We start from the raw sequence: 57,671 nt of genomic DNA, 5'->3' as shown, positions 1-57,671 counted from the left end.
TGCTTTTTATCGTTGTCGTTGGCCACTTTCGGACCGGTCTGGACGAACAGCTCCGTCAGCATATCCAACGGCAGATTGAGTTTCAGGTCCACGTTCTTGATGGACTGACGGATCAGCGCTTCTTCATCGGACACGCCGGTCATGGCGTTGTGATCTTTCTGCAGCGGGTCAGTCAAATCCAGCGCCAGATTGAAGTCGCTCTGTCCTTTAGCGTTTTTCCAGGTGATCGGCGAGATATGGATCTGCGGATTGCCTTTCAACAGCTGGGGCAGGTTATGCAGCACGACCATCGCCATTTGCTGTTGGTACTCGTCGGTAGTGATCGGTTCCGGGCTGGACATCAGCGACTGGAACTTGGCGCGATAGGCGTCTGAGAACTGCTTCAGCCCGTGACCATCGACACCAGCAAAGTTGGCCTTCAGGTTGACGGAGCCCAGATTCTGGTCGCGCACGACGACAGAGGCGACGTCGATACCCAGTTTCCCGGACAGATTCGCGTCGTCCGCGTTGTTCTCGCTGGAGACGTTCACATCATTGATGGTCAACCCATTTTCGTTTTCAACGTTGAGCGTCAGTTTTTTCAGAGTGATGTTGGCATCACCAACATTGATATCGAACTTGCTTTTACGCGAGGTGGAGTCCAGCGCCAGATCTTGCAGTGTCAGCATTTCATTCTGGCCCAGCTGGTTTTTCTTTTGGGTCGCCAGACTGGCGATGTTGCCCACGATGTGAGCCTGGCTGAGGTCACGCGCCACGAACAGTTTCAGATCGGAGCCGCTGAAGTTCAGTTTCTGGTCCGGGTTCTGGAAATCGATCGCCGCCAGATGGATATCGGAATGGGTATCGCCGCTATAGGTGACGCGCGTTTCCGCGTTGATGAACGGCACGTCTTTCGTCAGTTCGAACAGCGGCGCGACGGCGTCGGTTTTCACCAGCTCGCTGTGCACGGACGCCATCGACGGGATCAGATTCAGGTGTTTAACCTGAGACAGCGGGAACGGTCCGTGATAGAGCGTTTCGTTGAAGACGACTTCCTGATTGTTGTCCAGCACCTGATGGTCGCTGGCAGTGCCGTCGGACTGGAGTACATACGTCAGGTGACTGCTGAACAGGCCACGCTGATAATCACGGTAGCTGACCTTCAGCCCGGCGTTGGGATAGTTGGTTTTCAACTGGCTGTTGATGTTGTCTGTGAATTCACCAATGTGCTTTTCGACCTGTTTGCCAGTAAACCAGGAAGCTCCTGTCCAAACTGCGCCTAGAGCAACAATGACCCCTACGGCCACGACTGTTTTTTTCGTCACGCTATGTATCCTTTTTATCTTGTGTAGTACCGCCCCTCATCGGGGCGTCAGCATCATGCTGTTTAAAGTCTAGTTATAAACGCGGGCAATGCGACCCGTACCGTGAATCTGCACGGGAGATTCATCAGCGCCGATAAAGCAGGACTCTCCCGGCTGCAGCGTAATCCGCTGTTGGGCTTTTTCCACGGTGGCTTCTCCGCTGACGCAGAAAAGAATAGCAGCACTCTCCTGAGTCAGCACCTGCGGCTGGGCGGTGAGATCGTGAAGGGAGAAAGCAAAATCGTCAACCGGTACGGAGAAGGTCAGCGTCTTCTCGCCGACGACGGGCGTCGTCAACAGGGTTTCCGCCGGCTTCGGCTCGAACTGCACGTTAGCCAGCAGTTCGGGAATATCAATGTACTTCGGCGTCAGTCCGGCGCGCAGTACGTTGTCTGAGTTGGCCATGACTTCCAGCGCGACGCCATTCAGGTAGGCGTGCGGCGTTTCCGCCGTCAAAAACATGGCTTCTCCCGGCTGTAACGTGACCACGTTCATCAGGAGAGGAGAGAACAGCCCGTTATCGTCCGGATAGAAGCGGGTGATATTGCGAATGGTCGCCCAGGGCTCGCCGTCACGGCTGTTAAGCGCGGCTTTGAGGGTCGCGATAGCGGTGTCTTTCTGCTCTCCGCTCATTTCGAGCAGGTTGGCGAACAGCATCGACAGGCTCTTACGGTCAGGCTGCTGTAAAAAGGCGGCGATGGACGGATGCGCGCCCGCCAGCGGCTGCAACAGCTCGGCGATTTCTTCGAGCTTGCGGAACCCGTTGATGGCGCTAAACGGCGTGAGCGCGAAGACCAGTTCCGGCTTGTGATTGGCGTCTTTATAGTTACGTTCCGCCGCGGTGACAGGGATGCCCGCCGCGTTTTCACGGGCGAAACCTTCCTCGGCGGCGCTTTTGCTGGGATGAACCTGAATGGACAACGGCTGATCGGCGCACAACACTTTAAACAGGAACGGCAGTTCGCCGAAACGCTGTGCGATGCGCTGGCCCAGATAACGCTCCGGGTCGGCGGTGATGATATCCCGCAGGCTGACCTGCTGCCCCTGATTGTCAACTAACAGGGAGCTGCTGCTGGGGTGAGCCCCCATCCACAGTTCCGCCATCGGACGATTGTCGGGATTTTCCATGCCGTACAGCTCGGTCAATGCGCTTGGGCTGCCCCAGGCATAATGCTGAACACGGTTAAGCATTTTCTGCATAACGGGATCCTAGTGTTATTGATGATTTCACGTAGTGAACTAAGGGTTAAAGACACAGGGGACGGGTGTTGATCCAGAACCTCGATTCCCATCATGGTAATGCTTTATTCGTGACGATACCATAACGTCAAGTACCTCAATTATCCGAAAATAAACGCATCTTCTAAGGAGATAGGTCATGCCCGATATCCGTGTTGAGAAAGACTCTATGGGACCGGTTGATGTGCCCGCCGACAGGCTGTGGGGAGCGCAGACCCAGCGTTCTCTGGAACATTTTCGTATTTCAGAAGAGAAAATGCCCCGCGCGCTGATCCATGCGCTTGCGCAGACTAAGCGTGCGGCGGCGAAAGTGAATCTCGATCTGGGATTATTGCCAAAAGATCGCGGCGACGCGATCATCAAGGCGGCGGATGAGGTACTCGCGGGGCAACATCCGAACGAGTTCCCGCTGGCGATCTGGCAGACCGGTTCCGGAACCCAGAGCAACATGAACATGAATGAAGTGCTCGCGAACCGCGCCAGTGAACTGCTGGGGGGAGGACGCGGCAATGAACGGCTGGTTCATCCCAATGACGATGTGAACAAGAGCCAGAGTTCCAACGATGTTTTCCCGACGGCGATGCATGTCGCCGCGGTGACCGCAGTGCTTGAGCATCTTCTCCCTGAACTGAAAACGCTGCAGCAAACGCTCTCCACCAAAGCGGTGCAATATCATGACGTCGTCAAGATCGGCCGTACCCATCTGCAGGACGCGACGCCGTTGACGCTGGGGCAGGAGATCTCCGGTTGGTCAGCCATGCTAGAGCACAGTCAGCGACACATCGAACATACTATCCCTCATTTGTCCGAGCTGGCTTTGGGAGGCACTGCTGTCGGGACCGGGCTGAACACGCATCCGGAATATGCGGTGCGGGTTGCGGCGGAACTGGCGTCTCTGACCGGTCTGCCGTTTGTGACTGCGCCCAGCAAGTTTGAAGCGTTGGGTACCTGCGACGCGCTAGTGCAGGGCCACGGCGCGCTGAAGGGATTGGCGGCGTCACTGATGAAAATCGCCAACGACGTTCGCTGGCTGGCGTCCGGACCGCGCTGCGGCATCGGCGAGTTAAGCATTCCTGAGAACGAGCCGGGAAGTTCCATCATGCCGGGCAAGGTGAATCCGACGCAGTGCGAAGCGATGACGATGCTGTGCTGCCAGGTACTGGGCAACGATGTCGCGGTAAACATCGGCGGCGCTTCCGGCAACTTCGAGCTGAACGTGTATCGGCCCATGATTATCCATAACTTCCTGCAGTCGGTGCGGTTGCTGGCGGACGGTATCAAGAGCTTCAACGAGCATTGCGCCGTCGGCATCGAACCCAATCGCCCGCGTATCGAACAGCTGCTTAATGACTCGCTGATGCTGGTGACCGCCTTGAATCCGCACATTGGCTACGATAAGTCTGCGGAAATCGCGAAGAAAGCGCACAAGGAAGGGCTGACGCTAAAAGCCGCGGCCCTGAAACTGGGCTATCTGACGTCCGAGCAGTTCGATGAGTGGGTCCGCCCGGAAGACATGGTGGGAAGCCTGAAGCGCTAAGCGCTTTCGTCGGTATACAGGTGAAGTCGCGGGATTAGCAGCCGTAACGGATGAGCTTTGGGTTTGTGCTTGTGCTTGATGTTGTCGGCATCGTAATCATTCAGTTCTCCCAGGATGGGCGCTGATGCGCCGTCGCTCTGACGACACAGTACGATAAGCGGCGAAGGACAAGGATACTGCACCTGCTTCTGCTGTTCCTGATACCAGACCCGGGCAATCGGCTGAACTTTCACCGGCCGTTTAATCTTCAGTAACGCCTGCTCCGGCAGGCGTTTGACATCAGAAATCTCCTGTTCCAGCAACGATGCCCATTGCTCCTGGCTATAAGGCGCTGCCGTGCGGCCCGACTGTTGGCTTTTCTCCAGCTGTTTCAGCACGTCGTCGCGCGTCACCTTCTTGATAATATTTTTGTTGGCCCAGCCAAAACGGACGGATGCCGGATTGACGATCATCGGGATAGTGCGGTAGGCACTCAGCGTGATTAGTCCTCGGAGGTGCGTATGCACGAAGTCAAATCGCTGTTCGGGCGCAAGTCCTGACTCGACGGTGATGATGTATTCCAGCGTCTTCTTCAACGTATTGATGTGCTCAATACGCTGCTCAGCTTCGAGATACTCCGTTTCATCCACGGTGAAGCAAAGGGCGCCGGGCAGGCGAATAGCGGCTTTACTGCTGATGTTCTCCGCGTAATGGTGGATAAACAGCCGCTGAAAATGGTGCAACGCTAGCTCGCGCGCGGCTTCGCCTTCCGACGGCGTCACCGCAATCTGTGTGATTGGGTCGTGCTCACGGCCTTTCTCTATCTGAGGAAGCGTGAACACGCGGGCGGCGGCGAGCTTAAGCTGTGAAAACTGCTCCTGCATCTCCCGTAGTTCTTTCTCCAGCGCGATAAAGTGCTGATTCATCCGTTCGATCAAATCGTAAGCGGCCATAAAACTCTCTATTAGTTACAACATGCGATAAGTTATAAACCAACTTCCCCAATGAGACAACCGTGTTTATACCGTTGGCTTATCAGGGAAGAAGGGCGATGGGATTAACGTTGCAGCGCTTTTAAGCGGAAGCTGATATAGAACGCCAGCAGCAGCAGTGCAGCCAGGAATCCTACGACGCCTGGCCAGCCGAACTGATACCAGAAGAACCCGCCGGTGGTGCCAGCCAGGCTGGAGCCGAGATAGTAGAAGAAAAGGTACATTGATGACGCCTGACCTTTCGCACGATGCGCGCGCTGGCCGATCCAACTGCTTGCGACTGAGTGCGAGGCGAAAAAGCCTGCGGCAAACAGCATCATGCCTGCGAAGACGAGAACCAAAGGCGAGAACAACGTCAAAATCAATCCGGTCAGCATCAGCAAGACAGAGCCTGCCAAGACCCGGCCGCGGCCGTATTTTGCCGTCATAGCGCCCGCGCGCGGCGAACTGTAGCTACCCGTCAGATAGACGACGGATAACAGGGCGACAACCGCCTGATTCATATAATAAGGCGCGCCCAGCAGACGGTAGCCGATGTAGTTGAACAGGGTGACGAAGGAGCCCATGAGCAGAAATCCTTCGACAAACAAGAGCGGCAAGCCCGGGTCGCGCCAGTGCAGACGCGCATTGATCCAGAGCGTTTTCGGCTTCAGCGAACCTGCGCGAAAATGGCGTGATTCAGGCAGCATGCGCCAGAACGCTAATGCGGCGAACAGGGCCACGATCCCCAGAACGAAAATCGCGACGCGCCAGGGAAAGAAATTCGTCAGCACCCCGGTAATCAAACGGCCACTCATGCCGCCTATCGAGTTCCCGCTGATGTACAGCCCCATCGAAAACGCGATGACGCTGGGATGAATTTCTTCGCTCAGGTAGCTCATGGCGACGGCGGCGACCCCGCTCAGCGACAGTCCCAGCAGCGCCCGCATGATCAGCACGCTCTGCCAAGTGGTCATGAAGCTACAGACCAGCGTACAGACGGCGGCCAGCAGCAGAGAGACCACCATGACGTTTTTGCGTCCGACGCTATCGGAGATAGGGCCGGTGAAAAGCAGTCCGACGGCCAAGGTCACGGTCGAGACGGACAGCGAGAGGCTACTGGTCGCTGGCGAAATACCGAAATCTTGAGAAAGTATGGGGAGGATGGGCTGAACGCAGTACAACAGGGCGAAGGTGGCGAGACCGGCGGAGAACAGCGCCAAAGTGACCCGCATAAAGGCCGGAGTGCCGCGTTTGATATAAGGTGTTTTGTAAATCGAAGGGGTGCTTTTAGGAAGAGGGTCTGCGTCATCAGTGACGGTGGAAGCTATTCCTTGTGAAGACAGCGGGGTACTCACAATCGATCCTTATCTGGATAAGAGGGCAATTTTGAAAACGGAGCCGCGATCATAGAACTGCCAGATTCTTTTGTATAATATATTAATCATCATGAATGATAGTTTTAAAATATGAATATAGAGCTGCGTCACCTTCGTTATTTCATCGCCGTTGCCGAAGAACTGCATTTCGGGCGGGCCGCCGAAAAACTACGTATCTCGCAACCGCCGCTGAGCCAGCAAATTCAGATCCTGGAAGAGCAGGTCGGCGCCCGGCTGCTGGACCGCAATAATCGTACGGTCCGGCTGACGCCCGCCGGGGCGCAGTTTCTGAAAGAAGCCTGGGCCATTATCAATCAGTTAAATCAGGCCGCCGATCGCGCCGCCCGCATTCAGCGCGGAGAGGTGGGCGAGTTGAACATTGGTTTCACCTCGTCAGCGCCGTTTGTCAAATCCGTGTCTCGCAGTCTGCTGCAGTTTCGCCAGTCGTTTCCGGAAGTCCATATCCAGATGGTGGAAATCAACACCAAACAGCAGATCGAACCGCTGCTAAGCGGCAAGCTGGATATCGGCGTCATGCGTAACAACCCGCTGCCCGACACATTACGTCATCAGGTCTTGCTGCATGAACCCCTTGTGGCCGTCGTTCATCAGGAACATCCCCTGGCGATGGCCCCGGAGGGGTGCATCAGCGTTCGTCAGCTCGCACAGGAACCCTTCGTGTTTTTTGCCCGCGAAGTGGGAACGGCGATGTACGACGAAGTGATGACCTTGCTCAAAAACTATGGCGTGAAACCCTATATCACGCAGGAAGTGGGAGAGGCGATGACCATCGTGGGGCTGGTGTCGTCCGGACTCGGGGTTTCTCTGTTGCCGGCCTCATTCAGACGCATCAAGGTTGACGGGGTGAAATATCTGTCGTTACAGGAGGAAGACGCCATTAGCGAAATGTGGCTGGTCACGCATCAGCGACGGCCGATCAGCACCGCCGCACAGACGCTGATTTCGCTGATGTTGAATCACTCCGGCTCAAATATGTGCGGTAAATCACATAACGAATCAAATAGTTGACGGCTTTTATGAAAAGCGACACCATGGCCGCAGTTTTTTATTTTGCAGTGTAAAAAATAACAACATCGCATGATAAATCAGGAGTCGCTTCAGCGTGATTGCCAGCGGTCAGCCCGGACACATTGACCAGATTAAGCAGATGAATGCAGGGGCTGTCTATCGCCTGATCGACAAACTCGGCCCCATCTCCCGCATCGAACTATCTAAAAAAGCCCAACTGGCGCCAGCCAGTATCACCAAAATCGTCCGCGAACTGGTGGAAGCGCATCTGGTCCATGAGACCGAGTTTCCCGATGTCGGTAGCCGGGGGCGACCCGCCGTCGGTCTGGTGCTCGAAACGGAGGGATGGCACTATCTGGCGGTGCGAATCAGCCGCAATACCATGACGCTGGCCCTGCGAGACCTCAGCAGCGCGCTGGTCACGGAAGAGACGCTGCCGATGCCCGCTGAGCATCCCACACCGTTACTGTCTCGCATTCTGCAAGAGGTAGACGCGTTCTTTAGCCGCCATCAACGTCAGCTTGAACGGCTGACGGCGATTGCGATTACCTCGCCGGGGATCGTCGATGCGATCACCGGTACTATTCACCGTATGCCGTTTTTTGATGTCCATGAAATGGCGATCGGCCCCGCATTGTCTAAGCGTATCGGCGTGCCTGTTTACCTGCAGCACGACATTTGCGCCTGGACGATGGCGGAAGCGCTGTTTGGCGCCTCGCGCGGTTATCAGAATGTGATTCAAATTGTTATCGATCACAACGTGGGCGCTGGCGTCATCACCGGCGGTAAGGTCCTGCACGCGGGGAGCCGTAACCTGATTGAGATTGGTCATACGCAGGTCGATCCCTATGGCAAGCGCTGCTATTGCGGGAACCACGGCTGCCTGGAGACGGTCGCCAGCACCGAGAGCATTCTGGAATTGGCCCAGCAGCGGTTGTCCCAGTCCATGAGTTCGGCGCTGCATGGCGTACCGCTAACGGCAGAAACCCTGTGCGACGCTGCGCTGCGGGGCGATCCGCTCGCCAACGATATTATCGTGGACGTCGGCCACAATGTCGGACGGATCGTGGCGATTATGGTCAACCTGTTTAACCCGGATAAAATTTTGGTGGGCTCGCCGCTGAATCGCGCAGCAGACATTCTTCATCCGGCGATTCTGGAGTGCATTCGGCAGCAATCGCTGCCCGCGTACAGTCATAATCTGCAGGTGACCGCCACCGACTTTTATAATCAGGGCACCATGCCCGGCGCCGCATTAGTGAAAGATGCCTTGTACAACGGCACTCTGTTGGTAAAATTGTTGCAAGGCTGATCGTAAAACCTCCATTTATTCACGAGTTCGTACCCCTGCAAAACAAAATATTGAGCTAACGCAAGCTGGCTGCTCCGGCTATCGCCTAGACTTTTGACTTCGACATTGGATTTTACATTTTTATCTATTTCCCTGGTGGTTCCTTCCGGAGTGGTATCTTCATGTTAAAACGTATTTTTATTACAGGCACGGATACGGCCATTGGTAAAACGGTGGTATCAAAAGCGTTATTGCAGGCGCTGGCGAAGTCTGGCAAAACAGTTGTGGGCTATAAGCCCATCGGCAAAGGGTGTATCGAAACGCCGGAAGGGCTGCGTAACAAAGATGCAATGATCCTGCAGGAGGCTTCCAGCCTTTCTCTCCCTTATCAGCAAATCAATCCGGTGGCGCTGCCTGAAGATGAAATTAGCGCCAGTGAGCTGACCATCGACTATTGCGCCATGACGGAAGGTCTCCAGCAGATCACCTCGATGGCGGATGCCGTGGTGGTTGAGGGCAGCGGCGGGTGGCGTACGCTCATGAATGACATGCGCACTTACTCAGACTGGGTAATACAGGAGCAGTTACCGGTGGTTATGGTGGTCGGCATTCAGCTGGGGTGCATCAACCATGCGCTGCTGACATCTCAGGCGATCCTCAACGACGGACTGCCGCTGGTTGGTTGGGTCGCTAACCGGATCAATCCCGGTCTGGCGAATTACGCCGAAGTTATCAACGCGCTGCGCAGGAAAATCCCGGCGCCGCAGCTGGGCGAGCTACCTTATCTGCCGCGTCCGGAACAGCGCGAACTGTCTTCTTACATCGATTTGTCCGCGCTCGACCAATAAGCGTTGCGAACGGCGTTTTCACGCTGGTCCGTTTATCCCCCCGCTTTATTTCATAGACCCGGCGTCCTCCGCCGGGTTTTTGGGTCCCATCGGTCGAAAGTTAAGCGTTTGCATCAGACTTTGCTACTTTTAACACGTAGCCTGCCGTGACTTTATGAAGTGACGGTTTTCACCATTCACTGATTCCCATTATCAAGTGCGAACACTTTCCTGCAGCGTGATTGGCTGCCCTTTGGCGTCCGTGCTCAGGAGTATCTGCGTGAATAAAAATTTCCTTGCTTGGTTTAAGTCTGAACCACGTCCCGTTTTTCCCGTAAAAGGGCCGGCGCTGAAGCCTGGCGAACACCCTGATACCACCATCAAAGCCGAACTGTTCTCGGCCGATCAAATGGAGCGCTATGGCCGAAAACTGGCTCGCTCCCACAAGCTGACGCAGGAAAACGCGCCGTATTATTTGCTGAAAAACCTGGCGGAGCATGAGGCGGTACTGACGCACAGTTGTGATGTAATTAACGCCAGCGACAAATCGGCGATTACACCGGCAGGGGAATGGCTGCTTGATAACTTCTATCTGATTGAAGAACACATTCGCGCGGTTTTTCAGCATTTGCCGAAAAATTTCGGCAAAGGATTGCCGCAGCTGGGCGCGCCGTTTAACGGTCCGCGCATTTACGATATCGCGACCGAAGCCATCGCCCACGGCGACGGCCGCTTCGATGCTAAGACGTTAATGCGTTACATCGCCGCTTATCAGGAGATCACGCCGCTAACGCTCAGTGAACTGTGGGCCTTACCCGCAATGTTGCGGCTCGCCATTATCGACAACCTCAGACGCGTCAGCGTTAAGGTGGCTACCGCGCAGCAAGAGCGCAATCTTGCCGACGCCTGGGTCGACAAGTTTCTGGAAGGCGCCGAAATCGACCCGTCCAACCTGATTATTGTGATTGCCGATATGGCGCGGTCCAACCCGCCGCGATCCAACTCATTTGTGGCGGAAATGGTTCGTCGCCTGCGCGGTCACGGCAACATGTTGGCGCTGCCGCTGACCTGGGTGGAGCAACGGCTGGCCGAGGAGGGGTTGACCACCGACGCCATGATCCACCGCTTCAACCAGCAGCAGGCAATCAATCAGCTCTCGGTCAGCAACAGTATCGCCAGCCTGCGCCAGCTTAGCGAGACCCATTGGCCGGATTTTGCGGAGTCGATGAGTCTGGTTGAACAGCGGTTATTGCAGGATCCCGCCGGCATTTACGCCGCCATGCATTTTGATACCCGTGACCACTATCGTCACACCATCGAAATTCTGTCCCGGCAGTGTCCCTACAGCGAAATCGAGGTGGCTGACGCCGTTCTGGCGATGGCGAAAGCGGCGCCGGAAGGCGGGCGCAAGCGTCACGTCGGTTACTACCTGGTGGACAAAGGGCGGGCCGCGCTGGAACAGCAACTTCAGGTGCATTATCCGCCGTTCACGCGGCTGCGGCATTGGTTCAATCAGGAGCCGCTTCTGTCGTGGCTGGGCAGCCTGAGCCTGTTGACCACTGCGCTGAGCGCCGATTTGCTATTGAGAACCCACGAAGCCGGCATAGGATGGACGCTGTGGTTGATGGCGATCCCCGCGGTCATCATCTTTAGCCAACTGGTGCTGGATCTGCTGGGCGATGCCACCATGCAAACGCGCACGCCAAGCCCGCTGCCGCGACTCGACTTTTCCACGGGCATTCCTTCGGACTCGCGAACGTTGGTCGTGATCCCGTGCCTGCTTAGCAGCCGCACCAGCGTCGATAAGCTGGTCAATAGCCTGGAAGTCTGCTATCTCAGCAACGTCTCTCCAAACCTCTATTTCGCGCTGCTGACGGATTTCCCAGACTCCGCCACCCAGACGCAGCCGTGGCACGACGAGCTGCTGGCCTATGCCAGCCAGCACATCCACCGCTTGAACCAGCGGTATGCGAACCCGGTTGACGCTTTGTTCTTTCTGCTGCACCGCAATCCTCAGTGGAATGAGAAGCAGGGCGTCTGGATGGGTTACGAGCGTAAGCGCGGCAAGCTTCAGGCGGTGAACCGCTGGCTGCGCCAGCAGAGTCATGAATTCGACACCGTCGTCGGCAACCAGAGCCAAACGCTGGACAACATCAAATATGTCATCACGCTGGATAGCGATACCGTGTTGCCGCGCGACGCCGCGCACAAGATGGTGGGCGCAATGGCGCATCCGCTTAACCAGCCTGTTTTCGATGTGGACAAAGGGCGCGTGGTTGCCGGATACGGTATTTTGCAGCCGCGCCTGGCGGAAGAAATCCCCCGTTATGGACAGAGCCGGTACGCGGCGTTGTCCAGCGCCATTCCCGGCAACGATCCCTACTCGTTTATGGCGTCAGATATTTATCAGGATTTGTTCAGCGAAGGGTCTTTCGTCGGCAAGGGGATCTACGACGTCGATACGTTTACCCGTGCTAACGAAGGCACCTGTCCGGAAAATCTGGTACTGAGCCACGATTTACTCGAAGGGTGCTATGCCCGTTCCGGGCTGTTAAGCGATGTTCTGCTGTATGAACAGTATCCCACCTGTTATCTGGCCGATATGGCGCGTCGCACCCGTTGGATCCGCGGGGATTGGCAGCTGTTGAACTGGCTGGGTTTTTACGTTCGGCGGGAAGATCGTCGGCGCGTCGCCAATCCGCTGAGCGGGTTGTCCCGCTGGAAGCTGCTGGATAACCTCCGGCGGAGTTTGTATTCCCCGAGTCTATTGATTGTGCTGTTTTGCGCATTAACCTGGGCGCCCAATCCGGAGAATTGGCTGACGGCCGTCGCCATGGTTCTGCTATTGCCCACCGTGCTGACGCTGATTTATCAACTGATCAGAAAAAACCGGCGCCGCACGTTCTCGCAGCATTTGCGAACCGTTTTCAACACCGCGTTGCAACGGTTGATGCGCGTCGGAATGAACCTGTCTACGCTACCGTATGAAAGCGTCAATACCCTGCGGGCTATCGGCGTGACCCTGTGGCGTCTGGCGATCAGCAAGCGCCACCTGCAAGACTGGGTGAGTCTGGATGCGGGGCTCGGTCATCATCTGCTGCGCCGCGTCAACGCCCCCCAACAATACTATCTGGTGATGTGGGCTAATCCGGTCGCGGCGGTGTTCCTGATGGGGCTGACGGCCTACTTTAATCCGCTGTTACAGGTGGTTTCCGTTCCGCTGGGCGTGCTGTGGCTGTTGTCGCCGCGCTTGCTGTGCTGGTTAAGCCGGGAGCCGCAGCGTAAGAAATCGGGGCTGACGGACGATCAGCGTCGGCGGCTGCGCGAGCATAGCCGTGAGATTTGGTTGTTTTTTGAAACGTTCGTCACTGCAGAAGAAAACTGGCTGCCGCCGGATAATTTTCAGGAAGAGCCGGGACCGATTATTGCGCGCCGAACCTCGCCGACCAACATCGGCCTGGCGCTGTTGGCGAATCTGACGGCATGGGACTTCGGCTATGTCAGTCAGGCCAGCGTGCTCAACCGGACATCGCTGACGCTGGATACGCTCGACAAAATGGCGCATTTCCGTGGCCATCTGTACAACTGGTACAGCACCGACACCCTCACGCCGCTCGCCCCACGCTATATCTCTAGCGTCGATAGCGGCAACCTGGCGGGGCATTTGCTGACGCTCCGTTCAGGGCTGGTCTCCATGCGTACGCAGCCGGTCATGGATGTGAGCCGAATTCTGGCGGGGCTGGATGACACGCTGTCGCTGCTCGAACGCGTTTGGACGCGCGCACCCGGCGTGCTGAATCAGCTCCGCAAAAAATGGGCCTCGGCGCATGACGCGCCGCTGTTTCGCTTCGACGGCGAGCTACAGGCGATGCAGGGGTTAAGCCATGCGTTGGCGGAGCTGGCCGCGTCTGAAAGTCATGTTATCCGTCAGTGGGCCGAGAGTCTGGACGCCCAGATTAGCGGGATAAGTCAGGAATGGTCGCAGCTGTTGGGCTGGATGACGGAAGAAGACCGCGCCGTCACCACGCTACCTTCGCTGGTCTGGTTGGCGCAGTACACGCCGTCGGTCACGACGGCGCNCTCTATCGCCATGTCCTCCGCCATCGAGCTGGCGCGTCAGCGGTTATCGATTCTGTCCGAGCTGGAACAACGCCTGAGCGACCACGCCAATATGGATTTCCGGTTCCTCTATAACCCAGTGACGCACCTGCTTAGCGTGGGTTACAACTGCGACGCCAACATCATGGACAGCAGCAGTTATGACCTGTTGCCGTCGGAGGTCCGGCTGACGAACTTTGTTGCCGTGTCCGCCAACCAGTTGCCGACGAAAAGCTGGTATGCGTTGGGGCGGCTGTTTACGGTGATTGATAACGAACCGGCGCTGATGTCGTGGAGCGGTTCGATGTTTGAGTACCTGATGCCGCAGTTGGTCATGCCGGACTACCCCGGAACGTTGCTGGAGCTGATGAGCCAGTCCGCCGTGAACCGCCAGATTGCGTGGGGTAAGATTCGCGGCGTGCCGTGGGGCATTTCCGAGTCGAGCTACTACGCCTTTGACGCCAGCCGCAATTACCAATATCACGCGTTCGGCGTACCCGGTCTGGGGCTGCGGCGCGGTCTGGGCGATGATACGGTAGTCGCGCCTTATGCCACCTTACTGGCGTTGATGATTAATCCCGCCAAAGCGTGCGAAAACCTGACCACGCTGGAGAGTAACGGCGCCCGAGGGAATTACGGTTTCTATGAGGCGCTGGACTATACGACGTCGCGTCTGGCGCAAGGTCAGTTTTACGCCATCATTCGCTCATATATGGCGCACCATCAGGGGATGGGGCTGCTGGCGCTATCCCACGTGCTGCTTGATGCCCCCATGGTGGAGCGTTTCGCCAGCAACCCGATGTTCCAGTCAGCGCGTCTCTTGCTGCAAGAGCGCATGTCTGAGGTGGTAGAGCTGTATCGACCACGTCGACACTTCGAGTCGCATGAAGGGGTACTGAAACCCGCGAAGTACGATATTCGAGAATTCAGCGATGTCGACAGCCCGATTCCGGAAGTTCAGCTGCTGTCCAACGCCGATTACCATCTGATGCTGACGCAGGGCGGCGGCGGTTACAGCCGCTGGCGCGACTTGGCGCTGACGCGTTGGCGTCAGGACAGTACCTGCGATAACCGTGGCTCATTCTGCTACCTGAAAGATACGGCGACCGGGGAAGTGTGGAGCAATACCTGGCAGCCCGTGGCCGGTCAGGAAGGGCAGCATCGCATCGTGTTCACGGACGCGGGTGCGGAGTTCATCCGCGTCAATGGTTCGCTGACCGTACATACTCATGTGGTGGTGTCGCCGGAAGATGATATCGAGCTGCGCCGTATGACGCTGGTTCATCGTGGCCGTCAGCCCCGCAGCATTGAGATTACCTCTTATGCCGAAGTGGTGCTGGCGCCGGCGGCTAACGATCTCGCGCATCCGGCCTTTAGCAATCTGTTCGTACAGACGGAGCTGTTGCCGGAACAGGACGCGATTCTCTGTCATCGCCGTCCGCGAGAGCCGGAAGAAGCGTGCCCGTGGTTATTCCACACGATGGTCGTGCATGGCCACAACAGCGGGGCGACCTCCTTTGAAACCGACCGCGCCGCCTTCATCGGCCGGGGCCGCAATAGCGCGACGCCGTTGGCCTTGGAACGTGACGGTGCGCTCGCTAATAGCGCGGGCGGCGTGCTTGACCCGGTCATGGCGGTCCGCCAGCGGATCCAACTGGAGCCGGGCATTCCCGTCGTGGTCGATCTGGTTTACGGCATTACCGAGGCGCGAGACCCAACCATTGCGCTGCTGGAAAAATACCGTGACCGCAATATCGCGGATCGTGTGTTCGAGCTGGCGCGTTCCCACAGTCAAATTGTCCTGCGCCAGCTGAATGCCAACGAAGATGATGCCAGCCTGTTCAACCGCCTGGCGGGCGGCGTGCTATTTCCGACGCAGGAGTTGCGCGCCGACGCGCAGACCATCATGGCGAACCGGCGTGGGCAGTCTGGCCTATGGGGGAACGCGATTTCGGGCGATTTACCGATTGTGCTGTTATCCGTCAGCAGCAGCGTCAATATCGGGTTGGTGGCGACGCTGGTTCAGGCTCACAGCTACTGGCGTCTAAAAGGGTTGCCGGTCGACCTGGTCATTATCAATGCCGACCTCGGCGGCTATCAGCAGGATCTGCAAAACCAGATTTTAGGCCTCATTTCCGCGGGCGATGCGTCGAGCCAACTGGATAAACCCGGCGGTATCTTCGTGCGCGGCGATATTCATATGTCCAACGAAGATCGCACGTTACTGATGAGCGCGGCCTCCATCGTTCTGGACGATCGCGGCGAGAGCGTGATCGAGCAGTTAAATCAGCGGATGCAAAACACGCTCTCGCTGCAAAAATCGCTCGTTCCCCTCAGCCCCGCGCTGCCGGACCGTCATACGCCGTTCACCCCGGACGTCAGTCAGCTGCAGTTTTTCAACGGCCTCGGCGGCTTTTCCGAGGATGGACGCGAATATCACATTGTCCTGAACGAAGGGGAGAATACGCCGGCGCCGTGGTCCAATGTGATCGCCAACCGGGAGTTCGGCACAGTGATCTCCGAGAGTGGACAGGCCTATACCTGGTACGAAAACGCGCATGAGTATCGTCTGACCCCGTGGGAAAATGATCCGGTCAGCGACGCCTCCGGCGAAGCGTTCTACCTGCGTGATGAAGAGAGCGGTCAGGTATGGTCGCCGATGGCGCTGCCGGTCAGGGGGCGTGGCGCTTATCTGACGCGACACGGGTTCGGGTACAGCGTGTTTGAGCATCGCGAGTCCGGTATCGACAGCGAGCTGACCGTTTTTGTCGCGGAAGACGCGCCGGTAAAACTGTTTATCCTGACGCTGACCAATAAATCCGGACGGACTCGTAAACTGTCCGCCACGGGATATGCTGAATGGGTGCTTGGCGATCTGCGCTCCAAGTCCGCCATGCATATTGTGACGCAGGGAACGCCGGTCGAGCGGGGATGCTCGATACTGGCCAAGAACTACTACACCGGCAACGGTTCAGAGCGAACCGCCTTCTTTGCCGTGACCGGCGCGCATTGTTCCCTCTGTGGCGACCGACGCGAATTTCTGGGTCGGAACGGTTCCCGCGCGGCGCCTGCGGCGCTGAAGCTGCGTCGTCTCTCCGACAGAAGCGGTGCGGGATTCGACCCGTGCGGCGCGGTGCAGTCGGCCCTCTCGTTAATCGACGGCGACCAGCATACGCTGATTTTTGCGCTGGGCGTCGGACAGGATACGGGGCAGGCGGAGGCACTGATGCAGCAATATCTTGGCGAAACCAGCGCACGCAGCGAGCTGGAACGCGTGCAGCACTACTGGCGCGGTATTGTGGGAAAAATGCAGATCACCACGCCGGATCCGGCCACCAATCTGCTGGCGAACGGCTGGCTGCTTTACCAGACGCTGGCCTGCCGTATCAACGCACGTAGCGGCTACTATCAATCCGGGGGGGCATTTGGTTTCCGCGACCAGTTGCAGGATTCGCTGGCGCTGACACATATCGCACCGGAGCGGATGCGCGAGCAAATTCTCCTTTGCGCCTCGCGTCAGTTTATCGAAGGGGATGTGCAGCACTGGTGGCATCCGCCGCTGGGTAACGGCGTACGCACGCGCTGCTCGGACGACTATCTCTGGCTGCCGCTGGCTATTTGCCACTACGTGGAGGTGACCGGCGATATCGCCGTGCTGGACCAGCCGGTGCCTTATCTTGAAGGGCGTTTACTCAACCCCGGTGAAGAGTCGAGCTATGAACAGCCGGGCATCAGTACTACGGTAGAAACGCTGTGGCAGCATGGTGAACGCGCGATCGCGAATGGTCTCAGGATGGGGCAGCACGGTCTGCCGCTGATGGGCTGCGGCGACTGGAACGACGGGATGAACCTGGTGGGGCTGCAGGGCCGGGGCGAGAGTGTCTGGCTTGGCTTCTTCCTGTATACCGTATTGCAGCGCTACGCAACGCTGGCCGAAACGCGCGGCCTGGCGGAGAAGGCCGATTTTTATCGGGATAACGCAGCGACGCTGAAAGAAAATCTCAATACCCACGCCTGGGACGGCGACTGGTATCGTCGCGGCTATTTCGATAACGGCGAGATGCTGGGTTCACATACGGCGGAAGAGTGCAAAATCGATGCTATCGCGCAGAGTTGGTCGGTCTTGTCCGGCGCGGGTAACGAAGCGTACCGACAAAAGGCGATGAAAGCGCTGGACGAGCATTTGATCGACGATGCGTCCGGTATCATCAAACTGCTGATGCCTCCGTTCGATGGTCACGGTCCTAACCCCGGCTACATTCGCGGTTATCTGCCGGGGGTTCGCGAAAATGGCGGTCAGTATACGCACGGGGCGATTTGGGCGGTGATGGCCTTTGCGGAAATGGACAATACCGAACGCGCCTGGGAGCTGATGTCGATGATTAACCCGATCAATCACAGTCTGGAACCGGCTTCGACGCAGCGCTATAAGGTGGAGCCTTATGTCATCTGCGCTGACATCTACGCGGTCAATCCCCACAACGGACGCGGCGGCTGGAGCTGGTATACCGGTTCTGCGGGCTGGTCCTATCGGCTCATCACCGAGTCGTTGCTGGGGATCACCCGTCATGGCGATAGCCTGTCCGTCGCGCCGCATCTCCCCGCCGACTGGCCGCAGCTGGAAATCCGCTATCAGGAAGGCGCCAGCCAATACGTGATTACCGTAAAACGCGGCGAACGCGAGGATCGCGTGACGGTGGATGGTCAAAGCGTGAGTGAGGGGCGGATCCCGCTACGGGATGACGGCGCGTTGCATCAGGTCGACGTTTGGGTCAGCGGGGAGGCGTCAGTGGGGCGATAACCGCACAGCGAAAAACGCGTCCCGCGAGTGTGATGTCGCGGGACGCGATGAAAGTACAGTCTGATTTATTGCGGGGCGTGTGTGGCAGACGCGCTTTCCGCAGGGGCTTCGCCCTCGGCAAAGCGGGTATAGACAATCTTTTGCGAATCGTTTTCGCAATGACCGACAACCTGTCCGCCTGCCTGGCCTACCTGATCGTTAGGAACGATATCCAGCTTGAAGCCAGATTCCGGTACGCCGTTCTGGACAATTTTGTGTGAGATAGCATCACGAACGCTTTCACACGATGCCTGTGCAGCCAGGGGGGCAATCACGAACAGCGCGGCACTTAACATTATCGTTTTTTTCATTTCATCACCTTTGTTCAAAGAAACCTAACGACTGCCCGGCTGGATGCCGGGACTGGGGTCGGGACTCTCTACAAGCGTAGACGAAAAGTTACGGCATGACAGTGCGGCCGGTACGGCGGTCAAGGCAGCGGGATGTGTTAGGTTCCCAATAGGCGTTGACGTTGGCGCTGGTCGTGCATCGTTCCCGGCCGTCAATCGCATTTGCCGTCTTATCAAACTCTTTCTCGACTCGCTGATTCACTTTCTTACGCAGTCGCTGGGTTTCGTTCCACTGTTCCTGACTCTGGCGGGCCGCTTCTTTGGATAACGCGCTGTTGCCGTTATCTACAATAATATGATCCGTCTGCGCGTGAGCGGGGTGCCAACTCGCCGCGGCTAACAACAGTGACAGCGGAATGACAAAACGCAGTGCTGATTGGTATGACTTCGTGTTCATATTTCACCCTGAATTCGGTATGTGCCAACGCGATTCTCGCTGTGATGCCAAAACAATAACGTCGTCTATGACAACGAAACTATAACCGACCCGCCATTCACGTCAATTGCGCGTGGTCGGGCTGCGCCAATACCCATGCAAACTATACTGTTACTTGTACTTGTCGACAGCGACGTACGCTGCCGTTTCTTAGGTTTCAGGAGGGTTGATGAGCAATAAAGGAATATTCCCTTACGCAGGGTCGTCTTTCGTGATCACGTTCAGTCCGCAGCTCGTGATTAAAAATACCTATTCTGAGGCGGGAGACGAGGTGACCGCCGAGTTTATGACCGGCGATATGGCGGGAACGGTTATGACCATCCCGTTCCAATGGGAGTCATTGCCGGATGATTACTATCTGATTTCCTGGCAGGAGGACGATAAGTCGACGGTAGTGCATTGCGATAATTTTGTGAAAAAAACCTCTCGTGCGTTTTACACGATGATGGATGGCAGCTTCTACGTGATGAAGGGGGAGATATGTTAAAACGCTGTACGGGTCACCGACGTCTTCTTTTTCCCTTGCTACTAGTCGCGGGCCTGAGTCAGGCGCAGGCGTCGGATATCCGCAATACGATCCCTTATTGGAGCGTCTGGGTCGATAAAGCGGGCATTTCTCATCAGGCGAAGTGTCTGCTGGATACGTTGAAGCTCGAACAGTTCAGCGCTAAAGGCGATCCCGAATGGGTGTCTCAGCAGGATCTGCCCACGTCGCGTTATGTCTTCAACATTATGCCGGTTGGCTGGGTTGGTCCCTGGCACAAGAACCCGTCGCCGCAGTGGATTATCCCGCTATCGGGGCGTTGGTTTGTTGAGACGATGGATGGCAAACGGGTAGAAATGGGGCCGGGAGAAATGTCCTTTGGCTATGACAAAAATGCCGGGATGTTTGGCAAAAAAGTCGGCCATATCTCGGGGGCGGTGGGTAAAGAACCAGCCAAGGTGATGGTGGTTCAGGTGACTTCGGCGCTGGAAAATCCTAAGGATGAGCGATGTCCGGCGGGCGGGGTCAGCCAGTAAGCGAGCGGCGCTCAACGCCCTGATGACGGAAAAGCATCGCGTCGTTCATGTCAAAACGCAGTGAAGTGTAAAAGGGAAGGGATCGTGTGATCGCCTTCCCGTTTTTATTTCACTAGCGATGTTCATTACAACGTCGGTTATTCGTCGCGATAAACCTTCAGCCCTGCATAGGTCTGGCTGACCGGCATCATTTCCATCGTATTAATATTGACGTGCTCAGGCAGCGTCGCCACCCAGAATACCGCTTCGGCGACGTCTTCCGGCTGCAGCGGGTTGGTTTTATCGTAGGTCTGCTGAACCTTGTCTTCGTTGCCTTTGAAGCGGATGCCGGAGAATTCCGTGCCGCCCACCAGCCCCGGTTCCAGATTGGTGACGCGAACCCGGCTACCGTAAAGGTCTGCGCGCAGCCCCAAACTGAACTGGCGTACGAACGCTTTGGTCGCGCCGTAGACGTTGCCGCCGGCATAAGGCCAGTTACCGGCGGTAGAGCCGATGTTGATGATGTGACCGGCGTTCTTGTTCACCATTTCCGGCAACAGGGCGCGAGTCACAAACACCAGGCCTTTGTTGTTGGTATCGATCATCGTTTCCCAGTCGTTGACGTAGGCCTGCTGCGCAGGCTCCAGCCCCAGCGCCAGCCCGGCGTTATTCACCAACACGTCGATCTTGCGCCACGCGGCAGGCAAGGATGTGATGGCCTGATCGATGGACCGTTGGTGGCGCACGTCCAGACGGAGCGTATGCAGCGAGTCGCCAAACTCCTCTTTCAATACATCCAGACGCTCTTGGCGGCGACCGCAGGCGATAACCCGGTGGCCTTCCTTGATGAAACGTCGGGTTATTGCTTCACCGAATCCAGCGGTGGCTCCAGTAATAAAAATAATCATGTCAGTTCCTCTTTACTGCGCGATGGTCATGGTCATTCCAATCATGGTCGATAGGGGGGATATTTCAACTCAGGGCTTCAATCCAAGGGCAAAGACGGGCGAATTCGGATTTTTCGGTGTTCATGTCGTCAGACGCCGCGGGCAGGGGGCTAAGTAGTGACGATAGGGTTGCTCCTCTTTTCCCAATCAGAAAGCATTAAATCTTGTGTTGTCCTGAGCAACGATATTTTTTGCTCGGATAAATCGGTAAAAATAACAATGTATTATTTTTTGCGGCACTCAATATCGGGAGAGATATGAAAAACAACGGCAACCATTTACAAACGGTCGAAAAGCAGTTTGGGGAGCAGGCACAGGCCTACTTAAACAGCGCCGTGCACGCACAGGGCGCAGACCTGCTGGCATTGGCGCAGCGGTTACAGGGCCACTCCACCGCGCACGTGCTCGATCTGGGGTGTGGGGCTGGACACGTGAGTTTCACCGTCGCGCCCAGCGTGGCCCATTTGGTGGCTTACGATCTCTCTCCCAGGATGTTGGACACCGTTTCATCAGCTGCCAAAGAAAAAGGGCTAGGCAATATTTCAACCCAACAGGGCGTAGCGGAATCCTTGCCGTTTGAGGATGCCAGCATGGATGTGGTCATCAGCCGCTATTCCGCGCATCACTGGCAGGATGTCGGCCAGGCGCTGCGTGAGGTGAAGCGAGTATTGAAACCGGGCGGCGAAGCCATTTTTATCGATGTTGTGTCCCCCGGACATCCGGTTCTTGATGTGTATTTGCAGACGGTGGAAATCTTGCGGGACACCTCGCACGTTCGCGACTATACACCGGGCGAATGGCTGACCTTTTTCACGGAAGCCGGGCTGAAAGTCGCGTCGGTAACGTGTTCCCGGTTCCACCTCGAGTTTTCCTCCTGGATCACGCGGATGCGGACGCCGGAGCATTTCGTGACGGCGATTCGTGAGCTGCAACGTCACTCCTCTGCGGAAGTGAAGCGTCATTTCGCTATTGAGGACGACGGATCTTTCTCCAGTGATACTGCCACGCTGATCGTGACGCGATAAACGCAACGTCACCATCGCCTGGCAAAATACGTCCCGCTCCCGCGTCTTTGTACACTGCGGCGTCAGACCGGGACTTGTTCCCCCTTAACCCCCGGCGCTATTCCTGCCGATGGAGGACTTTATCGTGTCAACGCCCGCTTCGTTGTCTATCGGATTACTGCTTTTCCCCGGACTGACCCAGCTTGACCTGACGGGGCCGCATGAAGTGTTTGCGCGCGCGCCGGGCGCCAAAGTGCATCTTATTTGGAAAAATCGCGAGCCGGTAACGGCGGACAGCGGCCTACAGCTGCTTCCCTCTACCTCCTTCGCGGAGTGTCCCTGGCTGGACATCCTCTGCGTCCCCGGCGGACCGGGCCAGATAGCCTTGATGGAGGATGAGGAGACGCTGGCATTTTTACGGCGGAAGGCGCAGGAAGTGGCGTGGGTGACGTCGGTCTGCACCGGTTCGTTGATTTTGGGCGCGGCGGGATTGTTGCGGGGCTATCGGGCGACAACGCATTGGGGATCGCTCGACCAACTCGCGTTGCTGGGCGCGATACCGGTGGCGGAGCGGGTGGTACGAGATCGCAACCGGATCAGCGGAGCCGGTGTGACGTCGGGAATAGATTTCGCGCTGACGGTGGTGGCGGAGCTTTACGGCGTTTCAGCGGCTCAGCGTATACAGCTTCAGTTGGAGTACGATCCGAAACCGCCGTTTGTCAGTGGTTCTCCCGACGCCGCGCCGTCTGAACGGGTCGCGGACATCCGTCGAAGCCAGGCCCCGTTGGTTGCGCGGCGGAGAGCCGCGACGGAGAAGGCGGCGGCCAAACTGTCCGACCAGCCGCCAGATCCCTAAACCTGACGTTTCACTCTTCGGACGAAATCTCCTGACGGTCGGCTTCCACCGCCTCGTACAGGCGTTCCAATATATCCGGAAAGGCGGACTGCACGCGGTTCCAGCTGGGGACGAACGGCTTGTCTCCCGGGCTTTCGCTAAAGACCTGGCCCGACTGCGTGATGACATCGGCAAACAGCTCAACCGCGGACTCTTCCGTATGACGGTCAAAATGCAAACCGTTCATGCGGGCGTCATGCTCGAACGAATCGATCATATCCAGCGCGGTACGATAGTACGTTGCGCGCAGCACGCGGAAAGAGTCGGTGGTGATATTCACCCCCTGAATCGCCAGTTTACGGTAGAGCGCTTTAGTGATGTCCATCGCCATACGTTGTAGCCCGGCGTTCGGATCGTTTTCCGACATCGGCTGATGTTTATGGTCGTAGTTGTCCGCGATATCCACCTGGCAGATTCGGCTGGTCGCCGTGCCGCGATGAATTTCTGACAGAACGCCAATTTCCAGCCCCCAGTCGCTCGGGATCCTCAGGTTGCGCAAGACGTGGCTGCGCATCGCGAACTCGCCGGACAGCGGGTAACGGAAGCTGCGCATATATTCCAGAAAATCCGAGTTGCCATACACGTTTTGCAGCGATTTGAGCAGGGGAAACACTAACAGGCGGCCAACGCGGCCATTCAGCTTTCCTTCGGCCACGCGGGCGTAATAGCCCTTGCAGAAGTCGTAGTGGAAGTGAGGGTTGGCGATGGGATAGAGCAAGCGTGCCAGCATACTGCGGTCATACGTGACAATGTCACAATCATGCAGCGCGATACAGGACGAGCGACGGGATGCGAGAATGTAGCCCACGCAGAACCAGACGTTACGGCCTTTGCCCGGTTCCATCGGCGCCAATCCCTTTTCCGCGAGTTCCTGACTCAACTTGGTCAGGCGCGGTCCGTCGTTCCATAAGATCCGGTGGCGCTGAGGAAGGCGCGAGAAGAATGAATGAGCGAACTGATACTGATCGCGATCGGCTCTGTCCAGCCCGATAACGATTTCTCCCAGATAGGGCACTTGCGCCAACATCTCTACAATGTTGCTGAGGGCCGGGCCCTCAAGCTCTGAAAAAAGCGAGGGCAGAATCAGGCCCATGCTGTTTTGGCCTGAAAACACCTGAAGATCGTATTCCAACTCTTCTACGCTGCGCTGGGTCAGGTTGTGAAAGTTGGTGATAATGCCATCCTGATAAAAATCGCTCATGCCTTCACTCTCCCTTAATAATTAACCGTTTAATGAGTCAGTTATGATTTGACTGAGGTAGTGGCTGAGGCCTTCGCTCCAGCCCCGTGGTCCGGGGAACTCTGTGCGGTAGACTTCGCCAAGATATTCAAGTGACAATGTCACTTTATCGCTAACGGCACCCTTGATGATGACGGCGTGCTGCGTGGCCTCCAACAGAGTTCGATCATTCGGTCCATCGCCGAGTCCCAGTGTGGTGATAGCGGATCCCGCCCGTCGTTGATACTGCTTCGTCAGCCACTCCACCGCATGGCCTTTGCTGACGGCTTCGCCCATCACATGGTAGAAGCGGCCGCCCTGAGTTAACGCGAGCTGATAGGGCTTGAGACAAGCGGCAAAGCGTTCCAGTTCAACGTCATTGCCCAACCATATCAACGGTTCTGAACCTTCCCGGCGCCGTGCAAGTGCCGCATCGCCTATTGCCAGCCCTGTTATATCGGCCACCTCGGCGTCCGTCATCTCTGAAACCCCCCTGAAATCAAACGCGTGTTCCAGCCGCAAACGGTTCAATGTGCGACAGATATTCGGGTAGTCAGTGCTAAAGATTTTGTGAGGGAAATCAGGATGATTCTCCCAGGACGCGGGAAGCGTCACCAAAGCGCCGTTTTCGGCGATGAACGGGGTGTCGCTGAGCCCCAAAGAATGCTGCAGCGGCGCCACTTCGGCGGCCGTTTTACTGGTGGTGATAATCACCGGCACCTGTGCGGCCCGCAGGCGTGCCAACCACGGCAATGCGGGGTCCCAGCGATAAGTGTCATGGTCCAGCAGCGAACCATCCAGATCGGTAAAAATTACCCATTCAGCTGCACATTCAGGCATTTGACCTCCGTTAATGATGATGGGGGGACATAACAGGGTAGCTTTGGCAGGTATAGGGACGCAGCGTTGACAGTAGGAAAAGAGTCTTAAAATCAGAACGATGAGTTCGGCCGCTGCATTTTACGCTTCACTAAGCGTATGCACGTATTTCCATTTGTGCAACTTGATGAGCCGCAGCCGAGTCTCCCTGCCGGTAAGCAGGGAGAGGTGGGGGCAGACTTAGATGCCCAGCGCGGCGCGGGCGACGCGACCCGCCGCCAGATCCCACGCGCCCGTACCCACCGTTTTGTACACGATAGGCCGTCTTGTCGTCGGTGCATCACGCAAGGCGCTAATCAAAGAGCGGACGGAGGCCCAATCCACGCCAGCTTGAAGCAAATCGCCGGCTTCTTGTTTTGCGCCCTCGGGATCGTCAACGTAGATGTCGCTTCCCGCCAGCGTACGGGGACCGATTTCCGCCATATTCGGCTTGAAGGCGCCGACGCCGATGACCAAGACCTCCGGGCGCGCATCCGCATGGTAAAACGCGGAGGTGCTCGTCGTGAGGGTAATGACGACGTTGGCGCTCTCCGGGAGTGCATCGGCTTCGCAGGGGGCAAGCGAGGGATGAAGAGACGCGTGGTGTTCGCAGAAGGCTTCAGCGCGTCCGGGACGGGACCCCCGGACCCACACCTTGCAGTTTGGGTACAGTTCGGCAATGGCTTGCAGATGGTAAACCGCCTGTGTGCCGGTGCCGATGAGCAGAACCTCCTCAGGGGCCGTCTGCATGAAGGTACGAATCCCAAGCATGGATACGGCGGCGGTGCGACGCCCGGTGACTTCCGGCCCGTCGAGCACGAAGAGTGGAACGCCAGTTTGTGCGTCGAATACCGTGACTAACCCGTGGATGGTGGGGATGTGACGGCTTTTGTTATCCGGGACGACGTTCACCAGTTTGTGGATAGCCACATCATGGCTGACGGCCGGCATGCTGAGCATGACCGCGCTTTCCGACATGGGAACCACCAGTCGCTCAGGGCTGAGAATCCCGCCTGTCGCATACTCTTCCGCGGCGTGGGCAATCGCATCAACCAGCGCAGAAAAGCTAAGCAATTTGGCGGTATCTTCACGGTTATAGGTAACGTAAGACTGGCTTTTCATTAAGACTCCCTGAATTTGAGTTGAAATAGCGGCCCAGGGCGTCAGGAGACGACGTCGTCGGCCTTCATTGATGCTAAAAAATCGACCATTCGAGCCGTTCTGACAGCCGCTCCAGCGCGGCAATGCCCGCGAGCGAGTTTCCCGACGCATCCAGCTCCGGTGACCATACCGCAATACTCATTTCTCCCGGCACGATGGCAATAATTCCCCCGCCAACGCCTGACTTGGCGGGCATCCCCACGCGCCAGGCAAATTCCCCGGCGCCGTCGTACATGCCGCTGGTAATCAGTAATGCATTCACTTGACGCGTCTGACGCGAAGATAACAACGCGGGCGTATTGCCCTGTGAACGCCCATGACTGGCGAGAAAAAGGAAGCAGCGCGCGAGTTCTGCACAGCTCATCGACAGTGAGCAGTAATGAAAGTAGGTTTGCAGTACCTTGGGCACGTCGTTATCGAAGTTGCCGAAAGATTTCATCAGCCAGGCGATCGCGGCATTGCGAGCGGAATGTTCGAATTCAGACTGCGCCACCGTGCGGTCGTAGTCGATGTCGGGCTGGTCGGTCAGCGAACGCACCAGTTCCAGCATCCGATGACGCGGTGCGGCGAGTCGGGTTTCCAGCATGTCGCAGACGACAAGCGCGCCGGGATTAATAAAAGGATTGCGGGGCTTGCCGTGTTCGAGTTCTAGCTGCACCAGTGAGTTAAAGGGTTGTCCCGACGGATCTTTGCCGACGCGGCGCCAGATCTCGCTGTCCTGATAACGCGTCAGCGCCAGAGACAAGGAGAGTACCTTGGATATCGACTGGATAGAGAAACGCGTGTCGGCATCGCCCGCCTGATAGTATGAGCCATCAACGCCGCAAACCGCGATCCCCAGATGGTCTGGCGCGACGCCGGCAAGGGCAGGGATGTAATCCGCAACGTGGCCTTGCCCAATCAACGGGCGGACGTCTTCCAGTATTTCTTCCAGTAAACCGTTGCTGAGTGCGGCCAATGCGAATCTCCGGCGTATAACACGCTTCAAAATGAGTTTGAGAACAAGATGATGCCTATTTTTTCACAGACTTCAGGTCAGACGCAAAACTGGAGAGCATGAAGGGTGAACGATCGACCACAAGGATGCGTTGAGAGGGAGCAATAAAAATAGCCGGGCAGGGAGTCTGCCTGGCCATCATCAAAGGGTGAGTGTCGTGTAGGGTCAAACAACCATCAAGTTCGCCGACACTTGGCGCGCATTACGGCAATTGAACGTTGCCGACCACCATATAGGCCTGAGACGTGCTTTCCGGCATTTGCGGCAATACATCTTCTAACTGACGCCCCTTGATATCGGTGAATTTGATTTTCGTGACCTTGTTTCCCAAATTCTCCAGAATGAAGTGGTTATAGCTCATTTTGGGCGCGGTCACCCAATTGTTATCCTTCATATATTGCATGGCGATAATAGGATATTTGGCGTTGCGCACCTGTACGGCAGCCCAATAAGGATTTGAACCTTCCTTAATACGGTAGATGACATTTCCTGATACCGGAGCTTCAACCAGTTGCCATTCGATATTGATAATGCCGTCCTGCAGGTCGCCTATTTTTTGAAAGGCGTTGAAAGATAAATCCAGCGCACAATCGCCGCCTTCGGGGTAAATGTCGGTCACATACACGGTCGTGCTGCCCTTAGGACCGGTCACTTTGAGATAAGCCCCCGCCATAGCGGCGTTGATGCCGTTATAGTTCAGCTGGTTGCTATTTAATGCCGTGATTTCCATGTCGCTGGATATCGGATCCAATAGCAAAGCGCCGCCGGAATATCCGGAGCCGGTTGCCGTTGCAGAGCCCCGACATACATCGTTGATACCCCAGGATGCGTGCGCATTATTAAATGCCATTGACGAAAGAGATATTAATAAGGAAATTAATAGAGGTGTTTTATTTTTCATGTTCACGTCCGATATGAAGTTATTGAGAAAATAATGGAAACCCAAAGTGAAATATTGAGGAAAATCATTTAGTGATCGAAATCACATTTAAATTACCGCCTCTTATTTATATCCTTCTTTGGGGCGCTACTTTTATAAAACAGAGAGAAAGCTTAATCAAGGTTATTTATCTTAATGTGAATGGCTAAAATACCCCCCCTCCACTGATAAGGAGGAGCATTATTTTGGTGTTATTGAGAACGATATTATTGAGCATTGAATAACTCAATAATCATTTAACGGTGACCACGAAGATGGGTGTTTGCAGACCACTGATAAGTTGCGGAGGTATCAGGTTTAAATTTGTTTTTCTTCTTTTCTGCGCGGGCTTGTTTGGCGACAATTTCCCTTTCTCGCATCAGCTTATCGATGAATTCGTCCTTAAGGTGGTTGTTTTCTGAGTTGGTCAGCGGCCGGCCGTGCTTCTTTCTTTCCTGGTCGAGCAAGGTTTTGAGTTGACGTTGCTCGCTTTCGGTCATGTCTTTCTGCGTTAATCTGGGCATAACTCTCATTCCGCGTTGGGATTGGATAGTCATTATAGGGGAAAAGAACGCGACATTCAGAAAAATCGACACTCTATTTCGTATCGTATCTATTTCTACGGATTATTTTTCATCATAGGAAAATATCATATTGCAATTATTGAGGCGGCTAACAACAACCACTGGTAAAGAAGGGTTTTTATCGTTGTGAAAGAAAAACATCAATTTCTCCGTCTAAGTGCCGATATTGACTCAGGAAATATTCAACGTCCAGAACCAAGCCGAAATATATAATATTGTGAGAAAATAATATGAGTCATGAACTTAATGAATGGGTGCCCGTTGAGGGAGTTGCGGCCGGAAAAGAAAAAGTCGCGTTGCGTGGTGGGCAAAATCTACGATTGACTCCGCTCTTCATCCTTGTCTTCTCCGTCGTTTTAGTTTTGTTCGCCGTGGCAATTGGCACGGCGTCTTACTTTTTGTGGCAGGGCAAGTTGTCTCTGGATGATTCCAACCGGGAACTGAATGTGCGCATGGAGCTGGTTGACAGCGCAAACCATATGCGTGCGGCGCGAATGAACCTGATGCATGCCGCTAACAGCAGAAATAATGGACAGATGGATCGTTACAATGCCAGCATGAGTGCGGCGGAGATGCGTCTTTCGCTGTCTCAGCAAATGTTCAATGGCTATATCAAACGTGGCAATCGCGCTGAATCCGAGCTCTCCCGCGATCGCGAACTTGAAAGCCGATACAATGACTACATCAACATCGGCATCACTCCGATGTTTAATCTGGCTAAAACAGGAACGGCTCAGGAAATCAATAATTTTGAGTCTGATGTCGTTGATGCTTTAGACGCAAAATATGATGTGCCTCTGAAAGCCTCTTATCTGTACCGTGTGGAGAGAGAAAAGGCGATCAACGACAATGCCCAAAGCAATTCACGGCTGAGCTATATTCTGATGGGCGCCTCGTTCATACTGACGCTTGTGCTCGTCTTTATGACCTTTATCATTATTCGCCGCGTCATTATCAATCCTACCCGATATTGGGTTTCCCGTGTTCAGGCCATTGCACATGGGGACTTAACACAACCTAATATCCCGACGGGTGAAAATGAAATTGGTGTTCTGGGCAACAATATCCAGCAGATGCAGCAATCGCTTTACGACACCGTATTTTCCGTGCGTGACAGCGCCGCATCCATTTACAGCAGCTCCAGCAAGATCGCCGTCGGGAACACTGATTTGTCTGCACGCACCGAGCAGCAGGCCGCCGCTCTGGCTGAAACGGCCGCAAGCATGGAACAGCTGACGGCGACAGTTAAGCAAAACACCGACAATGCGCACCATGCCCGAACGGTCGTCGGCAATACCTCGAAAAAGGCGACGGAAGGGGGCGAAATTGTAGGGCGGGTTGTTGAGTCGATGGTAAATATCACCCGTAGCTCGGACAAAATTTCCGAGATCATCGCGCTGATCAACAGCATTGCGTTCCAAACCAACATCCTGGCGCTGAACGCCGCGGTTGAAGCCGCCCGTGCGGGAGAGCAGGGTAAAGGTTTTGCGGTTGTGGCCGCGGAGGTACGTAGTTTGGCTCAGCGGAGCGCCAACGCCGCGACGGACATCACCCGATTAATCAAAGATTCTGAGACCGGTGTGAAAGAAGGTGCGGATCTGGCGAACAGAGCCGGTAATGCGATGAAGGAAATTGTCACTGAGATCAATAACGTGACCAGTATTATGAACGAAATCGCACTGGCTTCCGATGAGCAAAGCAGTGGTATCAATCAGGTTTCTCTGGCCGTTTCCGAGATGGATCACGTCACTCAGCAAAACGCCGCGTTGGTGCAGGATGCCTCCGCATCGGCCACGTCGCTGGAAGAGCAGGCTGAGCGTCTAAATCAGGGAGTCGCGAAGTTCACGTTGAACCAATTTATGACTAAGTAGTGGTGTTTATTTCAAGCCAGCGATTTACCCGTCGCTGGCTTATTTTTATCCCCGAAGAGTAAGGAGAATAGATAAGGTGAATAGCTTATTACCGTTAGGTTGCATAACCATATAATAATTTTCATCTTTTAAGCTGCTTTATTTGGAAGAATTTATGGATATCACGGTTGGTAACTCCTTTTTAACGGCAAGTATCAGTAGCGATAGAATAAATGAGATGCTCATGGATCATACCCAACCACATTTGACGCTATGGGAGAGAATAAAAGATTTCTTTTGTACTACAGGGCAAAGAGAGGCTTTAGCCTGTTTGTTTAAATTGTGTCATCCTTCGCCAGAAATGACGAGTGGTGAAGTGGAGAGTATTTTCTTTAGATTAAAAGAACTCGCCTCCCCAGGATACAAGGAAAGATTTTGCCATAATCATATTGATAGCTCATCGACAGGTAAGCTGCATATCAAAGATGAAAATGGAAAAGATTTTATGTGTATCGATATGAGTGGTGAGTTATGTAATTACACTATACTGGGTAAGACATTTATATACGATGGCAAAATCATGCCTGGCGTTCCACGAGAGTATGAAACGAATGTGGAGGGATTATCCATAACATATCGAAAAATGGAACCGCAGCCACTTACTGATAGTGTTATCTGGATGATGGGTGGTTTGTTTTGTGTATCGTATGAAAATAATAGCTTTAAACTAAATTTCAATACAGTTTACGAAGATGTTAGTAATCAGATCGCATCAGCACAGAAAGGTGAGAAATTTGAACTGTGGAAAGAGCAAGAAAAAGAAACCTATATTTCAGCCTTTATTAATAAAGAAATAGATAATCAGGTTGGTCACAGGAAAGCTCTTTTTTCAACTAAAAATAAAGACATCATTTTTAATCGTATAAAGGAAGATCTAAGTGGTTATAAATTTCAATTAAATAGTGTAGGTGCACAAAGTTCAATCAAATACTGCGTGTTAACATTAATCCGTAACGACGAATCGTTTTACGATTTTATCACAAAAACCTCCGTTGATAGAAATGTCAAAGAAATTATCACCACCGATCTCGTTAACGCATTATCGAATGAAATATTTGAGGATATTTTCAGAGACGAAATGAATCTTCCTGATGATTGGCAGCACATTATACGTTCATCAGTTCGTGATTCAATAAGAAGCTATTTGGAGGCCAACCCAGTCGACTAAATATGTTTTTATACATCCGCATGCGATAGGCGTTCTCTACCGTAAATCGTCTATAAGACAGACGCGTTTTCTGAAAGGAGAAATATGTATGATCGGTTCAATATCGTCAGTAAATGTATTTGATAATTTATCAAAAGAATGGGGCAGTGCATCATTCAGTAACGAAGAGCTGAAAAGTATCGTTATAAATTTAGAAAACGACATAGCGGATGGAACTTGGCTTCGAAAGAATTATGCATACACGGATATACAAGTGATGCCTGCATTGATAACTCAGGCAAAAACAAAATATCCGGGAATTAATCTTAACTTTGTCACGTCCCCCCAGGATCTCCCTGTGGAAATCAAAAACGCCATTGAACAAGGCATCGAATCTTCCAGGTTCATTGTTAACATGGGGGAAGGTGGGATACATTTTTGTGTCATCGATCACAAACACATAAATGGAAAAACGTCCTTAATATTGTTTGAACCTACTAGCTTTAATGGTATGGGGCCAGCGATACTGGCACTCAGAACCAAAATGGCCATTGAACGCGATCCATTACCTGATTGTCATTTCTCTATGGTGGAAATGGATATTCAGAGAAGCTCATCTGAATGCGGCGTTTTTAGTTTGGCATTGGCAAAAAAGCTTCACATTGAGAAAGACAAACTACAGAAATTACATACAGATAATATCAACGGCACGTTGTGTGATAGTCGCAGGCATTTACCTCACGACAAGCTGGATGCGTATCTCCCCGTGACTTTTTACAAGCATACTCAGGGCGAAAGACGCCTTAATGAATATTTGAATATGAATCCACAGGAAATGAGCACTGTCGTTAACAAAAAAAATGAAACCATTCTTCATCGGTTTAATAACAATCTGGCTGTGACAGACGGGAAGGAATTATCAATCTCGGCACACAAGAAAAGAATCACTGAATACAAAGCACTGCTCAAACCATAAGGAGCGTATCGAGCATGGCGCGGCGTCATGCCGAACATCTCCATAGTTTGGTTAAGACGCCCATTATGATCTAGGCAAGTGGTGTTGGACTCGGCGCATTGAGACGACCAATGTGACGCAACGAGAAAGCCCATTCCCGCCTATACTTATCTTGGTTCGCATAATGTATATTATGTTAAATTGGATTAATGGGCATAGACATTGCGACAGCTTCCCGGTCTTTCCCCATACAGCTACCCCGCTGCGCTATCCCACGCAGCGAAATATCAATACACCACACAAGAATGTGCAGTGAGTTTGGAGGTTTGGTTTAACTGATTCAGTGGCGTTTCCTTTGCCCCTTGTGAATCAGCCACACGGTTTAGTTGTTACCGCCCTTCAGCTCCGCAGGAATATCCTGGCTCGATAGATCTGACAGCTGACCGAACAGCGGATCCCACCGTTGTATGTCTAAATCTACAATCAGGTTCTCGCGTGTGAACGGATCGGCATGAATCATCGCTTTCACTTCATCCAGCGTCGTAGCGCGGAAAATGAGAAACCCGGCCCTGAGCGGCGTTTCTTTTAGCGGACCCGACGCTATCAGTCGGCCGGCTTCGATCAGTTCCTGAAGATATCGGACATGTTCCGCGACATGCGTGTTCCATCCTGTTCCGTTCGGATGGTCCATTCTGACGACATAAATACCCATGATGACTCTCCTGCTGTTTTATTCAACGACAGAGAAAGTGTAATGCCTCATGTTAATGGCTAAAATCAGCATCTGATGGGTTCACTCACAACGGGTAGTTGTTAATGCCAGATACAATCACCAGCATGCGAGTATTTACCTCCGCCGTCAGATTGGGTTCATTTGCTGCTGCCGCGGAGAAAATGGATATGTCACCGCAAATGGTGGCTCGTCACGTCGCCTCTCTGGAGTCTAGGCTCAATGCGCGTTTACTGAACCGTACGACGAGAAAACAAAGCCTCACCGCTGTCGGTCGGGACTATTACACGCGCTGTTTGCGTATTCTCACCGATATTGATGATGCAGAACGTTGTGCGAGCCATCACAGCGAAGTGTTGTCTGGCACATTACGCATAAATGCGCCAGTCACGTTCGGACGCTCTGCGCTGATGCCTTTCTTGACGGGATTTCTGGAACGTTATTCTGACGTAAAAGCTGAAGTAGTCCTTTCGGATGAATGGTCCGATCCGGATGCGGACGGTTTTGATGTCGTTATTCGCATCGGTGAGCCGGATAAGAATCTGCGTCAGGTCGCTGTGCCCTTGCCCGCCTATCGGCTGATTGTCTGTGCCGCGCCGGACTATCTGCAGCGTACGGGCACGCCGACACGACCGGAAGAATTGTCTCAGCATGAATGTCTGGGATTTTCCCCCTGGCGTGCGGGATTAACGAATCGCTGGGTTTTCATGAAAGGTCGTGAACAGATCGCCGTTGAGGTCGCCAGCCGCTTGACGGTGAATGACTGGAGTGCCCTGTTTAGCGCCGCGCTTAGTGGGGCTGGCATTTTATTAGGATACGATAAGGCACTGGCAAACGCGTTGATGCGCGGGGAGATGGTTCAGTTACTGTCTGATTATGAATTTCCGGGCAGACCCTTGCATGCTTTGTTCAGTCCGGCGCAGCGTCACGAAGCTAAAACTCGGGTCTTTATTGACGAGCTCAAGGACTACCTAGCGGCACGATAGGGGTAATGGAGTGTGGCCATATCGGGAGGATGACGACTCACCGGGTTCACTGCCTCCGGGATGCATCCCGGAGGCAACGGCGATAAGCGATCAGTTAAGTTTGTACTGCAGCGTGATCTCGGCGTTCAGAACTTGTGAGACCGGGCAGCCGGCTTTGGCTTTTTTGATGATTTTGTCAAAGGCAGCTTCTTCAATGCCTGGCACCTTGACCGCACTTTCCAGCTCAATTTTGGTGATGGCGAATCCGCCGTTTGCTTTGTCCAGCGATACCACAGCCTTGGTATCAATACTGTCCGGTGTAAAACCTTCTTCGCCCAGCATCAGCGACAGCGCCATTGAAAAACAGGCAGCATGCGCGGCACCGATCAGCTCTTCCGGGTTAGTACCTGGTTTACCTTCAAAACGGGTGTTGAAACCATACGGCTGTTGATTCAACGCACCGCTTTCCGTCGATACCGTACCTTTACCCTGCTTGATATCGCCTTCCCAGTGGGCTTGCCCTTTCTTATGAATGGTCATGCTTTCTCTCCTGTTGATGAGACTGAACAGTAAGTATAGGAAGTCATACCGATCTTGCCTGATTTCGCGGAACGTCAATGGCGTATTGTTGTGATGGGCTCGCCCGAATCGCCCCTGACGCCTTGATGATTCTGGCTTACACTGATTACTCAACGAACGATTTCGGTTCCATCATTTTATTCTCACCGCTAAGGCAAACGTATGAGCCAACTTTTCACCCCATCAAAATTGGGAGCGTTGACACTCGATAATCGCATCATCATCGCCCCAATGTGCCAATACTCCGCCGAACAAGGGTTCCCCAGCGAGTGGCACACCATGCACTTGGGTAATCTGGCACAATCCGGCGCCGGGTTGTTGATTCTGGAAGCGACCGCGGTTCAGCCCGAAGGCCGCATCAGCCCTAAAGATTTGGGGATCTGGAACGATGAACAGGCCGCCGAACTGGCGAAACAGGTAGAAAATATTCGACGTTATTCACCTATCAAGCTCGGTATTCAGCTTGCCCATGCGGGGCGCAAGGCCTCTACCGCGGAACCCTGGAAAGGGGGCGCGGATGTCGCCATCTCCGATGGCGGCTGGCAGACGGTGGCGCCTTCCGCGCTGGCCTATGGGGACAGCCGCCAGCCGGAGGCGCTGACGATGGAGCAAATCCACCTGCTGCGGGCAGATTTTGTTGCTGCCGCCGAACGGGCTGAAAAGGCGGGATTCGATCTGATTGAACTGCATGCCGCCCACGGTTACCTGTTGCATCAGTTTCTCTCCCCCCTATCCAACCACCGCAGCGACGCCTATGGCGGTTCGTTGGAAAATCGTATGCGGTTGGTGTTGGAGGTCTTCGCGGACGTCCGGGAAGCGGTCTCTATCGCTGTGGGCGTGAGGATTTCCGCCACCGATTGGGTTGACGGCGGCTGGAACGTTGAAGACTCGGTCAGCTTGTCAAAACAGCTGGAAGCGTTAGGCTGCGATTATATCCATGTCTCCAGCGGGGGGCTGGCTCCCGAGCAGGACATCCCCGTAGGCCCTAACTACCAGGTGCCGTTGGCATCCAGGATCCACGAATCGGTCAGCATCGCGACAATTGCCGTGGGTTTGATCACCGAAGCGGAACAGGCCGAAGCCATTATTGCAACCGGGCAGGCGGATTTCATCGCCCTCGCCCGCGCCGTACTGTTCGATCCCCGCTGGCCGTGGCATGCCGCCGCTAAGCTGGGCGATACGATACCGGTTTCGCCGCAATATTTGCGCTGTGAGCCGCATTATCTGCGGGGTTTATTTGGGTAAGCGATGGCAGTGACCGGGGCAACGTCTTCGGTCACTGCCTGTACGCCTGTGAGACAGCGGGTTGTCAATCAGACTCAACAAATATCACATCATGCATGTTTGCCCCTGGATATCGTCCACCCACGGCAATGCGTCAGGCGCCAACTGATTTACGGGACTGGTAACCCATAAGGATGCGGGTGGTTTCAAACATGAAATCAACCGTGGTCAGATCACCAATATGAATAAAAGATAAATATTTTTAATAAAGCCCCACATAGATATGTGGGGCTATCTTCAGCAGAAAATTTCAACTATTTCTCAATGCTGGATCTCAATCTGTGTCCAGCCTTTGCGATACATGCAGTCTTTCACCAGGATGTCTCGCTTACTCTCATTTTCATCACTCGTTGAGTAGCTTGTACTAATAGTTTTATGTTTTTCATCTTTAGATGTGTACTTGCCCGAGATTTGATTGTCAGGTGGCAAATCCCTGAGCGCCTGCGCTTTACATTGCGTTTCAGCAATAACCTCCTGCTGCTTGTCGGTGCCGGGCTTAACCCACTGATACTGAACACAACCCGTCAAGCTTATTAGGATTAACGTCATAACAACGGTCTTTTTCATGATACCCAATCAAAAGTAAAATAAAGTTAACTCTAACTATACTGCGATCGAGTTCCTATAAACAGAATATCAACACGTTTAGCGTTGGGGGATAGCACCGCGGGTTATGGCACAAAAGCCACTATTTTGAGAGCATACGGGCAGGCAGCTGTAGGCCCCGCAGGCCTCATTAGCTATGACTGCGGATAAACCTGGAACGCCAAGGTTTGAGCACCCCTATCGCCAACGCTGCGGTGACAAAATCCAGCGTAATCGCGCAGCCGAAGACGACGTGCCATCCCTGCGTGTATTGATACAGCAATGCCGCCAGCGGCCCTCCCAGAATGGAGCCTACGCCCTGCGACATATACAACCAGCCATAGTTAGCGGTGGCGTTTTGCGTGCCGAATGTATCGGTCAGCGTTGAAGGAAATAGCGAGAATATCTCCCCCCAGCCAAAGAACACGACGCCCGACAGCAGCACGAACAGCAATGCGTTGTCCCGTGACATCAGCCAGAGCGTCATGGCGCACCCTTCCAGCGCAAAGGCGATGAACATCGTCTTTTCACGCCCGAAGCGGTCGGAGATGAAACCAAACAAGGGGCGGGTCAATCCGTTAGTCAATCGGTCAATAGTCAGCGCCAGCGGCAGCGCCGCCATCCCAAACACGACCGCGCTGGTAATGCCGAAGTCATGCGCAAAGATCGCCATTTGCGAAGTGACCATCAGGCCGGACGTCGACATCATCGCCATCATCAGAAACATCAGCCAGAACAACGGCTGCCTCAGCATCTCTTTGGACGTAAACTGCCGACGGCTTTGCTCCAGCTTGCTGGGCGGCTGCGATGCGGTGTCCTCTTCAACCGGCACTTTCAATCCCTGGCTGGCCAGCAGGCCCACCACGGCGAAAATGCCCCCGAAGACCAGCAGCGTCCACTCCAGCCCCTGTTGACCCAGACTCATTGAAATCGGGAACGTGGTAAGAATTGCGCCCATGCCATAGCCTGCGGCCACCATGCCCGCGGCGAATCCGCGATGACGCGGGAACCAGCGTACCATTAACCCTACGACGCCGACGTACACAATCCCTGTTCCCAGACCGCCAAGGCAACCGTAGACCAAATACAGCATCGCCAGATTCTGGACCTGTGCGGAGAGCACCCAACTCAGTCCTGACAACAGCGTCCCCAACGAGATCAGCAGGCGTGGACCGAAACGGTCAATTAACCTGCCCTGAAACGGCGAGAAGAAAGTTTGCAGGATAATCAGCAGAGAAAACGTCACTTGCAGTTCAGGCAGGCTGACGCCGATTTTCTCTGTTAACGGTTTGGTCATTAAGGTCCAGACGTATTGCGGACTGGATATCGAGGCCATACAGATCAATCCCAACACCATTTGAATCCACTTGGTGCGGGCAGAGACCCGAATCGGCATGCTAAGCGCTGTCATTATTCATTTCCCCTGATTATCAATGTCATCGCGCATCCTCAGAATGCGTTGCAAAAACGGCGATACTGCGACGGGAAGCCGGTCTTTTTGTCACGACGACACGTGCTGACCCGGTGGGGAAGAAGCACTATCTATGCCATCTGTCGGCAGCGCGGGAAGCGGAGACAGGTGGATTAACGGGTAACGTGTTGACTGAATGCGCGACGGAGCTGCGGGAGACGTCGGAGATATCCGCTTATCGGAGGGAAACGGCCAGGGGACAGTTGTGTCTTCCAAACTGGGAAAACCGCAGTAAAAAAGGTTTCATCGTGCAAATCCGGTGCGGTCGCGCACTCTTTTTGTCCATTCGCTTCCTCTCACATCGGCGGGACTGGGCTTTGTCGAGGTGCAGGGGATCGCTGTTCAGCATTTCATTACCTTGCGTTACGGGCTACCCTTGGTATGGGCAAAATTAACGCTGATAAGGCAAGCATTTACTCCTTTTGCCGTTTCTTTTGGCGTTTGAATTGCTTGCAAAAAGGTAGAATTTACGCTGGCGCAGACATATACCGAGCTTTTTCTGCCGTGAAACATCTACTACACAAGGTCTCTTTGGCGTGGCAAAACTATTTTTACGCAGTGGCAATCTGGACGACTTTCTGGCGTTAGGAGAGAACGGACAGCCCGTTTACGCTTCGGCGCTGCAACTCAGGGAAACACTGCGTCTTCGTAAGCAGCAGCCGATCGCTGACTGTCTGGCAATACCTCAGTCCAATGAAAAAGGCGATCGCATCGACTGGNATGCGCCCGTCGCAGGCAAAATGACGTCCTGGATGTCGGCGAGCGACGAACAGCGAGAGCATGCGCTCGAGTTGCTGGAACAGTACCAGCAAACTATTGCCGGGATTAGCGAGAAGGCGCAGGCCTCCGATAAGCCCGCGCTGAAACTGTTTGGCGTTCTTCTGGCGAAAGCCATTCAGTTCCCCGGCCCGAATCATGTCTATCTGGTGGATGATAAGCCGGTCATTACCTTCTGGGGCTTCGTCAATCTCGGTAAAAAATTCCGCGCCGACGCGCTCGAATGCTTGCGCCCCGTGGCGCCGCCCGAACCGCCTGTTATCGAGGAAATCCCTGAACCCGAGCCGGAACCGGTTGAAGTCCCTGAACCCGAGTCTCAAGAGCCGGAACCGGCGTCTGAACCAGAGGAAACCCCCGTCGAAGCTGCTCCGGTGTTCGTCATGCCGGACGAACCGAAACCCGTCGCGCGTTCTGTCTGGATGCGTGCGTGGTGGCTGATCCCCTGCGCCGGTTTGCTGGTCACTTTAGGTATGCAGATCCGCAGTTGCGTTTCGTCGCCTCCTTCAGCGAAAGCGCCCTCTAAGGTCGTCGTTACGCCTGAGAAACGCGTGCTGGATGCAACGACTGCGCCGGTTGAATCTCCGCTTCTGAGCTTTGCGGGGCTGCCGTTGGGCGATGCCACCTTAATGCCGCCCGTCGCTCCGCCTGCGGTGACGAATGAAGAAAAAGCGCCGGAAACCGCACCCGCCAGCGACGCTGCGCACGTAACGCCAGCGCCTAAAGGCGTGCTGGTCATGCCGCCGGAGTCCATCCGCGTTGGTTCCGTCCGCTTCCTGAACGGTAACTGGCAGGCGACCGCCATCGTGAAAAACCCGCTGACCGGCAAACCGCCGGTGCTGAAGTATCAGATCCAGAACGGTAAAGGCCGCGTGAGATTCACCTACGGCGATAAAGTCACCTGTCGCGCGGACGTCGAAGCCGGGCTGCATCAGTCGGGCAACCTGGTGATCAACAGCCGTTATCGTGCGCGCTGCAGCGACGGCTCGCGTTACAGCATGCCGGAAGTCGTCTGTAACCGGGTGGACAACGCTGAGGCGGCAGACTGTAAAGGCCGTTTTGACGCCGATACGATATTACCGATGACGATTAAGCGTGAGAGTAAATAATAATGCTGGCAACCATTACTGATTATAAACAACGCATTACGCTGATTCAGAATAGCGGTATCCAGTTTCTCGATTTCGCGATAAAACTTAATTCTGAGGCAGACATTGCCAACCGGTTTATCCGCAAGAGCGCCAATGGCCCTCTCCTGCGGTTGATTTACAACGAAAACAACGGCAAGTTCGTGCTGCCGGGCGAAACAAACGTATTGCCGGAGGCGGTCAACCCCGAGTCGAACTTCACGGTGAAGCAATCATTGAGCCTGCTGAGCCAGGCCTGGCTGCCGCTGCCGTTCTTCCGCTTCAACCCGCCGCGTACGTTCCTCGGCGGTCCCTATAACTGGGCGCGCGTTCAGGTTCTGGAGTTAGACGAGCCGGATGACGACGGCAATACGCATCGCATCTGTCTCGCCTTCGACACCAAGGTTTATCCTGAAAGCCATGAATATGAGTCGTTGGCGCCGAGCGAGAACGACATCAATACCGGCAGAAACTATACGCTGGCCTACCACAGTGATGAGCTTTACGAGTTTCTGGATATGACCTGGGTCGACGGCTGGCTGCGCGAGACTTTTTCCCAGCAGGCCGCGAAACGGGAGCGCCGTAAGCCGCATGAAATTCGGCAGGGTTTACGCGACTTCGAATATCAGGCGCATTTCCTGAATCTGCTGGACGTCCTCGGCAACCAGCTGGAAATCCCCGAGGTGCAAATCACGGCCAGTACGTTGCAGGAGCCGGCCGTCAACGTCGACCTGATCCTGGATGTGGGCAACTCGCACACCGCCGGTATTTTGGTAGAAGACCATGCGGACGAAAGCAATGGGTTGAAGCAGACCTATGAAATGCAGATCCGCGATCTGAGCGAACCCCACTATCAGTATAATGAGCTGTTCGACAGTCGCGTGGAGTTCGCACAGGCCAAATTCGGCAAACAGAATTTTTCCTATGAAAGCGGTCGCGAAGACGCTTTTGTATGGCCGTCCATCACCCGTGTCGGACGCGAGGCCAGTCGTATGGCGCTGCAGCGTCAGGGAACGGAAGGCTCCAGCGGTATCTCCAGTCCGCGTCGCTATCTGTGGGATGAAGAACCTTACATGCCTGGCTGGCGTTTTGGTCAGCCTGTGGGCACAGCCCAGCAGGAACCGTTGGCGACGGCGATGCCGTTGACCATGCTGGTCAACGACGAAGGTCAGCCGCTGTTTAACCTCCCTTTGGACGAGCGACTGCCGGTATTCGCGCCCCACTACAGCCGCAGCGCGGTCATGACATTCATGTTGTCCGAACTGCTGGCGCAGGCGCTGATGCAGATGAACAGCGCGGCGCAGCGTCAGAAAATGATCCACGCCAACGCGCCGCGTCAGCTGCGCAACATTATTCTGACCCTGCCCTCGGCAATGCCGAAGCCGGAGCGGGAAATCTTCCGTCGCCGCATGTATGAAGCCATCGGACTGGTGTGGAAAGCCATGGGCTGGCACCCGGCGGATGAAGACTTCCACACGTCGCAGGATAAAGCGCTGAGCCGCGTTCCCGTGCCGGAAGTACAGATGGAATGGGACGAAGCAACCTGTGGCCAGATGGTGTATCTGTATAACGAAGCGCAAGTGAACTTCGGCGGCCGTGCGGAAGCGTTCTTCGCCAGCATGGCGCGTCCCGACAAAGAGCTTGCGGACGATGAGCTGCCTGGCAAAACGCTGCGCATCGCCTCCATTGATATCGGCGGCGGCACAACCGACCTTGCTATCACGCAGTATTGGCTGGACGACGGCGTCGGCAGCAATGTGAAGATCATTCCGCGTCTGCTGTTCCGTGAAGGGTTCAAAGTCGCGGGCGACGATATCCTGCTCGACGTCATTCAGATGTACGTCCTCCCCGCGCTACAGGCTGCGCTGAAAAAAGCCGGCATGACCAGCCCGGAAGGCGTGATGACCCGCCTGTTTGGTAGCGAAGGCCGGATGGACGGTCAGTTGACGCTGCGTCAGCAGGTGACCTTGCAGCTGTTCATCCCGATCGGCCAGGCGGTGCTGGAGGCGTATGAAAACTTTGATCCGCTGGATCTGAATGCGGAGATCGACGCCACATTCGGCGAGCTGCTGAGCCAGCTGCCGACGCAAAAAGTCCTGGATTATGTCAACAGCGGCGTGCAGCGAGAGCTGCCGGAAGAAGAAGTCGGCTTCGATATTCTGCAGGTGCCGCTGGTTCTGCGCTTAAGCAAGCTGCACGCCGAGTTCCTGTCCAACCGCATGAGCATCACCCAGCATCTGCGTCTGATGTCCGAAGTCGTCTCGCTTTACGCCTGCGACGTGCTGTTGTTAACGGGGCGCCCTTCGCGCTTTCCCGGTATTCAGGCCCTGTTCCGCCATCTTCAACCGTTGCCGATCAACCGCATGCTGTCTTTGGATGGTTACCACACCAGCGACTGGTATCCATTTAACAAGCGCGGCCGGATCGACAACCCGAAATCGACCGCCGCGGTGGGGGCCATGTTGTGCCTGCTGGCGCTCGACCTGCGTCTGCCGGGCTTCTATTTTAAGGCGGGCGATTTCCAGCCCTATTCGACCGTGCGTTATCTGGGAATGCTGGACAGCAGCCAGGCGTTGACCACGGATAATGTTTATTACAACGATATCGATCTGGATGTCCCCGACTTCAGCCTGCGCGAGCAGCCCGGTTTCGACGTACGCGGATCGTTGTGCCTCGGTTTCCGTCAGTTGGATAACGACCGCTGGCCCGCGTCTCCGCTGTACTCCCTCTCGATTGTGGATCCCGAACTGGCAAGAAAAGTCGCGGGCGACAGCGTGCTGCATGTGCGTCTGGACGTTGTCAAAGGCGAAGGCCACGACACGCCGGAGTGTTTCGAGATTGCCGAGGCGATTCTGGGCGATGGCGAACCGGTGCCGCCGCAACATCTGAAACTCCGTCTGAATACCCTGGCCAGTACCGGCTCGGGCATGACTCATTACTGGATCGATAGCGGGAGCGTCTTTAAGAAATGAAACCATTAACGCCCAAACAACTATCGAGCCGACTAAGTCGCCAGCTGCAGTCCGTTTCTCAGGGCGTCGACGAAGCGATAGCCTGGCTGGACGATACGCGGCGCAACGTACCGCGTCTGGATATGGAAGCGGATCGCCTGAGCATCAAGCTGCGCAGCAGCCGCAATCAGGCGCGCGACCTGATGGATTCCGCGACCAAAGAAATCGCGATGGGCTTTTTCGGCCTGTCGCAGGTGGGCAAGTCATACCTGATTTCCTCTCTGGCCGCCGGTGAAAACGGTCGGCTGGAAACCAGCGTCGGCGGATTGACGCTGGACTATCAAAAGCATCTCAACCCGACGGGCCAGTCTTCAGCATTTGTGACCCGCTTTACCCGTCAGGCAGAAGGTAAAAACACGCCGAACCCGGTTCAGCTGCAACTGCTCAATGAAGCGGATATCGCGCGGATTATGGCGAATGCCTTTTTGTATCACCGTCGTACGCCGGCGAATGAAGAGCTGGATGAGCAGCACATCGCCGAGCACCTGAAAATGCTGGCGATGCACCGGCAAACCACGCCGGTGCCCGGTATGGACAGCGACGACGTGGTTGCGCTATGGGACTATCTGGTGCGTCACGACGCCAAGCGTCAGACGATCCTGGCCGGTCAGTTCTGGCCGACGGCGGTCGAGTTAGCGCCGTTCCTAAGCGCAGACGATCGCGCCAGCTTGTTCTCTCTATTGTGGGCCGAACAGGCCGATATCACCGCCGCCTACCGCTACTTCGCCTATACGCTGCAACACCTCTCCAGTGCGCGAAAAGTATTAGCGCCACTCAGCGTACTGGTCGACGAGAGCATGCACGCCGACGGCGGTATCTTGAATGCCGGTCTGTTCGATCGTCTGAACAGCCCGGCGGACATGAGCGTTCAGGTGCGTCCTATTGTGGGCGGCCGAGCGGCGAAAACCGTCGAGCTGTCTCTGGCGGAGCTGATGATGCTGACGGCGGAGCTGCAAATTCCGCTGCTCAACGCGCCGCGTGAAACGCTGTTCGAACAGGTCGATTTGCTGGATTTCCCCGGTTTCAGTCTGGTGAACGACGAGCCGGATGAGGACGAGGAGGAAGACTTTAGCCGTCCGTTACGGAGCGCCCCTCACCCGCTGGCGCAGACCCTGCTCTATGCTAAACGCGCCTACCTGCTGGAACGCTATACCGACAGTCAGGAGATGAACGTGCTGTTGGTCTGTACGGCCGCGGCGGGTAAGCAGGATGTGAAGACGGTCGGTAAAGCGCTGGACTACTGGGTACGTCATACTCAGGGTGAAAACCCGCAGGTCCGCAGCCGCCGTAAACCCGGATTAATATGGGCGGTCACCAAATTCGACCGTCGTTTCACCCACGGGCATAACAACGACGAAGCGGTTCAACGCTACGTCGGCAATCCCGGCGATGCGTGGGGAACGATGCTGGCGCTGGACAAGCGCGGCGTGAATCGCATGGCGGCCTGGTTGGATGCGGAAGTCCGCCGTGAGGTGAAACTTAACCGCGTCAACGAACAGTTGAGCGAGTTGCAGCGTGAGCTGACCGAGAATCTGTTGGGTAGCTGGTATCAGCCCACCGGTGCGGATGCGCCAGCGAAAAAGCAGCAAATCGCCGAGTCGATGCTGAAAGCGTTGCAGACGCGTACCGGCGTTCACGGCGAGATGTTGGAGCGCCTGTTGCCGTCGCGCGATGAGCTGCGCAGGCTGTATCTGCAACAACAGGAGCCCTCTTCGCGCGGTTATAACGCGTATCCGGACGATCTGGACGCCGTTGCGCCGCCTGCGAGCTATGAGCCTTTCGGCGTCGGATTGGAAATCGATCTGTTTAGCGATGAGCCGGTCAGCGAAACACCTAAAGACACCGAAGAGCCAGAGACCCCTGAGACGGATATCGCAGACAGTCAGGGATATGAAGCCGAGTTCGCTCGCAGCGTCTATCGCTACTGGATCACGCACCTGCGTAATTTGCCGGAAAACGACGCTATTATCGAACTGCTCGGCGTGGCCCGTCCTACCATCGAAATGTTGGTGGAAGAACTGATCACCGCCGGAATTCGTCTGAAAATCGAAGAAGAGCTGCTGACGGTCTTGGTGAACGCGGAGCAGTTGGATCTGAACCGTGAAAATAAAACCGACCGACAGGTCTCTCGTGCGCTGACCGTGCTGGGCGACTTCGTCGCCTGGCTGGGCTTCCAGCGGGTGAAAGAGGCGGATCGTCCGGAGAGCCGGGTCAATAAAGGGCAGAAAATCTTCGCTCGTCCTGAAAAGCAGGCGGGCAGTTTTGGCGCAGCGCAGCGGTTGACGCGCCTGTCCGTGACGCCGACCAACAGCACGGCCTATTACATCTACGACTGGCTGATCGGTTTGAACGAAACCATTATCCGCAATGCGGGCTATGCCGCTGGACGGGATATTAAACCGAAACAGCGCGAGCGTCTGGGTCATGTCCTGGCGCTGATCAAGTCCGACGCGTAAACCTGCCGACACCGCACCTGATGACATCAGATGCGGTGTTTTTTCCCCTTTCATCTTCTTCCTTGCCACATTTGCTACGCCCTTTTCTCCCTTCGCCCTCAACCGACGCTGCCACGGACAAGGCGACCTTCCGTTCCGAATCACACCCTCGTTAACAAGCAAGATCCTGCGTCGTAAATGCGCGGCGGACAAAAAACGATCCAGATCAATGTCTTTAGAAAAACCTGACAAAAACCATACAAAATCCGCATGGATTGTGGCCTGATCGAGAGAACGAAATAAAACAAAGCCTTCTTTGCGTGAACCCTTTTTTCACGACTCACACAGCAAAAAAAAGAGATTGCCACCATGAATTTACACGATCACGCTTGTCAGCTTCAGCGGGAAGCCCACTTCAAGGTTAATGGATTTGTCGAGCTCGACAGTCGACTCACGTTGAGCCAAGAACTGGAAGATATGCGTACGTTGCTGAAAAAGGCGATGGTGCTGGAGCACGCGGTCATCCCCCCTTACCTCACCATGCTTTACACGCTGAATGACGAAAGCGATCGCTGGATATCGGACGTTATTCGCAGCGTCGTCGTTGAAGAAATGCAGCACCTGGTGCTGGTCGGCAACCTGCTGAATGCCGTGGGCGGAACGCCGCAGGTCAACTCCCCCGATTTCTTGCTGGACTATCCTGCACCGCTGCCGTTTGGCATCGATGACCTCGAAATTCAGCTGCACGCATTTTCCCCTCACGCCGTCCATCAGGCGATACAGATTGAATACCCGAAACCTATCCGGCCCGGGATCGTGGCAAATCATGTCTGTAGCGATATGAGCATTGGCGAGTTTTATGTTTACATCGAATCTCGCTTGCGGGCGGCGGTGAAGACCTTCGGTGAAAAAGCCGTTTTTTGTGGCGATGCTAATCGCCAGATCGCCCCTGAACATTTCACGTGCGGCGCAGGCAACAACATGATCCCGGTATACGATCTGAACAGCGCTATTAAGGCGGTCAGAGCTATTTTTAATCAGGGTGAAGGGTCGCCGAACGAGCGCTTGCAAGGTGGTGATGGTGAGATAGCGCACTACTATCGGTTTAATGAAATTTACTGCGGTCGGCGTTACGTGTCTGACGACACCCTCGCGAGCGGACCGTCAGGCGTAAAGCTGTCGACGGGATGGGACCATGCCGTCAAAACCCATAGCGGATTCAAAGTCTGCGACTATCCCGCTGGCGATGCACAGGCGGCGATCGTTCGCTTTAATCGCCGCTACTGCGAATTGCTGGAACAGCTGCAACAAGGATTATGCGGCAAACCACAAAAGTTGATGCCCGCGATGGCCTCCATGCAGTTGCTGCGGGATGACTTCCGACATATCGTTCGTATGCCGTATCCCGGTGACAGCGGTTACTCTTGTGCCCCGACGTTCGAATACACTCCGTTAAAAGTGACAGCGTCACCGATTATAGTGCAGGACGTTAGTTTCAACAGCAATCAAAACACCTTGAATACGCTGATGCAGGCCTATGCTTGCGGCAATGTACGGAAGGCGGTCGCGTGTATGAGCGAACACATCGTCTGGGATATCTCCGGCCCCATCGATGTTCCTTATGCGGGCGTCTTTTATGGGCATGACGGCTTCAGCCGTTATTGGGCGCTAATGGAACAAACGGTTGAGTTCAGCAGTATTGGCACTCAGAACGTGTTTTTCAGCGGCAACGAAGCGATGGCCTACGGCGGTGAACAAGGTATCACCAAGACGACGCGTGTGCCTTACCGCTACGACTGGGCGATTCGCTACGAGTTTGATGAAGATCATAAAGTGGTGCTAATGCGTCAGTACTTCAATCCGATGCGGATCCAGGCGGCGTTGGCGGCGCCTCGTACGGGCGGCGAGTCGGGCTGCTAAGCGAGGAAAAGGCCGTAAGTCTGTACATCAGACCACGGCCAGTCGCGATTATTTTGCCGGCAGCGCATGCATTTTATCGCTGATTTCGAGCACCAGTTTATCCTGAGCCGCGACGGCGTTAGGCAAGACGGCGGCATCAGTGAACGTCACCGGCTGCACTTCCATAATCCGCCCCTGGATGTAAGTCGCACACAGGGAGTGCAACACCTGCTTGTTTAGCATTGTTTGAAGACAGCGGATGGTTGACCCGTTGCTGCTGGTCAGTGTCCGTTTCTCCGGCTGGATCCGCTGGCGCAGCATCTCTTTTTCCGCGCTGGCGATGACGGCATCCACATCGGCTTCCTTATCGGCATGCGGCGTTTCACCGCTGGCATTGACCGGTAACGTGTACAAAGAGATCAGCGCTTTGCGGTTCGTCGTCGCCTCGATGTNCTCCGCATCGATAATATGGTTAGTTGTGTCCGTATTCAGGCTGCGCCGCATCAAACCGTTGATCGTATCCGGTAGCGCAGACGCCAGCGTCTGTGACGTATAGCCCTCGATCATGTCTGCGTTGGCGTCTTGCGTCTGACCCATAACCGGCATCGTCAGCAGCACGGCGGCGGCGATATAACGGGCCCGAAATTTCATCGGCATAGCTTCATCCCTATTTCTTCATTAAAAGTGAATGTTTTGACTCAATAGGTTCTTATCGGCTGTATTTCCAAATTCTTTTCTGTCGCGCTTTCGTTTGTGCTAAAAATCAGCAAATTAAGGAAGGCAAAGAAACGGCCATGAAACCCGCTCCAGCCGGCGCCTCATCACCGATGATCTAACCATAGTCAAAAAGTGGCGCCGATAGTATGCTCGTTGAGCAATTCATCTTTCTGGGGAGCCGCGATGCAAACATTTCTACTCGATAAAATCGCCACGCCGATTGGGGAACTGATGGTTGTTGCCGATGAAAATCATCGCCTGCGTGCGCTCGAATGGAGTGAATTTGAGGGGAAGTTGTACCGTACGTTTGAACGCCGCTACCGCGACTCGCCCGTGCGGCTGGTTCCCAGCGTGAATCCCGGTGGCCTCAGCGACACGCTGCAGCGCTATTTTGACGGCGAATTGACGGCGATCAATTCGCTCCCGGTCGCCGGGGCGGGAACCGAATTTCAGCAGCAGGTGTGGAAGGCATTGCGGGATATTCCATGCGGATCCGTGATGAGTTATGGTCAGCTCGCTGCCCTGATTGGACGCCCGTCGGCATCGCGCGCTGTTGGTATGGCAAACGGCGCGAATCCCATCTGTATCGTCGTACCGTGCCATCGGGTGATCGGTGCCGGAGGGGCGTTGACCGGGTATGCCGGTGGGATCCAGCGTAAGCAATGGCTACTAATACATGAAGGTTACTTATCATAGCTATGTGTAATTGACCGGGTAACATTTTCACATCGGCTTATACCTTCGCCCCCAGGGCTTAACGCGCGGTTACCAGTCATTAACATTTTTGAACTCTCAGAGCGTGATATTCACTCATCTTGGGTGTCTGTGGTCTTATCAGTGACCTGAAAAGCTGTTAAAATTGACCAATGTCAATTATCGCCAGAGCAAAACCTATGATTCCTGAAAAGCGCATAATCCGACGCATCCAGTCTGGTGGTTGCGCAATCCATTGTCAGGATTGCAGCATCAGCCAACTCTGCATCCCCTTCACCTTAAATGAGCACGAGCTGGACCAGCTCGACAACATCATTGAGAGGAAGAAACCGATTCAGAAAGGACAAGCGTTATTCAAGGCCGGCGATGAGCTGAAATCCCTCTACGCCATTCGCTCTGGAACGATTAAAAGCTACACGATTACCGAACAGGGCGACGAGCAGATTACCGGTTTTCATTTGGCCGGCGACTTGGTCGGTTTCGATGCCATTGGTAATTCGTTGCACCCGAGCTTTGCGCAGGCGCTGGAAACGTCGATGGTCTGCGAAATCCCCTTCGAAACGCTGGACGACCTGTCTGGAAAAATGCCCAATCTGCGTCAGCAAATGATGCGTCTGATGAGCGGCGAAATCCGTAGCGATCAGGACATGATCTTGTTGCTGTCGAAAAAGAATGCGGAAGAACGTCTGGCGGCGTTTATCTACAACCTGTCACGACGTTTTGCACAACGTGGCTTCTCTCCTCGCGAGTTCCGTCTCACGATGACTCGCGGCGACATCGGCAACTATCTTGGCCTGACGGTCGAAACCATCAGCCGTTTGCTGGGCCGCTTCCAAAAAAGCGGGACGCTGGCGGTGAAAGGTAAATATATCACCATCGAAAAAATCGAAGCCTTGGCCGAACTGGCCGGAACCGCTCGCCAGAAAATTTAATCTCCCCTGCCGAATCAACGGTTGTTATCAATTATTGATTCGGCTCCCATCATCAGTTGTCCAAAATAATTTTCTTGGGGTACTCTTATTTATACAGGCTGCGAATCGTCAGCCGAAAGGAGGACCTATGGCGAAGTATCAGAATTTACTGGTCGCTATTGACCCTAATCAGGATGACCAACCGGCACTGCGTCGCGCCGTGTATTTGGTGCAGCGGCTTGGCGGCCGTATCAAGGCGTTTCTGCCGATCTACGATTTTTCTTATGAAATGACGACGCTGCTGTCTCCCGATGAGCGGACGGAGATGCGGCAAGGCGTTATCGCTCAGCGAACAGAATGGATTGCTCAGCAAAGTCAGTACTACCGCGATATGGGCATTCCCATCGAAATTAAGGTGGTCTGGCACAGCAAGCCATTTGAAGCCATTATCCAGGAAGTCATCACGTGCAAGCATGACCTGTTGCTGAAAATGGCGCACCAGCACGATCGATTGGAAGCGGTCATTTTTACACCGACCGATTGGCAGCTGTTGCGCAAATGCCCCTGTCCGGTCTGGATGGTGAAAGACCAGCCCTGGCCTGACGGCGGACAGGCTTTGGTGGCGGTTAACCTGGCGAGTGAAGACCCCTTGCACGATCCCCTGAATATCAAATTAGTGTCCGAAACGTTGGATCTTGCCAGACAGGTCAATCAGACCGATGTGCATTTGGTGGGGGCCTATCCGGCGACACCCATTAATGTCGCCATCGAGCTGCCGGACTTTGACCCCAGCGTGTACAACGACGCCATTCGCGGCCAGCACCTGTTAGCGATGAAGGCGCTGCGGCAAAAATTCAGCCTCGATGAGCGTCTGACTCACGTCGAAAAAGGATTGCCCGAAGAAGTGATCCCTGATTTGGCGGAACATCTGCAAGCGGGTGTCGTTGTTCTTGGGTCTCTGGGGCGAACCGGTTTGTCCGCGGCCTTTATCGGTAATACTGTCGAGCATGTGATCGATCGTCTGAAATGCGATTTGCTGGCTATCAAGCCGGATGATTTCGTTTTTCCCTTGGCCTCAGGCGAGAATGACGACGATACCGCCTCAGAATTGAATAGCGTGCAGTAGCGAAACAGTAGCGAAACTATCGCTTCAAGCGGGGCGCAGAACGTTGGGCGCCCCGCTTCCCCCTACCGTCCCTACTCGCCTGACTCATTGAAAACCCCGAACATATTTCACATTGCATATCTCTCGTTGCAATAGTTGCCCTGCCTGAGTCCACACGCCAATGACCAAATGCGTGGGCGTACGACGTTATGACTAGTGTAAGTGTTTATCGTGTGTTGGCGGGCGAATCAGGGAGCTTTGTGAGAGAAAAAAAACGCCGCGCGAGGCGGCGTTGGGTCAGCCAAAATGAAAAGCTTAAAGCGCTTTTAGAATGGCTTCGACGCTGGCTTTGGCATCGCCAAACAGCATCTGTGTGTTTTCTTTGAAGAACAGCGGGTTTTGCACGCCGGCATAACCGGTGTTCATCGAGCGTTTAAACACAATGACGTTGTGCGCTTTCCACACTTCCAGAACCGGCATTCCCGCGATGGGGCTGTTCGGATCTTCTTGCGCGGCCGGGTTAACCGTATCGTTGGCGCCGATAACCAGCACGGTGTCGGTGTCGGCGAAATCATCGTTGATTTCATCCATTTCCAACACGATGTCGTAAGGCACTTTGGCTTCGGCGAGCAGCACGTTCATGTGGCCCGGCAGACGTCCAGCGACCGGATGGATACCGAAACGAACGTTGATGCCACGTTCACGCAGCTTGGCGGTAATATCGTGAACCGGATACTGAGCCTGTGCGACGGCCATGCCATATCCTGGAGTGATGATGACAGAACTGGAGCCTTTCAACAGCTCAGCAACCTCTTCCGCCGTGGTTTCGCGGTATTCGCCGACTTCCTCACTCTCCGAAGAGACCGCCCCGTCCGTACCAAACCCGCCTGCGATGACGCTGATAAAGGAGCGGTTCATCGCTTTACACATAATGTATGACAGGATCGCACCAGAAGAACCGACCAGCGCACCGGTGACGATCAAGAGGTCGTTGCTCAGCATAAAGCCAGCGGCGGCGGCGGCCCAACCTGAATAGGAGTTCAGCATGGAGACCACGACCGGCATGTCCGCGCCACCGATGGACGCGACCAAATGCCAGCCAAACACCAGCGCGATAGCCGTCATCAACAGCAGAGACAATACCTGCAGGAAACCACTGCCTGTATTCACGAAGACCAGCAGTAGCAGGAAAGAGACTACCAGGGCCGCCAGATTCAGTTTGTGGCGGTTAGGCAGCATCAGGGGTTTGGAAGAGATAGTTCCACGCAGCTTTCCGAAAGCGATGACGGACCCTGTGAAGGTGACCGCACCGATAAAGATGCCCAGGAAAACTTCGGTCATGTGAATGTTGACCAGGACAGGATCGGTAATTTCACCGTGATCGATGTAGCTGTTAAAGCCGACCAATACCGCGGCAAAACCCACGAAGCTGTGCAGGATCGCGACCAGCTCCGGCATTTCCGTCATTTCGACTTTGCGCGCCAGATGCACGCCGATAGCGCCGCCGATGGCCATTGCTACGATGATCCATCCGACGTTATCAGCATTTGGCCCCAAAATGGTCGCCAGCAGCGCAATCGCCATACCGGTGATACCAAAGATGTTCCCTTGTTGAGAGGTTTCATGTTTGGATAACCCAGCAAGACTGAAAATAAACAATATGGCAGCGACGATGTAGGCTGCCGTGACTAATCCACCAGACATCCTTGACTCCTTAATTCTTGCGGAACATTTTCAGCATGCGCTGAGTGACGGTGAAACCACCGAAGATATTGATGCTGGCAACCAGTACAGCGATAAAGGAAAAGAACGACACCCAGCCGCCATGCCCTATCTGCAACAGCGCCCCGACGACGATGATGCCGGAGATGGCATTCGTCACGGACATCAACGGCGTATGCAGCGCGTGACTGACGTTCCATACCACGTAGTATCCGACCACGCAGGCCAGCGCGAACACGGTGAAATGCGACAGGAACTCCGGCGGCGCCACGTTGGCTAGCCAGCCGAACAGAACGATAGCCACCGCGAGGATGATGTATTTATTCCACGGAGAGGCCGGTTTTGCTTCCGCTTTCTTCGGTGCGGCGGCAGCAGGTTGAGCCTGCTGAGGCTGAGCGGAAACCTGAATGGGAGGTGCTGGCCAAGTGATTTCACCGCTTTTCACGACGGTAACGCCGCGAATCACGTTATCTTCAAAGTTGACGTCAATGTCGCCATTCTTCTCTTTGCACAGCAGCTTCAGTAAGTTCACCAGGTTGGTGCCGTAAAGCTGGGAAGACTGGGTCGGTAAACGGCTTGGCAGATCAGTGTAACCGATAATTTTGACGCCGTTGTCGGTGACCGTAACCTGATCGGCCACCGTCAGTTCGCAGTTCCCGCCGGTTTGAGCGGCCAGGTCGACGATGACGCTGCCGGGTTTCATGCTCTCCACCATCTCTTTGGTGATGAGTCGTGGTGCGGGTTTGCCGGGGATCAGCGCGGTGGTGACAATAATATCCACCTCTTTCGCCTGGGCGGCGAACAGCGCCATTTCTGCTTTGATAAAGGCCTCGGACATCACTTTGGCGTAACCATCGCCGCTGCCTGCTTCTTCTTCAAAGTCTAATTCCAGAAATTCTGCGCCCATGCTGCGCACTTGCTCTTTCACTTCCGGACGCGTGTCGAAGGCGCGAACGATAGCGCCCAGGCTTCCTGCTGCGCCGATAGCGGCTAGCCCGGCCACGCCCGCGCCGATGACCATCACTTTTGCCGGGGGAACTTTACCCGCTGCGGTGATTTGTCCGGTAAAGAAACGGCCGAATTCATGGGCGGCTTCAACAATCGCACGATAACCGGCGATGTTGGCCATCGAACTCAGGGCATCCAGCGACTGTGCGCGTGAAATACGCGGCACGGAGTCCATCGCCATGACGGTCACCTGACGGTCGGCCAGTTTTTTGAGTAATTCAGGGTTTTGCGCGGGCCAGATAAAGCTGACTACGGTGCTTCCTGCGCGAGTCAGTGCGACCTCGTCATCGTCCGGCGCATTCACTTTAAGGATAATGTCACTCTGCCAGATATCCGCTGTATCCAGGAGTGTCGCGCCTGCTTGTTCGTAAGCGGAATCTTCGAAGCTGGCCAGTTTTCCTGCCCCACGTTCTATTGCTACCTCGAAGCCCAATTTCAGCAGCTGCTCCACCGTTTTCGGCGTTGCGGCCACGCGGGCTTCATTGGCTAGCCGTTCTTTTGGTACACCAATACGCATACGGAATCCCTTTTCGCTCATATTTAACGAAGGTTGTTATAATGATTTACCTGAAGAATTATTTACCGCGTAAGTTCATACCCTCGAACTTTTCGATAAATGCCGTTATAACCTACTGAAAATGGAAGTAATGATCCACTCGTAAAATAATTTTGGTCTAAAACCCCGGGAAGGGCGAGTCAAACCACGATTTTTCGCGGCCGATGCTCCCAAAACCCTATGTTCCTTAACATAATTGTCAGAGAATTATTTTCGATTGGTTCACAAAATCAGCCAATAGTCGCGGTTATTGGCGGGGAATGCTGATAAAAAACTGTGATGATTGGCTTAGGTTTATCAGTCGTCTTTATTTTCTCGTTTGCCCTCCGCTTTCCGGTCGATGATTCGGTGACGACCTCGGCTTTAAAATGCTGAAGCACTGGGGATTATTACGTGACATAATCGGCGGCTAACACACAGTGTGCCTATTTGAATCAACCGTATTGCGTCAGGCGAAAGGATTTTTTTATGAAGCTGAGAACTCGCGTTATTGCATCCACCCTCCTCTCCATATTAGCGTTTTCCGCGCAGTCTGCGCAGGAACTGACTCCGGAAAAAGCGGCAGCCGTCAAACCCTTCGAACGTATTACCTTTATGGGTCGTTACAACGCCATCTATGAAGCTGCTGCGGATGCGTCTAAACGTGCCGACGAAAAAGGCGCGGATGCGTTTTACATCCAGAGCACGGCTGAGGTTAATGGCGGTCGTTGGGCGGTGACGGTTGACCTATACCATAATGATGCACCCAAAGTTTCCGACGTCACAACCTATCGCGAATTCAGTGGCGTAAAAGAGCTGCCAAAAAATGAGGCGTCGCAGTTGGAGCCTTTTGACACGGTTACCGTCAGCGGCTATTTCCCGACGCAGCTAGACGTTGCGGCGGCGATTGGCGAAGCGGCCCGGCGTAAGTCCGCTTATTCATTCTTCATCGTTCGTCAGGTTGATATCAACTCCCGCGGCAACAGCCAAAACATCACCGCATTCATCTACAAAAAAGATGCGGCTAAACGCCGTGTTCAAAGCCCGGATGTCATCCCTGCTGACTCCCAGGCCGGTAAAGCGGCGCTGGCCGCAGGCGGCGAAGCGGCTAAACGCGTGGAAATCCCTGGCGTGGCGACCTCTTCCAGTCTGAGCGGCAATGTCGGCAACTTCTTCCAGACGCAATCCTCCACCGTGGGTCCGCGTTATACGGTGACGACAAAAGACGGCAATCGTATCCAGGAACTGAACAACGCGACGGCGGCACAGATGGTGCCATTTGACTCCGTGAGCATTCGTGGTCGTTTCAGCACGCCGACGGAGATTACCGAAGCCATCGCCAAACGTGCCGCTGATAAAGGCGCGAAGTACTATCACATCACCAAGGAGTGGCAGGACAACGCCGATCGCTACACGATTAGCGCCGACCTCTACAAATAACGCTCTCCTGACGGGATATCGGCTATTAGTCGGTATCCTGTTGCTTTGTCCCTCTCAATACCCATCGAATTATCGGCATCGTTTTTAGATAAAAAAGCAGCGCGACTTTGATTTGGCTTCGGTAATACGTAAAACCTGGCGACATCACTTAATAATTGTGAACTATAAAGTGCGATAACAATGATGCAAAAGCATGATGGACTTCCTGAGTCGGATGAACGTCATCATTGAAAAGATATTGCGGGGAAATATTAAGATCTGGGTCTTTTTCTCCTGGAATATGAACATAGCCGTGTTTGGTGTAGGCATGGGTTGTATCATAATTTAGTTGGCGGGCAACATTTTTTATATTTTCGAATGCAGACGCCGTATCGAAAAAAAAGATTTTTTCTTCGTCATTTTGTTCATTCAATATTTCGATGTTTTTTTTCAATAATGAATTATGTGCCAAGGTGATATCTTTAAACTTGCGAATATGAGAAGACCGCTGCCCATATGGCGTTGTAGATAAATCCGGAATGCCCATAATAAGAATATTTTTAAGGCCCGCTTTGAGTAACTTTGTCACATCATCTATCTGCTTTTCCACCACCTTTAATATGTTGTCCTTGTGCAGTGTCATGTAATCGTTGGCCCCTATAAAGAAGATAGAAAGATCTTTTGGGGACGGTTGATAGGATTTGATTTGTGTATCGAGATTCGACAAAAAATCTCCGCATAGATTAAAGAGAGAATAACTCGCCGACGTACTTCCACCTTCCGCAAAGTTGATGATGGGCTTTTTTAGAAACGCAGGGGATGATAGGTACTCGCTCCATGTGAATCCATTTGTGAACCTGCCCTCATAGTATTGATGATAAGACGGTAGAATGTGGTGCGTCTTTTTGAACGCCCGCTGTTCAGAGTCGGATAAACTATCCCCAAAAACAATAATCCTGTCGATGTGACTCAAATCGCACTGCATTTCAGTTCGATATAATTTCTGTATGAAGTGGTCAACTAAAACTGGCCACCGCTTTAGAGTTTTTCCAGTATCGGTTTTCCGATTCGTTTGGTGGTAACCCTCCGTTATAGTCGTGTGGCCTGAGCGCACTGTAATACCCAACGATATAGTCCGTTATTGCACTGGTAGCATCGCTGAAGCTTGTGTAACCAGTCACCGGCACCCACTCGTTCTTCAGGCTTCTGAAGAAGCGCTCCATCGGACTATTATCCCAGCAGTTTCCACGACGACTCATACTCTGCCTGATCCGGTACCGCCACAGTGACTGCCGGAACTGCCTGCTTGTGTAATGGCTGCCCTGATCGCTGTGGAACATCACTCCGGCTGGTTTGCCGCGAACTTCCCACGCCATTTCCAGCGCTTTGATGGTCAGTCTGCTGTCCGGTGAGAACGACATTGCCCAGCCCACCGGTTTCCTCGCGAACAGGTCGAGAAAAACGGCGAGGTATGCCCAGCGCTTACCTGTCCAGATATACGTCACGTCGCCACACCACACCTGATTTGGTTCTGTGACAGCGAACTGACGCTCAAGGTGGTTCGGGATGGCAACATGCACCTGACCACCACGCTTATATCTGTGTGTGGGTTGCTGACAACTGACCAGCCCCAGTTCTTTCATGAGTCTGCCAGCAAGCCAGCGCCCCATCCGGAAGCCTCTGAGCGTTGCCATTGCGGCGATACTCCTTGCCCCAGCAGAGCCATGGCTGATGTTGTATAGTTCCTGGACTTGACTGCGCAACAC

At 54.4% G+C, this 57,671-nt stretch carries 42 protein-coding genes and 1 pseudogene (1 of these 43 running past the window's edge); 22 read left to right on the top strand and 21 right to left on the bottom strand.

The annotated features are described in order from the left end of the window. Positions 1 to 1,304: the 5' portion of a YdgA family protein gene (locus SB13_RS09545; protein ID WP_026740136.1), read on the bottom strand. The gene continues 232 nt to the left of window position 1, outside the view; only the first 1,304 of its 1,536 coding nucleotides appear in the window; it begins with the start codon at positions 1,302 to 1,304; its stop codon lies off the left edge, out of view. Positions 1,305 to 1,373: 69 nt separating this feature from the next. Continuing rightward, positions 1,374 to 2,543, bottom strand: coding sequence for a mannose-6-phosphate isomerase (manA, locus tag SB13_RS09540; RefSeq protein WP_026740135.1), 1,170 nt, complete (start codon positions 2,541 to 2,543; stop codon positions 1,374 to 1,376). 178 nt (positions 2,544 to 2,721) lie between these two features. Here manA and fumC point away from each other — a divergent pair, with 178 nt between their 5' ends. After that, on the top strand, positions 2,722 to 4,119 hold the full coding sequence (gene fumC / locus SB13_RS09535) for a class II fumarate hydratase (protein ID WP_026740134.1): 1,398 nt from the start codon (positions 2,722 to 2,724) through the stop codon (positions 4,117 to 4,119). Here fumC and tus read toward each other — a convergent pair. Continuing rightward, on the bottom strand, positions 4,116 to 5,051 hold the full coding sequence (tus, locus tag SB13_RS09530) for a DNA replication terminus site-binding protein (protein ID WP_026740133.1): 936 nt from the start codon (positions 5,049 to 5,051) through the stop codon (positions 4,116 to 4,118). The two genes, fumC and tus, sit on opposite strands and share 4 nt — an antisense overlap. A 104-nt stretch (positions 5,052 to 5,155) precedes the next feature. Continuing rightward, positions 5,156 to 6,427 carry an MFS transporter gene (locus SB13_RS09525; RefSeq protein WP_394296370.1) on the bottom strand — a complete coding sequence of 424 codons (1,272 nt, stop codon included), beginning with the start codon at positions 6,425 to 6,427 and terminating at the stop codon, positions 5,156 to 5,158. Positions 6,428 to 6,538: 111 nt separating this feature from the next. Between SB13_RS09525 and SB13_RS09520 the strand changes: the two genes are divergently transcribed. The 4 genes from SB13_RS09520 to SB13_RS09505 all read left to right on the top strand — a co-directional run bounded on the left by SB13_RS09520 (position 6,539) and on the right by SB13_RS09505 (position 18,494). Beyond that, positions 6,539 to 7,477 carry a LysR family transcriptional regulator gene (locus SB13_RS09520; protein WP_026740131.1) on the top strand — a complete coding sequence of 313 codons (939 nt, stop codon included), beginning with the start codon at positions 6,539 to 6,541 and terminating at the stop codon, positions 7,475 to 7,477. A 94-nt stretch (positions 7,478 to 7,571) separates the two neighbouring features. After that, entirely contained in the window at positions 7,572 to 8,789 is a 1,218-nt protein-coding gene (gene mlc, locus SB13_RS09515) for a sugar metabolism global transcriptional regulator Mlc (RefSeq protein WP_026740130.1), read from the top strand. Positions 8,790 to 8,950: 161 nt separating this feature from the next. Beyond that, the gene (bioD, locus tag SB13_RS09510) at positions 8,951 to 9,616 is read left to right on the top strand and encodes a dethiobiotin synthase (RefSeq protein WP_026740129.1); all 666 of its coding nucleotides are present in this window, start codon (positions 8,951 to 8,953) and stop codon (positions 9,614 to 9,616) included. A gap of 259 nt (positions 9,617 to 9,875) precedes the next feature. After that, the gene (locus tag SB13_RS09505; protein ID WP_026740128.1) at positions 9,876 to 18,494 is read left to right on the top strand and encodes a glycoside hydrolase family 94 protein; all 8,619 of its coding nucleotides are present in this window, start codon (positions 9,876 to 9,878) and stop codon (positions 18,492 to 18,494) included. A gap of 65 nt (positions 18,495 to 18,559) precedes the next feature. Here the strand turns inward: SB13_RS09505 and SB13_RS09500 are convergent, their stop codons facing one another. Next, on the bottom strand, positions 18,560 to 18,844 hold the full coding sequence (locus tag SB13_RS09500; protein WP_026740127.1) for a DUF1161 domain-containing protein: 285 nt from the start codon (positions 18,842 to 18,844) through the stop codon (positions 18,560 to 18,562). A gap of 88 nt (positions 18,845 to 18,932) precedes the next feature. Then, positions 18,933 to 19,280: a DUF1283 family protein gene (locus SB13_RS09495; protein WP_036151630.1), complete on the bottom strand. Its 348-nt coding sequence runs from the start codon at positions 19,278 to 19,280 to the stop codon at positions 18,933 to 18,935. A gap of 208 nt (positions 19,281 to 19,488) precedes the next feature. Here SB13_RS09495 and SB13_RS09490 point away from each other — a divergent pair, with 208 nt between their 5' ends. Beyond that, positions 19,489 to 19,806: a MoaF-related domain-containing protein gene (locus SB13_RS09490; protein WP_026740125.1), complete on the top strand. Its 318-nt coding sequence runs from the start codon at positions 19,489 to 19,491 to the stop codon at positions 19,804 to 19,806. Then, positions 19,800 to 20,339, top strand: a complete 540-nt coding sequence (locus tag SB13_RS09485; protein WP_200872290.1) for a cupin domain-containing protein — start codon at positions 19,800 to 19,802, stop codon at positions 20,337 to 20,339. Before SB13_RS09490 ends, SB13_RS09485 begins: the two co-directional genes overlap by 7 nt. A 137-nt stretch (positions 20,340 to 20,476) precedes the next feature. On the opposite strand, the gene ydfG is transcribed toward SB13_RS09485, so the two are convergent. Beyond that, on the bottom strand, positions 20,477 to 21,226 hold the full coding sequence (gene ydfG / locus SB13_RS09480; protein ID WP_026740123.1) for a bifunctional NADP-dependent 3-hydroxy acid dehydrogenase/3-hydroxypropionate dehydrogenase YdfG: 750 nt from the start codon (positions 21,224 to 21,226) through the stop codon (positions 20,477 to 20,479). 296 nt (positions 21,227 to 21,522) lie between these two features. On the opposite strand from ydfG, the gene SB13_RS09475 reads away from it, so the two are divergent. Continuing rightward, a complete protein-coding gene (locus tag SB13_RS09475) occupies positions 21,523 to 22,290 on the top strand; it encodes a class I SAM-dependent methyltransferase (RefSeq protein WP_026740122.1) in 768 nt (255 codons plus the stop codon). Between the two features lie 109 nt (positions 22,291 to 22,399). Beyond that, positions 22,400 to 23,125 (top strand): DJ-1/PfpI family protein, encoded by a 726-nt coding sequence (locus tag SB13_RS09470; protein ID WP_036150270.1) that lies wholly within the window; start codon positions 22,400 to 22,402, stop codon positions 23,123 to 23,125. 10 nt (positions 23,126 to 23,135) lie between these two features. On the opposite strand, the gene SB13_RS09465 is transcribed toward SB13_RS09470, so the two are convergent. From SB13_RS09465 to SB13_RS09440, 6 genes are all read right to left on the bottom strand, one after another. Further along, positions 23,136 to 24,365, bottom strand: a complete 1,230-nt coding sequence (locus SB13_RS09465; RefSeq protein ID WP_026740120.1) for a glycosyltransferase family protein — start codon at positions 24,363 to 24,365, stop codon at positions 23,136 to 23,138. A 21-nt stretch (positions 24,366 to 24,386) separates the two neighbouring features. Continuing rightward, positions 24,387 to 25,223 carry a mannosyl-3-phosphoglycerate phosphatase-related protein gene (locus SB13_RS09460; protein WP_026740119.1) on the bottom strand — a complete coding sequence of 279 codons (837 nt, stop codon included), beginning with the start codon at positions 25,221 to 25,223 and terminating at the stop codon, positions 24,387 to 24,389. Positions 25,224 to 25,442: 219 nt separating this feature from the next. Further along, complete coding sequence (gene lhpI / locus SB13_RS09455; RefSeq protein ID WP_026740118.1) at positions 25,443 to 26,363, bottom strand: bifunctional Delta(1)-pyrroline-2-carboxylate/Delta(1)-piperideine-2-carboxylate reductase; 921 nt, start codon at positions 26,361 to 26,363, stop codon at positions 25,443 to 25,445. A gap of 73 nt (positions 26,364 to 26,436) precedes the next feature. Further along, entirely contained in the window at positions 26,437 to 27,360 is a 924-nt protein-coding gene (glsB, locus tag SB13_RS09450; RefSeq protein WP_026740117.1) for a glutaminase B, read from the bottom strand. 241 nt (positions 27,361 to 27,601) lie between these two features. Then, positions 27,602 to 28,300, bottom strand: a complete 699-nt coding sequence (locus tag SB13_RS09445) for an expansin EXLX1 family cellulose-binding protein (protein ID WP_026740116.1) — start codon at positions 28,298 to 28,300, stop codon at positions 27,602 to 27,604. Between the two features lie 275 nt (positions 28,301 to 28,575). Continuing rightward, entirely contained in the window at positions 28,576 to 28,842 is a 267-nt protein-coding gene (locus SB13_RS09440; RefSeq protein ID WP_026740115.1) for a YjbD family protein, read from the bottom strand. A gap of 290 nt (positions 28,843 to 29,132) precedes the next feature. On the opposite strand from SB13_RS09440, the gene SB13_RS09435 reads away from it, so the two are divergent. From SB13_RS09435 to SB13_RS09425, 3 genes are all read left to right on the top strand, one after another. Next, a complete protein-coding gene (locus tag SB13_RS09435; RefSeq protein WP_036150268.1) occupies positions 29,133 to 30,773 on the top strand; it encodes a methyl-accepting chemotaxis protein in 1,641 nt (546 codons plus the stop codon). Positions 30,774 to 30,927: 154 nt separating this feature from the next. Next, positions 30,928 to 31,980, top strand: a complete 1,053-nt coding sequence (locus SB13_RS09430; protein WP_026740113.1) for a type III secrection system effector, WxxxE family — start codon at positions 30,928 to 30,930, stop codon at positions 31,978 to 31,980. 88 nt (positions 31,981 to 32,068) lie between these two features. Continuing rightward, positions 32,069 to 32,935: a YopJ/AvrA family T3SS effector serine/threonine acetyltransferase gene (locus tag SB13_RS09425; RefSeq protein ID WP_036150266.1), complete on the top strand. Its 867-nt coding sequence runs from the start codon at positions 32,069 to 32,071 to the stop codon at positions 32,933 to 32,935. A gap of 361 nt (positions 32,936 to 33,296) precedes the next feature. On the opposite strand, the gene SB13_RS09420 is transcribed toward SB13_RS09425, so the two are convergent. Then, a complete protein-coding gene (locus SB13_RS09420; protein ID WP_026740111.1) occupies positions 33,297 to 33,626 on the bottom strand; it encodes a YciI family protein in 330 nt (109 codons plus the stop codon). 104 nt (positions 33,627 to 33,730) lie between these two features. On the opposite strand from SB13_RS09420, the gene SB13_RS09415 reads away from it, so the two are divergent. Beyond that, positions 33,731 to 34,630: a LysR family transcriptional regulator gene (locus SB13_RS09415; protein WP_026740110.1), complete on the top strand. Its 900-nt coding sequence runs from the start codon at positions 33,731 to 33,733 to the stop codon at positions 34,628 to 34,630. Positions 34,631 to 34,720: 90 nt separating this feature from the next. On the opposite strand, the gene SB13_RS09410 is transcribed toward SB13_RS09415, so the two are convergent. Continuing rightward, positions 34,721 to 35,149 (bottom strand): OsmC family protein, encoded by a 429-nt coding sequence (locus SB13_RS09410; RefSeq protein WP_026740109.1) that lies wholly within the window; start codon positions 35,147 to 35,149, stop codon positions 34,721 to 34,723. 201 nt (positions 35,150 to 35,350) lie between these two features. Between SB13_RS09410 and SB13_RS09405 the strand changes: the two genes are divergently transcribed. Then, on the top strand, positions 35,351 to 36,433 hold the full coding sequence (locus tag SB13_RS09405; RefSeq protein WP_026740108.1) for an NADH:flavin oxidoreductase/NADH oxidase: 1,083 nt from the start codon (positions 35,351 to 35,353) through the stop codon (positions 36,431 to 36,433). Between the two features lie 300 nt (positions 36,434 to 36,733). Here SB13_RS09405 and SB13_RS09400 read toward each other — a convergent pair whose 3' ends face one another. Both SB13_RS09400 and oxlT read right to left on the bottom strand, forming a co-directional pair. Continuing rightward, a complete protein-coding gene (locus SB13_RS09400; protein WP_026740107.1) occupies positions 36,734 to 37,039 on the bottom strand; it encodes a hypothetical protein in 306 nt (101 codons plus the stop codon). 169 nt (positions 37,040 to 37,208) lie between these two features. Further along, entirely contained in the window at positions 37,209 to 38,468 is a 1,260-nt protein-coding gene (oxlT, locus tag SB13_RS09395) for an oxalate/formate MFS antiporter (RefSeq protein WP_026740106.1), read from the bottom strand. Positions 38,469 to 39,064: 596 nt separating this feature from the next. Between oxlT and SB13_RS09390 the strand changes: the two genes are divergently transcribed. From SB13_RS09390 to uspE, 7 genes are all read left to right on the top strand, one after another. Continuing rightward, a complete protein-coding gene (locus SB13_RS09390; RefSeq protein ID WP_026740105.1) occupies positions 39,065 to 40,411 on the top strand; it encodes an SrfA family protein in 1,347 nt (448 codons plus the stop codon). Positions 40,412 to 40,413: 2 nt separating this feature from the next. Continuing rightward, positions 40,414 to 43,401, top strand: coding sequence for a virulence factor SrfB (locus SB13_RS09385; RefSeq protein ID WP_026740104.1), 2,988 nt, complete (start codon positions 40,414 to 40,416; stop codon positions 43,399 to 43,401). Continuing rightward, positions 43,398 to 45,896 (top strand): putative virulence factor, encoded by a 2,499-nt coding sequence (locus SB13_RS09380; protein WP_026740103.1) that lies wholly within the window; start codon positions 43,398 to 43,400, stop codon positions 45,894 to 45,896. Before SB13_RS09385 ends, SB13_RS09380 begins: the two co-directional genes overlap by 4 nt. 348 nt (positions 45,897 to 46,244) lie before the next feature. Then, positions 46,245 to 47,795: a ferritin-like domain-containing protein gene (locus SB13_RS09375; RefSeq protein ID WP_026740102.1), complete on the top strand. Its 1,551-nt coding sequence runs from the start codon at positions 46,245 to 46,247 to the stop codon at positions 47,793 to 47,795. A gap of 879 nt (positions 47,796 to 48,674) precedes the next feature. Next, entirely contained in the window at positions 48,675 to 49,187 is a 513-nt protein-coding gene (ogt, locus tag SB13_RS09365) for a methylated-DNA--[protein]-cysteine S-methyltransferase (RefSeq protein WP_026740101.1), read from the top strand. A gap of 197 nt (positions 49,188 to 49,384) precedes the next feature. Next, positions 49,385 to 50,137 carry a fumarate/nitrate reduction transcriptional regulator Fnr gene (gene fnr, locus SB13_RS09360; protein WP_026740100.1) on the top strand — a complete coding sequence of 251 codons (753 nt, stop codon included), beginning with the start codon at positions 49,385 to 49,387 and terminating at the stop codon, positions 50,135 to 50,137. Between the two features lie 127 nt (positions 50,138 to 50,264). After that, entirely contained in the window at positions 50,265 to 51,242 is a 978-nt protein-coding gene (uspE, locus tag SB13_RS09355) for a universal stress protein UspE (protein WP_026740099.1), read from the top strand. Positions 51,243 to 51,536: 294 nt separating this feature from the next. Here the strand turns inward: uspE and pntB are convergent, their stop codons facing one another. Both pntB and pntA read right to left on the bottom strand, forming a co-directional pair. Beyond that, positions 51,537 to 52,925, bottom strand: coding sequence for a Re/Si-specific NAD(P)(+) transhydrogenase subunit beta (pntB, locus tag SB13_RS09350; protein ID WP_026740098.1), 1,389 nt, complete (start codon positions 52,923 to 52,925; stop codon positions 51,537 to 51,539). 10 nt (positions 52,926 to 52,935) lie between these two features. Next, positions 52,936 to 54,468 carry a Re/Si-specific NAD(P)(+) transhydrogenase subunit alpha gene (gene pntA / locus SB13_RS09345; RefSeq protein WP_026740097.1) on the bottom strand — a complete coding sequence of 511 codons (1,533 nt, stop codon included), beginning with the start codon at positions 54,466 to 54,468 and terminating at the stop codon, positions 52,936 to 52,938. Between the two features lie 507 nt (positions 54,469 to 54,975). Here pntA and ydgH point away from each other — a divergent pair. After that, positions 54,976 to 55,926 (top strand): DUF1471 family protein YdgH, encoded by a 951-nt coding sequence (gene ydgH / locus SB13_RS09340; protein WP_026740096.1) that lies wholly within the window; start codon positions 54,976 to 54,978, stop codon positions 55,924 to 55,926. 148 nt (positions 55,927 to 56,074) lie between these two features. Here ydgH and SB13_RS09335 read toward each other — a convergent pair. Then, a pseudogene (locus SB13_RS09335) lies at positions 56,075 to 56,914 on the bottom strand (SGNH/GDSL hydrolase family protein); the annotation flags it as partial. A gap of 7 nt (positions 56,915 to 56,921) precedes the next feature. Then, a partial coding sequence (locus SB13_RS09330; RefSeq protein WP_026740095.1) for an IS3 family transposase occupies positions 56,922 to 57,671 on the bottom strand: 750 nt, incomplete at its 5' end.

This window comes from Lonsdalea quercina subsp. quercina, assembly GCF_000688695.1.
In the GTDB taxonomy this organism is placed as follows: Bacteria; Pseudomonadota; Gammaproteobacteria; order Enterobacterales; family Enterobacteriaceae; genus Lonsdalea; species Lonsdalea quercina_D.
This window is presented reverse-complemented; position numbering and strand designations above follow the sequence as displayed.

Excerpts from the sequence above, each read along its gene's own strand:
- manA (WP_026740135.1), bottom strand. The coding sequence starts at position 2,543 with ATGCAGAAAATGCTTAACCGTGTTCAGCATTATGCCTGGGGCAGCCCA.
- fumC (WP_026740134.1), top strand. The coding sequence starts at position 2,722 with ATGCCCGATATCCGTGTTGAGAAAGACTCTATGGGACCGGTTGATGTG.
- tus (WP_026740133.1), bottom strand. The coding sequence starts at position 5,051 with ATGGCCGCTTACGATTTGATCGAACGGATGAATCAGCACTTTATCGCG.
- SB13_RS09520 (WP_026740131.1), top strand. The coding sequence starts at position 6,539 with ATGAATATAGAGCTGCGTCACCTTCGTTATTTCATCGCCGTTGCCGAA.
- bioD (WP_026740129.1), top strand. The coding sequence starts at position 8,951 with ATGTTAAAACGTATTTTTATTACAGGCACGGATACGGCCATTGGTAAA.
- SB13_RS09500 (WP_026740127.1), bottom strand. The coding sequence starts at position 18,844 with ATGAAAAAAACGATAATGTTAAGTGCCGCGCTGTTCGTGATTGCCCCC.
- SB13_RS09495 (WP_036151630.1), bottom strand. The coding sequence starts at position 19,280 with ATGAACACGAAGTCATACCAATCAGCACTGCGTTTTGTCATTCCGCTG.
- SB13_RS09490 (WP_026740125.1), top strand. The coding sequence starts at position 19,489 with ATGAGCAATAAAGGAATATTCCCTTACGCAGGGTCGTCTTTCGTGATC.
- SB13_RS09485 (WP_200872290.1), top strand. The coding sequence starts at position 19,800 with ATGTTAAAACGCTGTACGGGTCACCGACGTCTTCTTTTTCCCTTGCTA.
- ydfG (WP_026740123.1), bottom strand. The coding sequence starts at position 21,226 with ATGATTATTTTTATTACTGGAGCCACCGCTGGATTCGGTGAAGCAATA.
- SB13_RS09475 (WP_026740122.1), top strand. The coding sequence starts at position 21,523 with ATGAAAAACAACGGCAACCATTTACAAACGGTCGAAAAGCAGTTTGGG.
- SB13_RS09470 (WP_036150270.1), top strand. The coding sequence starts at position 22,400 with ATGGAGGACTTTATCGTGTCAACGCCCGCTTCGTTGTCTATCGGATTA.
- SB13_RS09465 (WP_026740120.1), bottom strand. The coding sequence starts at position 24,365 with ATGAGCGATTTTTATCAGGATGGCATTATCACCAACTTTCACAACCTG.
- SB13_RS09460 (WP_026740119.1), bottom strand. The coding sequence starts at position 25,223 with ATGCCTGAATGTGCAGCTGAATGGGTAATTTTTACCGATCTGGATGGT.
- lhpI (WP_026740118.1), bottom strand. The coding sequence starts at position 26,363 with ATGAAAAGCCAGTCTTACGTTACCTATAACCGTGAAGATACCGCCAAA.
- SB13_RS09445 (WP_026740116.1), bottom strand. The coding sequence starts at position 28,300 with ATGAAAAATAAAACACCTCTATTAATTTCCTTATTAATATCTCTTTCG.
- SB13_RS09440 (WP_026740115.1), bottom strand. The coding sequence starts at position 28,842 with ATGCCCAGATTAACGCAGAAAGACATGACCGAAAGCGAGCAACGTCAA.
- SB13_RS09435 (WP_036150268.1), top strand. The coding sequence starts at position 29,133 with ATGAGTCATGAACTTAATGAATGGGTGCCCGTTGAGGGAGTTGCGGCC.
- SB13_RS09430 (WP_026740113.1), top strand. The coding sequence starts at position 30,928 with ATGGATATCACGGTTGGTAACTCCTTTTTAACGGCAAGTATCAGTAGC.
- SB13_RS09425 (WP_036150266.1), top strand. The coding sequence starts at position 32,069 with ATGATCGGTTCAATATCGTCAGTAAATGTATTTGATAATTTATCAAAA.
- SB13_RS09420 (WP_026740111.1), bottom strand. The coding sequence starts at position 33,626 with ATGGGTATTTATGTCGTCAGAATGGACCATCCGAACGGAACAGGATGG.
- SB13_RS09415 (WP_026740110.1), top strand. The coding sequence starts at position 33,731 with ATGCCAGATACAATCACCAGCATGCGAGTATTTACCTCCGCCGTCAGA.
- SB13_RS09410 (WP_026740109.1), bottom strand. The coding sequence starts at position 35,149 with ATGACCATTCATAAGAAAGGGCAAGCCCACTGGGAAGGCGATATCAAG.
- SB13_RS09405 (WP_026740108.1), top strand. The coding sequence starts at position 35,351 with ATGAGCCAACTTTTCACCCCATCAAAATTGGGAGCGTTGACACTCGAT.
- SB13_RS09400 (WP_026740107.1), bottom strand. The coding sequence starts at position 37,039 with ATGAAAAAGACCGTTGTTATGACGTTAATCCTAATAAGCTTGACGGGT.
- oxlT (WP_026740106.1), bottom strand. The coding sequence starts at position 38,468 with ATGACAGCGCTTAGCATGCCGATTCGGGTCTCTGCCCGCACCAAGTGG.
- SB13_RS09385 (WP_026740104.1), top strand. The coding sequence starts at position 40,414 with ATGCTGGCAACCATTACTGATTATAAACAACGCATTACGCTGATTCAG.
- SB13_RS09380 (WP_026740103.1), top strand. The coding sequence starts at position 43,398 with ATGAAACCATTAACGCCCAAACAACTATCGAGCCGACTAAGTCGCCAG.
- SB13_RS09375 (WP_026740102.1), top strand. The coding sequence starts at position 46,245 with ATGAATTTACACGATCACGCTTGTCAGCTTCAGCGGGAAGCCCACTTC.
- ogt (WP_026740101.1), top strand. The coding sequence starts at position 48,675 with ATGCAAACATTTCTACTCGATAAAATCGCCACGCCGATTGGGGAACTG.
- fnr (WP_026740100.1), top strand. The coding sequence starts at position 49,385 with ATGATTCCTGAAAAGCGCATAATCCGACGCATCCAGTCTGGTGGTTGC.
- uspE (WP_026740099.1), top strand. The coding sequence starts at position 50,265 with ATGGCGAAGTATCAGAATTTACTGGTCGCTATTGACCCTAATCAGGAT.
- pntB (WP_026740098.1), bottom strand. The coding sequence starts at position 52,925 with ATGTCTGGTGGATTAGTCACGGCAGCCTACATCGTCGCTGCCATATTG.
- pntA (WP_026740097.1), bottom strand. The coding sequence starts at position 54,468 with ATGCGTATTGGTGTACCAAAAGAACGGCTAGCCAATGAAGCCCGCGTG.
- ydgH (WP_026740096.1), top strand. The coding sequence starts at position 54,976 with ATGAAGCTGAGAACTCGCGTTATTGCATCCACCCTCCTCTCCATATTA.